The organism is Streptomyces sp. NPDC006512 (genome assembly GCF_040611935.1).
Lineage (GTDB): Bacteria > Actinomycetota > Actinomycetes > Streptomycetales > Streptomycetaceae > Streptomyces.
On the sequence record NZ_JBEXPG010000073.1, the window covers coordinates 1 to 44,502 of the forward strand.

The following is a 44,502-nucleotide window of genomic DNA, read 5'->3' on the forward strand; positions in this document are numbered from 1 at the left end:
CGCGGGCTTCCGCCCGGCGCACCGAGAGCACGCACCAGACGCCGCAGGGCCGCCCTCCGGGCGACGACGGGAGTTTGACGACAGGCCCTAGGGAGTGTCCTGGCCGTCCGGCGGATCAGAACGGCGTGGACGACGTCCCGTGCGCCCGTCCGCGGCGCGCCGTGGCGTGCAGGGCGAGTCCGGCGACGGCGGCCGTGGTCAGGGCACCCGCCGCCATGAATCCGTCGCGCGAGTGCCAGGACAGCACCGACCAGTGGGACCGCGCGGACAACAGCGACCCCGTGCTGAGCCAGGAGGCGGCGGAGAGCAAGGAGAGCGACGACCCGATGGACGCGGCGGAAAGGGCGGAGCCCACCGATCCGATCGACAGGACCGAGCCCACCGATCCGATGGACAGCACCGAGCCGACCGAGCCGATCGACAACACCGAATCCTTGGAGCACACCGAGAGGTAGGACCCGTCGCCCCGGCCCCACCTTGTCACCCACGCACGCGGTTCGGTCATGGGCCCATCCTGTCACGCGGGTGGTCGCGGATCCCTGAAGTGCGCCCGGGCCCGTTGCCGTGGGACCGCGAGGGACGGGGTCGGTCGTCCGTCTCCCTCACCCGAACGGCTCCCAGCCTCGGACATCCCCCGCCCTTGCGGCCTGAATGCCGTCTGACCTGCTGAAACGTGGGCCCTGCCGGCGGCCCCGGCGGCGGCCGGCACCGGGCGTACCGGCGTTCCCCGGCCGCCGCCGGCAGCAGGCGTCCGACGTGCCGGACCGGACGGATCCGCGCAGGCTGGACCCATGCCGGACCGGACGGAAATCGTCGTTCATCCCGTGTCGCCCAAGGGTGGCCGGAAGGTGACCGTGCACGCGCTGGGCGTCGACGCCGACCTCGGCCGTGCCCACTCCCCCGCCGACGTATCGGAGTTCCTGCGACGGGCCGGCCTGGAAGACGTCGACCTGTCCGAGGACGGCCCGGTCCGCTGGGAGGGCGGCGGCCCCGAGGTGTGGCGCGCGGGCGTCTGACCCCGGGCGTCGCCTACCCGGCCGGCCTCGCGGGTGGGCGGCTCACTGGGCGCCCAGCGTCATCCACTGTTCGGGCTTCGCCAGCGGGGCGAAACCGACCTTGGCGTAGACCGCGTGCGCGTCCGAGGTGGCCAGCAGGACGCGCCGCAGACCGTACGGGGCGAGGTGCTCGCGCACCGCCGTGACCAGCGCGGTTCCCAGTCCCTTGCCGCGGGCTTCCGGGGCGATGTACACGTCGCACAGCCAGGCGAAATCGGCCCCGTCGGTGACCACCCGGGCATAGCCGAGCTGCCGCCCGGAGGCCCGATCGTAGACGCCGAAGTTGAGGGAGGAGGCGATGGCGCGGTCCTGCTTCTCCCGGGACCGGTCGCGGGCCCAGTAGGCGTCCTCCGACAGCCATCGGTGGACCAGGGCGGCGTCGATCCGTGCGGAGTCGGTGGAGATCTCGTACCCGGCGGGGAGTTCAGCGGTCATGGCGGCATCCAAGCAGCTCCGGCCCCCGCCCCACCGCTGATTTTCGTTCCCCGTCCGGCGGGTGGACCGAGCGGCTCGTGGTGGTCCGGTCCGGCGCACGGGGAAATCCCGGTGCCCCGTCGTCTGCGCGCGGTTACGCTGCCTCGTCGCGGTCAGCCCACGGAGGTTCCTCATCATGAGCAGCACAACGTCGTCGTTCCCCGAGCGGATCGAGCTCTCGGGGGAGGGGCTCGTCCTGCGCGACTGGACGGAGGCGGACTTGGCCTCGATGCCGGAACTCTTCGACCACCCCGACATCGCGTACTGGACACCGATCGTCTCCCCCTTCGACGACGTGGCCGCCCGTACGCGCCTGGACCGGGACCGGCAGCTGCGCGCGGAAGGCACGGCCATCCTGCTCGCCATCACCGTCGACGGCCGCGCACCGCTCGGCGAGGTGATGCTGCGGCGTGCCCCCGAGGGGACCGAGATCGGATACGCGGTCGGCCCGGCGCACCGCGGGCGGGGGCTGGCGGCACGAGCGGTGCGGGTGATGTCCTCCTACGCCTTCGAGCAACTGGGCGCGGAGCAGGTGATCCTGGAGCTGGAGGCCGAGAACACCGCCAGCGTCACCGTCGCCACCAAGGCGGGCTTTCGGCTGCTCGACGTACCGCTGATCACCGGTGAGGAGAAGGGCCGGCCGTACAGCCTGCAGACGTGGGGTCTCGCCCGCCCCTGACGCACCCCGCCCCCGCTCCTCGGCCCAGGTCCCGTGGGCCGCGGCCGAGGGGTGTTCCGGGGGGCGGATATCGGATGTACGCACCCCGGTGTGGCGTCCTACGCTCGGCGGCGTGAACCCCGTCGAACTCGCCTGCGTCGTACTGCCCCTGACAGCCCTGCTGTACGGGATGCTCGGCATGCGGGTCCGTCAGGAACGGCGGTGGTGGGGGCGGTTCGTGACCAGGCGGATCGCCGCGCTGGTGGTCGACCCCTACCATGCCGCCGCCGGCCGCCGGCCGCTCGGGGACGACGTCCAGGCCGCCGCCGCCCGGCTGTTGCTCGACGGACTGGTCACGGTGACCCGCCGCGGCAACCTCGCCCTCACCGCTGCCGGGTCCGACCCGGGGGCCGGAGCCGGGCACCCCGTGCCGGACGCCCTGCTCGCCGCCCTGCGCCGCCGCACCGCACCCGCCTCCCTCGGCAACGTCCACGCGCGCGACGCCGAACTCCGCGCCGCCCGGGAAGAGTTCCACACCGCCTGCCGCAACCGTCTGCGGTCCCGGCTTCCGGCGAAACCGGGACGGGCCGGCCGCCCGGCGGCGTGGGCGGTGTGGGCCACGCTGGCGGTGATCGTGGGGACGGCCCTCGCCCTGGTCGGGACCGACCCCCACGGGCCGGCGGAAGGCGCCGCGGCCACCGCGACCTGGTTCGCCGTGCCGGTGCAGATCGGCTGCCTCGTCAGGTACGGCAGGCTGCGCGACGACGCCCGCCGGGAGGCCCTGCTGAGCGAAGGCCGTTCCCGCAACGCTCCGCACCCGGCACTCGCCGAGCTGGCGGCACGGGACCCCGAGACCGCGGACCGGCTCCGGGTCAGCCGTGGGCGGACCCGCCGTCGCCGCAACCGTGGCCGCCCCCGCCGCTCCGGCGCCTCCGCGGGGAGTTGACCTTGACGCGACGCCAAGGTTTTCACTGAGGTCGTGCGGATCGGAGAGATCGCCGCGGCTCGTCAGGGGCTCGGCCGGTGATCCGCCACCACCACGGTGTCGGGCCGCCCGGAACGCACCCGACCCCCTTGAGACGAGGACACCCGATGGACTCCGCCACCGCGAACAACCTGGCCCTGCTCCGCACCGCCTACCAGCAGCTGGAGGGCGGTGACCTCGACGCGTGCGTCGGACTGCTGACGGAGGATTTCATCGCCAACCTCCCGGGACTGCCCGGCCCGCTGCACGGGCGGGAGGTGTGGAGGCTGGGTGCCCAGGCCATGCTCGCCGGCTTCCCCGGCATCCGGCTCGACATCGAGGACATGTTCGGCGTCGGGGACAAGGTGGCGGTACGCGTGCACTTCCACGGCACCCACGGGGGCACCTTCCAGGGCATCGAGGCGACACACCGGCCGGTGAGCTTCCGCAGCATCGAGCTCTACCGCATCGAGGGCGACAGGATCGCGGAGGAGTGGGTGGCCCCGGACATGACGAGCCTCATGCAGCAGATCTCGCCGTCACGGCGTTCGTAGCCCCGTCGGCGGCCGCGGTACCTCGTGAAGTCAACACGGCCTTGACGTACGGCTCTTACCTGGGCCGGTCACGAATATGTCCGCATTGGGTAACACGGGGCGTTATCGTTGCTTTCGGGCGGAACGGGGGCCACAGTGTGGCTCCTCGGCAGGACGCCGGGAACCGTTCGGAGCCCGCCCGGCTCGCAAGAGACCGGGCAGGGCTGACCGTTGAAGGGGCCATCCTCATGTCTGCTTCCGTCGCCACCCGCCGCGCCCTCGCCGCCCTCCTGGCGGCCGGCGCCCTGATCGGCGCCGCGTCGCTCCCGGCCGTCGCCGACGACCACCGGCGTGACCACCGCGGCCAGGGCTCCTCCCTCGCCATCGGCGAGGTCCAGAACGACAGCCGCGGCCGCGGCAACCGCGCCCTGAACGACGAATGGGTCGAGGTGCGGAACTCCGGCCGCCACAGCGTCGAACTGCGCGGCTTCACCCTGACCGACCAGCAGGGCAACCGCTACCGCTTCGACGGTCTCCGCCTGGCCGGGCGTTCCAGCGTCAAGGTCCACACCGGCCAGGGCCGCGACACCGGCCGCAACGTCTACCAGGGCCGCCGCCACCAGATCTGGGACGAGCGCGACACCGCCACCCTCCGCGACAACCGCGGCAACGTCATCGACACCGAATCCTGGAACCGCCGCGGACACCGCCACGGCCACTGAGCCCGGAACCCGGCGCCCCGGACCTCGTTCCGGGGCGCCGGTCCTGCGTCACAGGGCCAGCAGGACCAGGACCAGCGCGGCGGGCGGCAGCAGCATCGCCAGTACGTGACCGACCAGGGTCCGCATCATGCCCAGGACGAGGAACAGCACCAGTCCGGCCGCCAGCCAGCAGCCGAAGACCGAGACCGCGAACTCCTGGGCCGCCGTCTCCTCCGCCCGGGTGGTGGCCTCGAAGAACGGCCCTCCGCCGATCAGCATCCAGGAAAGCGCACTGCTCAGGAGCAGGTTGCCCACCCCGACGACGACCGCCGCCGACTCGTCCACCCGGCGCCCCCGCCGCCACCACCGCATGTCACTCATGGGGCACGATCCTAACGAGGCGCCGCGGGCGGCTCGGCCGTTCGGGTGGCGGAGCGCCGTGTCGGGCCGCCGGCGCCGGCCGTGTTCGCCCATCCTGGGGCGGGGCGCAGTTCCGCGGTTTCGGTGCTCCCCTCCCCCACGGCGAGAAGGAGCACGGCATGCCGACGGACGCGGTCGGACGTTTCCTCGCGGCTTTGGGCCCGGACCAGCGGGAGGCCGTCACCGGCACGTCGCGCGAGGAGCAGGAGCGGCTCGCGGAAGCCTGGGAGCAGGAGCTCGCGTCGGACGACGAACTCGACACCCTCGACGAACTGTCCCCGCCCGCGGCGGAGGCCGAAGCCGCCCGTCGCGTCATGGACCGTGAACGGTGACACGGCGCCGGGCACCGCGTCAGGGCAGGGGCATCAGACGCGTCAGGGCCGTGTCGGACAGGGCGCGGGCGTAGTCGGCGTTGAGCAGGCCCGGGCGGAAGAGGATCCGGTACATCATCGGGGCCACGACGTGGTCGATGACCGCGTCGACGGCCGGTGCCGCCTCCCCCCGCTCGCCCGCGCGGGCGAGGAGGATCTCCACCTGCTCGACGGCGTAGGCGGAGCACTGTCCGGCGTTGTGGCCGTCCGGATCGCCGCCGAGCGCGTCACGGATGTAGTCCCGGCCGGCCGTCGAGGACATCTCCTCCAGGAACTGCACGGCCCAGGCCTCCAGGTCGGCGCGCAGGCTGCCCAGATCGGCGGGCGGCGCTTCGGGGCGGAGCCGCTCCACCGCTACGTCGGAGAGGAGTTCCGTCATGTCGCCCCACCGACGGTAGATCGTCGAGGGAGTGACGCCGGCCCTCTTGGCGACGAGGGGTACGGTCAACGCCGCCCGTCCGAGCTCGGATTCCAGCGTGCGCACGGCTTCGTGGACCGACTGCTGGACACGGGCGCTGCGCCCTCCTGGACGGGGTCTCGGCTGGGGGGTCATGTCGGTCACCTTAATGCCGGGGATCCGCTTGCGGCGTCGCGTCCGGGCTGCCCGGGGCGGGCGCTCCGGACGGACGGAACGGGTACGGGGCGAGCGGGGCGGGGCCGCGCAGCCGCTCGTGGGCTTCGCCGACGCGCAGAACGGTCTCTTCGTCCAGCGGGCGGCCGATCAGCTGGAGTCCGACGGGCAGACCGGCGGTGTCGAAGCCGGCCGGCACGGACAGTGCGGGCAGCCCGGTGATGTTGGCGGGAGCCGAGAGGCGGACGTAGGCGTCGGAGACGGTCTCGACCGTCCCGTCCGCCCACCGGAAGGTTTCCTGGTCGCGCCGGGCCGCCGTGGCCGGGACGGTGGGAGCGGCCACGACGTCGACCTCGCGCAGGAGCTCGTTCCATCCGTCGCGCATGAGGGTGCGGACGCGCTGGGCGCGCAGGTAGTCCGTGGCGGGGACGAGGGCGCCCGCTTCCAGCAGGACCCGTACGTCCGGGCCGTACAGCTCGGGCGTGGTGTGCAGGTGCTGTTCGTGGTAGGCGGTGGCCTCGGGAACCATCAGGCCCCACTGGGTGGCCCGGACGTACTCGCCCATCGGGATCTCCACGTCCACCAGACGGGCGCCGAGGTCCGCGAGGTCCGCGATGGCCTCGCGGACCGCCGCTTCCACCTGTGGGTCCACGTGGTCGAAGTAGTAGGTGGCCGGGACGCCGATGCGCACGCCGGCCAGGCCCTCCTCGGGGCGCGAGGCGTAGGCCGCGTACGGGTGGCCGGCGGCGTCGCCGGGGTGTCGTCCGACGAGGGCGTCGAGGACGAGGCCGGCGTCCCGTACGGTCCGGGTGATGGGGCCGACGTGGTCGAGGGACCAGGACAGCGAGGCGATCCCGTCGCGGGGCACGAGCCCGTAGGTGGGCTTGAGCCCGACCACGCCGGTCAGCGCGGAGGGGACCCGGATCGAGCCGCCGGTGTCCGTGCCCAGCGAGTACGTCGCCGTCCCGGAGGCCACGGCGGCGGCCGATCCTCCGCTGGACCCGCCGGGCACGTGGTCCAGGTGCCAGGGGTTCCGGGTCTGGGGGGTCGTGAGGCCGTAGGCGAACTCGTGGGTGTGGGCCTTGCCCACCAGGACGGCGCCGGCCTCCTTCAGCCGGGCGGCCACGGCGCTGTCCGCGGCGGGCGTCCGGCCGGCCCGGACCGCGGAGCCGGACGCGGTCCGCGTGCCGGCGGTGTCGATGAGGTCCTTCAACGCCATGGGGACGCCGTGCAACGGGCCCCGGCGGCGGCCGGCGGCGATGTCCCGGGCCGCTTCGGCGGCCTGGGCCCGCGCGGCCCCGGCGACCACGGTCACGTAGGCGCTGACGTCGGCGTCGACGGCTTCGATGCGCGCCAGGACGGAATCGGTCAGCTCGACCGGCGAGAGACGCCGGTCCTCGATGGCCGCTGACGCCTCGGCGAGGGACAGCTCGTAGGGCTCCATCGCCTTCACCGCCCCTGGGAGCCGGCGTGGTAGACGGAGGCGGGCGGGGTCTCCCCCAGGTCGATCTCTCGCAGCCGGCTGATGACGGTGAGGACGTGGTGCGCCGTTCCGGCGACGGCGGCGTGCCGGTCTTCTCCGAGGGAGAGTCCGGCGCGCATCGCGGACTCGGCGGCCGCTTCGGGCGACAGCGGGGGAACAGACATGACCGAAGTCCTTTCCGGGCAGCGGCACTCGGGTGCCGCCTCGGTCCCGCACGAGGGAGCGGGAGCCGCCCAAAAGCTAAATATTTGCGTGAGGGGCAGAGTAGGGGGAGTACGCCACTAACGCAAACTCTGAGCCTTAGTCGTTCGAGAATCGTCCCGCCGCTGGCCTAAAGCTCATTCATTGCGTTAGCCGGGCGGGCGGGGTAGCGTAAAAGCAACATCTCAGCGTTAAGGAGGAGGCGAGCTCATGACCTCGGACCCGACTGCCCTCGCAGCGCCGCTCCACACCCCCGCGTGGACCGTGGGGGGCGTCACCGTCCACCGCATCGACGAGGTGGAACTGCCCCCACAGACCGGACCTTGGCTCCTGCCCCGGGCGACACCCGACGTCGTGGCCGAATTCCCCTGGCTACAACCAGACTTCGCGGGATCCGACCGGATGCTCCGCCTGGCGAGCCACACGTTCGCGATCGAGGCGGACGGACTGCGGATCCTCGTCGACACGGGCATCGGGAACGGAAAGGAGCGCGCCAACCCCGCCTGGCACCGGCTCCGCACCGACTACCTGGACCGTCTGGAGCGGGCCGGCTTCTCCCCCGAGACCGTCGACGTCGTCATCCTGACGCACCTGCACACCGACCACGTCGGCTGGAACACCCGCTCCCACGCGGGTACCTGGGTCCCCACCTTCCCCAACGCCCGTTACCTCGTGAGCCGCACCGAATGGGACCACTGGGCGTCCGTGGACATGGACGGGCCCCGGCAGCAGATGTTCCGCGACTCCGTCCACCCCGTCGCCGACCACGGACTCCTCGACCTCGTCGAGGTACCCGCCGGCGGACTGGTCGCCGCCCCCGGCGTCACCCTCGTACCGGTTCCCGGCCACACACCCGGACAAGTCGCCGTACGGCTGGACAGCCGGGGCAGCTCGGCCCTGATCACCGGCGACTGCATCCACCACCCCGTCCAGCTCGCCGCGCCCGGCATCCACAGCCACGTCGACATCGATCCCGCGCGGGCCGAGGCCACCCGTCGCGACCTCCTCTCGGACCTCGCGGGCACGGACACCCTCCTGCTCGGCAGCCACTTCCCCCCGCCGACGGCAGGACTCGTCCGCGCGCACGGCGCCGCCTACCGTCTGCACCCCGTCCCCGCCCGCCCCGGCCGCCCGAGGGCCACCGCCACGCCCACGGGCGGCCAGGCACCGGCTTGAGTGAGGTCAGAACTCGTCTTCGCGCATCTCGTCCTCGCCGCGCTCGCGCCGCATCTCCTCCCGGCGGCGCTGCGCGAGCTCCTCCGGGCTCACCGACCTCTCCGCGCGGGTACCGGGGTGAACGGGATCCTGACTCATGGCACCGGAGCGGTCCTGCTGCTCCCGGCCCTGCCCCGCTTCCTGGCGCTCGTCCTGCCTACCGTCCATGTCTGCCACTCCTCCATGACGTGCTCACCGAGGCTTCCTCCCCTCCACACTGACACGAACGGCGCATCGGCACCCCCACGCCCGACAGCGGAACAGCACTGCATAAGGTCACGGTTCGTGACGAAGACCGGTCTCGCCCGGAACGACGAGGCGCTCCTGAACCGGGACTACTCCACGGCCACCGACGCAGCACCCACGACCACAGGAGTGACCCGCATGTCCCAGATCACCGTCCGCGCCGCCCGGCCCGAGGACTTCCCCCAGTGGCGAGCCCTCTACCGCGGGTACGCGGACTTCTACCGCGTGGAGCAGACGGAGGAAGCGGCCGAGACGGTGTGGGGGTGGGTCAACGACCCCGCCCACGAGGTCGACGCGCTCGTCGCCGAGGACGCCGACGGCCGGCTCCTCGGCCTGGCCCACTACCGTCCGTACGCCCGGCCGCTCTCGGCGACGGTCGGCGGCTTCCTCGACGACCTGTTCGTGGCGCCGGAGCACCGCGGTTCGGGCGCCGTCGACCTGCTGCTCGGCGCGCTGCGCGAGATCGCCGCGGAGCGCGGCTGGAGCGTGGTCCGGTGGATCACCGCCGACGACAACCACCGGGCGAGGTCGAAGTACGACCAGGTGGCCACGCGCACCATGTGGGTCACCTACGACATGGCACCCGGCCGCTGATCCCCGCGGCTCAGCCGCCTCCCGCGCCAGGGCCGGGGGGTACGGGGGCCGGCGCGGGGTTGCGGAGCGTGGGCCGGGACCAGGGCGCGTCTTCGCCGCCGGACTCCGGCCGCAGCCCGAGCTCGCGGAGCTGGTTGACCGCCGTCATGGCGACGAACAGGGCGTTCGGGTTGGCGCCGCCGGTCCCTCGGCCGGCCATGGCTTCCGCGTAGCGGGTGGTGAACGTGCTCGGCCGGACGTGAGGGGCCTCACCGGTCAGCCCGAGCGCCGCCTCGTGCAGGGCGGTGGCCTGCTCCAGCAGGCCGTCCAGGTAGGACACCGCGTCAGCGCCACGGCGCACGGCGAAGGTGTGCCCGTCGGTGAGGAGTGCGGCCCGTCCCTGCTCGAAGAGGAGGGAGGCGGCGCCGAGCACGGTCTGGATCTTGAGCTGGTCGGCGTCGGCCATCGCACCGCAGGGCCCGTTGCCCTCGTCGGACAGGTGGAGGACACCGCAGTCCCGCAGGTGCACGATCACGTGCCCGGCGCAGTGTCCCTGGCTGCGCAGTACGCGGACCGCGCCGTCGGCGAAGGTCCAGCCGGAGAACCGGAGGGGGCCGAACCTGATCTGCTCCAGCGGCCGCTCCTCGTAGGTGCGGGTCGTCGCGCCGAAGGGGCGCATCGGCTGGAAGAGCGACACCAGCCTGTCGGCGGTGGGCGCGGGCGGCGCCGGCCCGGCGACGCGTTCGAAGGACCGCACCCAGTACGTCGCCGGGTCCTGCATCTGGTCGACGTCACGGGCGGGGACGTAGTGCTCGACCGGCACGCCCAGCTCGTCGGCCAGGTCGTTGTTGCCGACGTGGTCGAGATGGCCGTGGGTGGTCAGCAGCAGGGCCCGGGACCAGGGCCCGACCCGGTCGGCCGCCGCCCGCAGCGCCGCGCGGAAGGGCGCCGTGACTCCGGTGTCGACCAGCACCAGGGTGTCGCCGGTCCGGTGCACGAGGGCGTTGGCGACGTCGGGCTGACCGTGCTCGACGTCCAGTTCCTGCCCGAGGACCAGTACGGTCCTGTCGTCGATCTCGATCAGGTCGCCGAGCGCGGTCATGGTTCCTCCCGCGGTCCCGTCCGGTGCGGCTCGCCGCGGAGCCCTGGCTGCGAGCGTACGCCGCCCCGGGCGGGGTGTCCTCGGGAACGAACCGACCCCCGGTCGTGGCCGGCCGTTCGGGTACCTGTCCGAACACCAGGACCCGCTCCGGCCGTGCTCACCGCCGTGATCGGCGGTCGGCCGCGTCGTACTGCGCCAGGGTGAGGGCCGCGGGGCGCAAGGACCCTTCCAGGGCCCGGAGGAGGGTGTCGTCGAGGCCGCCCAGGGCTTCGGCGCTCTCCTCGACCGCGTCCCGGACCACTTCGGCGGCGACCTCTCCGGGCGGCGCGTGGGGTCCCAGCTTGCTGACGGCTGCCGCCGCGCGGGCCGGCGTGAGCAGCTCGGTGGCCCGGGCGAGGAGCCAGCCGGGGACGCCTGCGGCGCCTTCGGCGGGTGCCAGGTAGGGGCGCGCGCCGTCGAAGCGTTCGTCCTCGGCGAAGGAGGGGTGCTTGACCTTGGCCACGGGGCGGGTGGTCGGCCACCACTCCTCGGCGGGCTTGATGACGAGCCCTTCCGCGAGGTTGCCGGGCAGCTCGGGCAGGCCCAGCAGGGCCGGTACCCGGGTCGGGAACACCGGCGTCCGCTCCTGGACCCGGGCGAGCGTCCCGCGGGCGATCAGCGGGGCGCAGTACAGGCCCGCGGCGGCCGCCGCCTCGCGCAGTGCCCGGTCGGCGACCCAGCGGACGGAGTCACCGGTTCCGATCGTCGCGTCGAACGGCAGCCAGAGCAGGTGCGGCGCGTACCAGACGCCCGTCTGCACCGGGTCCGTACGCGGTGCGGGCGGCACGTCCGGGTGCGGATAGCGGCCGCCGGCCAGTTCGCCGTAGAGCGTGACCGGTTCGGAGGCGTCCGTTTCGAGGCCGTGGCGCAGGGCCGCCGCGCAGCGGGCCGCCGCGACGGCGAGGGCCGGCCAGATCCGCCCCACGCCGAAGAACTCGTCGAGGCCGCTCTCGTCGAGCAGTTCGCGGCGTTTGGCCGGGTGGACGCCGGTGCGGTCGCAGACGAGGGCGAAGTTGGCGCCGTGGACCTTCTCCAGCGCGACCCATTCACGGGCCGCCCGCCCCTCGCCCAGCCGGGTTCGGGACGGGATCTTGGGGTACGGCGTCCAGCGGGTGTCAGGCATGCGGACCGTCCTGCTGGTGCGGTTCGGGCCGGTGGCCCTCGGGGTGTCCCCGGGTGAGGCGCAGGGTGTGCGCGGCCGCGTTGCGGATGGCGCGGGCGCCGGGCGATGCCGCTCGTGTGCTCAGTTCGCGCAGGATCGGGCGCGGGGTCCGCGGGTTCGCGGCCAGCAGGGCGAGGACGTCCGCGAGTCCGGTCGCGGCGAGCTCGGCGGCGGCCTCGGCGTCCAGGGACGCGCTGGCGGCCTCCCGGCGCTGTTCCCGGCGCCGGAGGGCGTCGGAAACCCGCGGGTCGGCCGACTCCCGGGCGCGGGCCGCGATCAGCTCGCCGCGTACCGGGTCCGGGACGCTCGACTCCAGGAGGAGGGCGAGTACGTGGGCATCGGGGTGCCGGTCGAGGAACCGCGCCAGCCGGCCGGCGTCGCCGCTCGGCGCGGTCGCCAGGTACCGGGCGTGGAACCCGGCCGCCTCCCGGCCGGTGTCCCCCGCTGCCGCCGCGGTGGTGAGCGCGTCCTCGTACGCGGTCAGTTTGAGTGCCGGGTCCGGATCGGTCTCGGCGAGGGCCCTCAGCAGCCAGCCACGGGAAACACCGCCGTACTGGCGGACGAAGGCGGCGAACTCGTCCGGCGGGACGGCGGGATCGCGGTAGAGCTCCAGCCCCAGCGTCAGGACCGCCTCCGGGTACCGGTGGACCTCACACATCCGCACCAGCAGCCCGCGGGGCCCGGCACGGTGCCCCAACGCGTCGGTGAGCACGCCCCGGTCGCACAGTTCGAGGAGGTACTCCCCGGAGATGTCCGGGTGGTGGACGAACCCCCGCCCGAGCTCCTCGTGGCCTTCACGGACCACCGTCTCGACGATCTGGCGGAGCTGCGCGGCGGACGCCCGCGCCACGGCCGCCGCACGGTCGAGCGCGTTCGTCAGTGCGGCGGTGTGGTCCTGGGCCTCCAGGGCCCGGTAGAGACCGTGGCGCCAGGCCGGCCGCAGCATCCCGGCGGCCAGCGTCGCCGGATCCACGTCGTCTTCGGTGATCACCGTGGCGACGATAGCTGCTGTGCTCCCGGCGGGGCGCGGGCTTTGTTCTCGTCAGTCGTCCTGCCGCCGGCGGACCATCTCGGTGATCCAGGCGGGCGCGAACGGAGACGTGCAGCCCGGGGAGGTCGGGTAGTCCTTCAGGACCTCCAGCCGCTCGCCGATGGCGAGCGCCCGGGTGCGGTACTCGGCGTGCTCGATCCCGATCTGAGCCAGGCAGTGGTTCATCGCCCACTGCAGGCGGTCCGGGGCGTCCTTCATCTCCGCCTCGATGACGTCGAGCAGCCCCGCGAGGTCGAGGCCCTCGGGCTTCTTCGCCACGCGTTCGGTGGTCAGGGCCCAGCCGGCGCTCGCGACCACGGGATCCGGATCGGCGGACCAGGCCAGGCGCAGCTCTTCGGAGTGCGGGTTCTTCTTCACCACGTAGTTCACGAGCCAGTCGTGCACCTTGGGGGCGCGCGCCCCGCGCAGCATGCCGTCCAGCTCGTCCCGTCCGAACGCCTTCGGGCGGCAGATCAGGAGGGCCAGCAGCCGGGCGGCGGTGTCGTCCGTCTCCCAGAGCCGGCGGGCGAGTTCCTGCTGCGTCTTCAGCCGCTTGGCGACCGCGCGCAGCTTGCCGAGGTTCACGCCGTGATCGTCACCGTGCCGCTCGTTCACCGCGCGTGCCTTCGGGTCCTGGAGCGCGGCGAGCTCGGCCATCACCTCGGCCACCGTCGTCCCGGTCAGCGTCGTCCCGGCCACTTCCGCCTCCTGTACGTCGTATGCGGGATTCAGCCTACGACGGAATTCGGCCACCTCCGGAGCGGAGGCCGGGGGTACAGGGGGGTGCCGTTCTCCCTCGACGCCTGCGCGCCCGGTGTTTCGGGAACGCCGAACGGGTCAGACGAGGGACGGGCGGGCGCTCGCGCCCGCTCCGAAGGGCCCGATCCGATCCGAAGGGAGCCCGAGGTGGGGGACGTTTCCCGTCCGGAAGGCCGTGCGGCCGGCCGTCGGCCGTGGCAGGAGGAGGCCGAGTGCCTCCGGCTCGGCTCGCGCCTGCTCTTCCGCCCCGCCCGGGAACGCGGCGGGGAACGCGACGGGCCACCGGGACTCCGCGCTGCCGGAGCTGCCGCCGCCGCTGCCGCTGCCGCGAAGGACGTGTGCGCGCTGTGCCCGGTACAGCCGGAATGCCTGCGGCACGCGCTGCGCGTGGGCGAGCCGTACGGAGTGTGGGGCGGGCTCGACGAGGGGGAACGGCGCCGCCTCGTCGCCGCGCGGGCGGAACGCCCCGCCCTGCCGTCCAGCGCCTGACGGACCCGGCGCCCGCACGCGGCCCACGCCGCCGGGCCGCCCCAGACGAGTACGAGGAGTACCGCCATGTCGACCAAGGTTTCCGATTTCGTACTGGAACGCCTCCGCGCGTGGGACGTGGAGCATGTCTTCGCGTATCCCGGTGACGGGATCAACGGCCTGCTGGCCGCGTGGGGCCGCGCGGAGAACCGGCCGCGGTTCGTCCAGGCCCGGCACGAGGAGATGGCGGCCTTCCAGGCGGTCGGGTACGCCAAGTTCTCCGGCCGGGTCGGCGTCTGCGCGGCCACTTCCGGGCCCGGGGCCATCCACCTGCTGAACGGCCTGTACGACGCGAAGCTCGACCACGTGCCGGTCGTGGCCATCGTGGGCCAGACCGACCGGAGCGCGATGGGCGGCTCCTACCAGCAGGAGGTCGACCTGGCGAGCCTGTACAAGGACGTGGCCTCCGCGTTCTGCGAGACGGTCACCGTCCCCGAGCAGCTGCCGAACGTGATCGACCGGGCGATGCGCACGGCCCTCGCCCAGCGGACCGTCACGGCGGTCATCCTCCCCGCCGACGTGCAGGAGCTCGACTACGTGCCGCCGGCCCACGCCTTCAAGATGGTGCCTTCGAGCCTCGGCATGTCCGCCTACGCACCCGTCCCCGCGCCGGCGGACGTCGAACGGGCCGCCGAGGTGCTCAACGCGGGCGAGAAGGTCGCGATCCTCATCGGCCAGGGCGCCCGGGGCGCCCGGCCCCAGGTGGAGGAGCTGGCACAGGTGCTGGGCGCCGGGGTGGCGAAGGCGCTGCTCGGCAAGGACGCCCTGCCGGACGACCTGCCGTACGTCACGGGGTCGATCGGGCTGCTGGGCACCCGGCCCTCGTACGAGATGATGCGGGACTGCGACACCCTGCTCGTGGTCGGCTCCGGCTTCCCCTACTCGCAGTTCCTGCCCGCCTTCGACCAGGCCCGCGCCGTACAGATCGACATCGATCCGTTCATGGTCGGACTGCGCTACCCGTTCGAGGTGAACCTGGTCGGGGACGCGGCGCGGACCCTCGACGCGCTGCTGCCCCTGCTGAAGCGGAAGAAGCACGGGTCCTGGCGCAAGAAGATCGAAAAGGACACGGCCCGCTGGTGGACGGTCATGGAACGGCGCGCCGGCGTGGCGGCCGACCCGGTCAACCCGGAGCACGTCGTGCACTCCCTCGACGCCCTGCTGCCCGACGACGTGATGCTCGCCGCCGACTCCGGATCGGCCGCCAACTGGTACGCCCGGCACCTGCGGCTGCGGGGGTCCATGCGCGGCTCGCTGTCCGGGACGCTGGCCACGATGGGGCCGGGGGTTCCGTACCTCATCGGTGCGAAGTTCGCCCGTCCCGAGCGGCCCGCGATCGCGATCGTCGGGGACGGCGCGATGCAGATGAACGGCATGGCCGAACTCGTCACCGCCGCCAAGTACTGGCAGGACTGGGAGGATCCCCGGCTGGTGGTCGCGGTCCTCAACAACGGTGACCTCAACCAGGTCACCTGGGAGATGCGCGCGCTGAACGGCGCACCGCAGTTCCTTCCCTCCCAGTCCCTTCCCGACCTGCCCTACGCGGACTTCGCCCGCCTGATCGGCCTCGACGGCGTGCGCGTGGAGAAGCCGGCCGACGTCGAACCCGCCTGGCGTCAGGCGCTGGCCGCCGACCGGCCGTTCGTCATCGACTTCCGTACGGACCCCGCCGTCCCGCCCGTTCCGCCGCACGCCGACCTCGACCAGATCGAGGCGACGGCCTCCGCGATCCTCAAGGGGGACAGCGACCGGACCGGCATGGTGCGGCAGGGAATCAAGTCGAAGATCCAGGAGTTCCTGCCCGGTCACCGCCGCGACCGGGACCCGGGCGGCAGCTGACCCCGCCGTCGGGCCTCGGCGGCCGCGCACCGGCCGCTCGGGCGTAGGCTTCGCTCAGCACGGACGCGACGGGGGCGGAGCGCATGACGACGGAGACGGCACAGCGGTGGGGGGCGACCCTCGATTCGGTCGTGGTGTACGCGCGGGGAGCGGTCTGCCGCCGCCTGGCGCGGGGCCGGGTTCCGGCCGACGGCCGGGTGCGGGTGGCGGGACTGCCCCGCTCGCTGGACCCGGGCTCGCTGCGGGCCCGCGTCCTGGACGCTCCCGGGGTGCGCGTCACCGAGGCCCGGGTGGAGGTCGAGGCCGCACCGCTCGGTACGGGCACGCCCGAAGGACTGCGGCGCGAGGTCGAGCGGCTGCGCGACGCGCACGGGGCGGCGCAGGGGCGCCGGGACCGACAGCTGAGCCTGATCGAAGAGGTCGGGGCCCTGCGCCCGGTCGCGCCTGCGCGCAGGCGCGACGACCCGTACCGCCGCACCCCGGTCGACGCGTGGCTGGAGCTCGCCGATTTCGTCGACGAACGGCTGACGGGGCTGCACGCCCGCCTCGTCGAGCTGGAGGAGGCGCTGCGCGTCGCCGAGCACGAACTCGCCGTCGCCGCCGACCGGCTCGCCCGCGCCTCCACCGACGCGCCGTCAGCGCACGTGGAGACCACGGTGTGCGCGGTCCTCACCCTCGACGCCGCCGGTGGCGGTGCCGGTGACGCCGAGGTGGGCCTGGAACTGGAGTACGCGGTGCCGGGCGCCGTCTGGGTTCCGGCCTACCGGCTCTCCTACCGTCAGGGCGACGGCGGCGGCCGCCTGGTGCTGCGCGCCTCGGTCGCCCAGCGGACCGGCGAGGACTGGAGCGGCGTACGCATCGCACTGGCCACCGCGGACCTGCGGCGGCGCACCGACCTGCCGAGGCTCCGCTCGATGCGCATCGGGCGCCGTCAGGCCGCCCCCGCGCCCTCCGGCTGGCGCGAGCCCCCGGCGGGACTCGCCGACCTGTTCGCCGGGTACCAGGGGGCCGGCCCCCGCCCCGCCGGCGCCGGCGCGCCCGTGGCCGTGGCGGCCCGCCCCGCTCCGGTGGCTCCCGCGGCCGGTCCCGTACCGCCGCCACCGCCGCCTCCCCCGCCGTCGGCGCCGCAGGGCTACGGCGCTCCGCCGGCCGCGTTCGCGGCGCCCGCGGGTACGGGCGGCTCCTCCGAGACCTTGGCCGGCGGGATGCCCCGCCTCGCGCAGCCGGACGGCGCCGTGCCACCGCCCGCCAGGGCGCGCAGGGGTGCCCCCTCCTTCGCCGGGGCCCCCGCCGCCCCGGCACCTGCCGCTCCGGCGGCTCCCGGTGGTGTACCCGCGCCGCCTCCGCCGGCACCGGTGCCCGGTCCGCCGCAGCCGAGCGGCGCCGAGCTCGACTACGCCGCCCTCGTCCTGTCCGGCCCCGCCGAGCAGTCCGGTCGCAGGGGCCGGCTGTTCCCCGGTGCCCCCCTCGACCCGGTGGCGGCCGAACACCGCCGCCGTGCCGAAGCGGTGGCGGCGCTGCCGCTGCCCGCGCAGGCCGTACGGCCCCGCGAGTCGGCGGGTTCCTTCGACCACCGCTTCGACGCCGCGGCCCGCGCCGACGTTCCGTCGGACGGTACCTGGCACACCGTCACCGTCGCCGAGATCCCGGTCGGCCTGCGCACCGAGTACCTCAGCGTGCCGGCCGTGGAGCCGACCGTGTACGCGACGTTGGTGCTGTCCAACGCCACGGACCAGGCCCTGCTGGCCGGCCCGGTGGAGGTCTCCGTCGACGGCGACTTCCTGCTGACCACCGCACTGCCCACGCTCGCGCCCGGCGGTGTCCGCCGGGTGGGACTCGGACCGGCCGAGGGCATCCGGGTGACCCGCCGGACGAACCTGCACGAGTCGACGTCGGGGCTGCGCAACAACACCACGGTCCTCGACCACCGCGTTCACGTGGAGCTGGCCAACGGGCTCGCGAGGCCCGTCACCGTCGAGGTCCGCGAGCGGGTGCCGGTCACCTCCGACCCGGACGTCCGGATCGAGGAACGGGCCGACTGGACGGCGCCCGAGCACGGCGTCGGGCCCGAGCACCACGCCCCGGGCACCCGGGTCTGGCGGCTCGACCTGCCCGCAGGCGCCACCACCGCCCTCGACGGCGGCTACGAGATCCGCATCCCGGCCGGCAAGGCCCTCGCCGGCGGCAACCGCAGGAGCTGACGCACCCCATGTCCACGGCCCCGAAGCCGATCGCCCTCCCCGTCACCGCCGTGACCTGCCTGGAGGACCGCGCCCACGTCGAGCGCGCCGTCGTGCTCGACCTGGAGGCGGGGGTCCAGCGGCTGCGCCTCGGCCCGGTCAGCGCGCTGGCCGTGGACCGGACCCTCCATGCCGAGCTGACCGCCGGATTCCCCGCGAGCGTCCTCGACGTGCGGATCGTCCGCAGCTGGACCCCCCGCGGTCCGCTGCCGTCCCCCGACGAGGACTCCGCCCTGCGGCAGCGCGTACGCGCCCTGGAGGAGGAGCGGCTGGACCTGGGGCAGCGGCGCGACCGGCTGCGTACCCGCCTCGACCTGCTCGGCGTCCTCACCGCCGATCTCCTGCGGGACATCGGCGAGGGCGCCGGCCGCGGGGAGACCGAAGGGCCCCGCTGGTCCCGCGAACTGGACCGGCTGGACGGCGAGCGGGACGCGTACGGGGAGCGACTGCGCGCCGTGGACGCCCGGCTGGCCGCCCTCGGCACCGAACTGGCGGCGGCGCAGCGGGCCATGCGCGTCTCCGAGGAAGAACCCGCCGAACTGGTCGGGCACGTCGAGCTGACCGTGGAGGCGGCGGCCGCCGGGCCGGTGGAGCTGCGCCTGAGCCACCTCACCCCCTGCGCGCTGTGGCGGCCCGCCTACCGGGCGGTCCTCGACGGGGACTCCCTGACGCTGGAGACCGACGCGGTGGTCTGGCAGCGCACCGGTGAGGACTGGTCGGACGTACGGCTGACGCTGTCCACCGCCCGCTCGGCGCTGGCGACCGATCCGCCACGGCTGGACGAGGACCGGCTGACGCTCAGGGACCGCTCGGCGGCCGAGCGCCGCACGGTCGACGTGGAGCTGCGCGAGGAGGAGATCGGGGTCCTCGGCCCCGCCCCGGTGCTCGGCCTGCCCGGGGTGGACGACGGCGGCGAGACCCGGGTGCTGCACTCCCCCGCGCCGGTCTCGGTGCGCGGGGACGGCCGCGCCCACCGCGTGCCGCTCGCCGTCTTCACCACCGCCGCGGTCAGCGAGTACGCCTGTTCGCCCGAGGTGTCGCCGCTGGTCACCCAGGTGGTGCGGTTCGACAACGCGGCCGGCCACGCACTGCTCGCCGGGCCCGTGGACCTGGTGCGCGGCAGCGGATTCAGCGGCCGCGGGACCCTGGACTTCACCGCGCCCGGCACCCCCGTCGAGCTCGCGTTCGGCAGCTGCGACGACCACGGGGTGGTCCGGCACGCCGAGGAGTCCCGCGACACCACCGGGATCATGCAGCGGACCGTGGTCACCCGTACCGTCCGGCTGCACCTGTCCCGGTTCTCCGCCCCCGGGGAGCTCGGCGACCGGGTGGTCGTCCTGCGGGAGCGGATCCCGGTCTCCGAGGTGTCGGCGGTGGAGGTGCGCCTGCGGAAGGACGCCTGCTCCCCGGCGCCGGAGGTGGTCGACGCCGACGGCATCGCCCGCTGGGACGTCGGTCTCCCGCCCGGCGGCCACCGTACGGTCACCCTGGTCTACGAGGTGTCGGCGAGCGCCAAGGTCGCCGGGATCTGAGCCTCCGGGCCCCGGGCCCGGTGGGCGGTCCGCCGTACGTCACGCCTGCGGCGGGCCGGTGAGGCAGGAGGGGCACAGCCCGCGGTAGGTCACCTCGGCCCCGGACACCGTGAAGCCGAACCGCTCCTGCGGCGGGAGGCCGGCCAGTGGATCGCCCGTCATGTGGACGTCGCGGATGATGCCGCAGCCGGAGCACACCAGGTGCTGGTGGGGATGGTGCGCGTTGGGGTCGTACCGCTTGGCCCGGCCGTCGGTGGAGACCTCCGCGACCTCGCCGAGGGACACCAGTTCGCCCAGGGTGTTGTAGACGGTCGCCCGGGCGATCTCGGGCAGCCGCAGGACCGCGCGGGCGTGCACTTCGTCGGCCGTGAGATGGACGTGCTCGCCGTCGAGGACCTCCGCGACGACACGCCGCTGGGAGGTCATCCGCCAGCCACGTCCTTTCAGCCGCTCCAGCAGGTCGCTCATGTGCGCTCACCCGTTCAGGCTCGTCGGGACAGCAGGAGTTTACCGGCAGCGGCCGGAGTTCCGGCGGGAAGCGGAACCGGCGGTTTGTCATTTCGGGCGTTCGCCGTGCGGGGGTGCCCTGCGTGTTCTCGTAGCGGTGCGGTCTGCGGTGCGCGACCATACGGACGCTGATGCACGCTCGATTGTCGGCGTCGTTCGGGTGGCGGGCCGCGGTGCTCGATCCGGACGAAGGGAATGCGTCAGGCGCAAGCAGCCAGCAGAGGGAAACACCGAGACAGGAAAGAAGGACGGACGTGTCCGGCAGCGAAAGCGAGAACCCAGTAATCCCCGCCCCGACCCCCGAGGCGACGCGCCCCAGGACGAACCGGGACTGGTGGCCGAACCAGCTGGACCTCCAGGTTCTCCATCAGCATTCGCCCCAGTCGAATCCGATGGACGAGGACTTCGACTACGCGCAGGAGTTCTCGTCCCTGGACGTCGAGGCGCTGAAGCGGGACGTCTTCGAGGTGATGACGGCGTCGCAGGACTGGTGGCCCGCCGACTACGGTCACTACGGGCCGCTCTTCATCCGGATGAGCTGGCACTCCGCCGGAACCTACCGCATCGAGGACGGCCGGGGCGGCGGCGGAGCCGGCGCCCAGCGCTTCGCCCCGCTCAACAGCTGGCCGGACAACGCGAGCCTCGACAAGGCGCGCCGTCTGCTCTGGCCGGTCAAGCAGAAGTACGGCCGGAAGATCTCGTGGGCCGACCTCCTGGTGTTCGCCGGCAACTGCGCCATGGAATCCATGGGGTTCAAGACGTTCGGTTTCGGTTTCGGACGGGAGGACATCTGGGAACCCGAGGAAATCTTCTGGGGCCCTGAGGACACCTGGCTCGGAGACGCCCGGTACAGCGGCGACAGGGAACTCACGGGTCCTTTCGGTGCCGTTCAGATGGGTCTGATCTACGTCAATCCGGAAGGCCCCAACGGAAATCCGGATCCGGTCGCCGCCGCCCGGGACATTCGCGAGACGTTCGGGCGCATGGCGATGAACGACGAGGAGACGGCCGCCCTCATCATCGGCGGCCACACCTTCGGAAAATGCCACGGCGCGGTCGATCCCGAGTGCATCGGTCCGGAACCGGAGGCGGGCCCCATCGAGCAGCAGGGTCTCGGCTGGCGGAACACGTGCGGCAGCGGCAAGGGCGTCGATTCCCTGACCAGCGGCCTCGAAGGGGCCTGGACCTCCGAGCCGACGAAGTGGGACAACGGGTACCTGGACAACCTGTTCGCGTACGACTGGGAGCTGACGAGGAGCCCGGCCGGCGCTCAGCAGTGGACTCCGACGGACCCCTCGGCCCGGGACACCGTGCCCGACGCGCACGATCCGTCGAAGCGGCACGCCCCCATGATGCTGACGACGGACCTCGCGCTGAAGCTGGACCCGGTGTACGGGCCGATCGCGAAGGGCTTCCACGAGAACCCGGACAAGCTCGCGGTGGCGTTCGCGAAGGCCTGGTACAAGCTCCTGCACCGCGACATGGGCCCCCTCTCGCGCTATCTCGGGCCGTGGGTGGCCGAGCCGCAGCTGTGGCAGGACCCGGTCCCCGCGGTCGATCACGAGCTGGTCTCGGAGGCGGACGTCGCCGACCTCAAGGGCAGGATCCTCGCCTCGGGACTGTCCGTCCCCCAACTGGTCGGCACGGCTTGGGCGTCGGCGGCGAGCTTCCGCGGCACGGACAAGCGCGGCGGGGCCAACGGGGCCCGGATCCGGCTCGCGCCGCAGAAGGACTGGGAGGTCAACGACCTGCCCGAGGTGGCGGAGGCGGTGCGGACCCTGGAAGGGATCCGGGAGGACTTCAACGCCTCGCGGTCCGACGGCCGGAAGGTTTCGCTCGCCGACCTGATCGTGCTGGGCGGCTGCGCGGCTGTCGAGCGGGCCGCGAAGGACGCCGGGCACGCCGTCACGGTCCCCTTCGCCCCGGGGCGTACGGACGCCACGCAGGAGCAGACGGACGTGGAGTCGTTCGCCGTGCTCGAACCGCGGGCGGACGGGTTCCGCAACTACCTGCGGGCGGGAGAGAAGCTGTCCCCGGAGACGCTGCTGCTGGACCGTGCCAACCTGCTGACCCTGACCGCACCCGAGATGACGGTGCTGACCGGTGGCCTGCGCGCGCTGAACACCGGTTACAAGGGATCCCGGCACGGCGTCTTCACGGACCGGCCGGAGAAGCTGACCAACGACTTCTTCGTCAACCTCCTGGACATGGGGACGGAGTGGAAGGCGTCGGCCGCGGACGAGAACGTGTACGAGGGCCGGGACCACGCCACCGGCGAGGTCAAGTGGACCGCCACCGCCGTCGACCTCGTCTTCGGTTCGCACTCCCAGCTCCGCGCCATCGCGGAGGTCTACGCGTCCAAGGACGCGGGCGAGAAGTTCGTGCGTGACTTCGTGGCGGCGTGGGACAAGGTGATGAACCTCGACCGGTTCGACCTCGCCTGAGCCCCGTCGGACCTCGCCCGGGCCCGGTGCCCGGTGGCGGAGACTCCTCCGCTGCCGGGCACGGACCGCGGGTCAGCGGAGGGTGGGGATCACGTCCCGCGTCTCGTCGGCCTCGACGCCCGTGGTCGTGCGGCGGCCGGGGGCGCCCGGGGGCGTCTCGTCCGCGCAGACGGTCCCGCGCGCGGGCAGCGCCAGGGTGGCGAGGTAGTCGTTGACGAGGGCGCTGACGCAGGCGCTCCGGTTGTAGCCGGTGTGTCCCTCGGCCGCGAAGGTCAGCAGGCGTCCGTTGTCCAGCGTCCGGGCGAGGGCGACGGCGTCCTGGTAGGGGGTGTCCGGGTCGCCGGTCGTGCCGAGGACGAGGATCGGCGCGGAGCCCGCCGCGCGGTAGGAGCCGTCGTAGCGGCTCGGACGCTCGGCCTGCCACTGGGCGCAGGTGGGCGCGTGGTTGTGGTCGTAGGTGGGCGGTCCCAGGCCGATGGGGGGTCCCAGCAGGGGCGCCGAGGCCGCGTGCGCGCTGACCAGCGCACCCAGGAGGAGGCGACCGGGCGGGTAGACGCGGTCGGCGCACTCGACGGCCGTGTTGACGTTGAGGAAGTCGAAGGAGCCGGGTGAGGGCGGGTTCAGCAGGAACGAGCCCTGGCGTGCCTGGGCCGCCCGCAGGGCCTCTCCCAGGTACGGCCAGATCTCCTTGCCCGAGTTGATGTTGAACATCAGGCGGTAGGCGAGGGTGTAGCCGGTGGCCGGCCGTCCGCTCGCGGTGATGACCGGGTCGGCGTCCAGGGCCCGCTTGAGCTGTTCGAAGGCCTGCCGGGGCTTGCCCTCCCCGAATCCGCAGGTGGTGGCGTTCTGCGCGCACCAGTCGAGGAACCGGCCGACCGCCCCGTCCAGGGCGGCGAACTGCGCCGCGTCGTAGGCGTACGGCACCTCGGAGTAGCGGTGCGGGTCGTAGGCGCCGTCCAGGACCATGGCGCGGACGCGGCGGGGGAACTGCGCGGCGTAGACGGTGCCCACGTAGCTGCCGAAGGAACGGCCGTAGAAGGTGAGCTGCTCCTCGCCGAGGGCCCGGCGCAGCAGGTCGATGTCCTTGGCGTTCGACCCGGTGCCGATGAACGGCAGGAGGCTTCCGGAGCGTTCCCGGCAGGCGTCGGCGAAGTCGCGGCCCTGCCGGACGGCTTCGCTCAGGGCTCCGGGGGCGGGCACGCCGCGTGCGGCGTCGACGGCGGCCGCGTACTCCTGGTCGTTCCAGCACTCCACCTGCCCGCTGCGTGCCACGCCGCGCATGTCGTACCCGACGACGTCGAAGGTGTCGCGGAGGGAGGCGGGGAGGGCCTCGTAGCTGTTACGGGCGAAGTCCACACCGGAGTTGCCGGGTCCGCCCGGGTGCAGCAGCAGGACGCCGGTGCGGTGGGCCGGGTCGGCCGCGAGCCGCCGGGTGACGGCGAGGGGGATCGTGGGTCCGGCGGGATCGCGGTGGTCCAGCGGTACCCGGGCGGTCGCGCACTCGAAACCGTCCCCCGGGGCGGCGCAGGGGCCCCAGGACAGGACGGGCACGGGCGGGGAGCCGGCGGTCGTCGCCGTGGCGGACCCGGGCGTGACGCCGAGGAGTGCCGTGACCGCGATCAGGACGAGGGTTATCCCCCACACCACGCGCTTGCGCGGGTCGTCGGTTGAACGGCTCTGCATACGGTGAACTCCCTCGGTGACGGGTCGGCAGGGGCAGCTCACGGGCAGGGGTGGCTCACGAGGTGGGGGGACGTGTGGGCGCCCGGGCTCGGCTGAGCGGCACGCACAGGTTGCCACCGGTGGGCCCGGCCCGGATAGACGGCGGGCCGTACGGGATCCGGAAGGGACCGCTCGGGTGGGGCGGTCAGCGGTCCCGTGCGGCCGGACGTGGTGAGGAGCCGTTGCTGACCGACTGGTAGACCTCCCTGGCCCGCTGACCGAGCCGGGGACCTGCCAGCCAGGTGTTGCCGTCCGGGCCGATGGAGGTGTTGCTGACCAGGGCGAGCGCGCCGGAAGGGTCGCGGGCGAACCACCCGCCGCCGGAGGCGCCGCCGTTCATGGTGCAGCCGATCCGGTAGAGGACGGGCTGGCCGCGCCTGACGGCCAGCCGTCCCGGGCGGTCCTGGCAGGAGAACATCCGCTCCCCGTCGAAGGGCTTCTCGGCGGGGTATCCCCAGACTCCCATCGCCGGGATCGTCGTCGCCGAGGCCGCCCCGAACCAGACGGGCGCCGCCCTGCCTATCGTCTCCTCCAGTGAGGCGCTGGTTCCCGAGCGCTTGACGTGCAGGACCGCGAAGTCGAAGGGGGAGCCTCCGCCTCCGCTGGGGGCGCCCTCGGCGATCCACTCCGGCGCGGTTTCCGCGCGGTCGGCCCACCACGTCCCGAAGGGGGCCACCGCGCCGAGGCCGGCTCGGGCGCGGGCCGCCCCCGTCAGTCCGTCGTTGTTGTACGACGGTACGAAGACGATGTTGCGGAACCACCGGCTCCCGGCCCCGCCGTGGACGCAGTGCCCGGCGGTCCACACCAGGCCGGAGCGGCCGGGGCGGGCGGGATCGCGCACGGCGGTGGCGGAGCACACGCTCGGCCCTTCGTTCGTGTCGAAGAAGAGCTTGCCCATGACGGCCGCGTTGTCGTGGTAGGCGGTCGCCTCCGGTTTCGCCGTGACCGGGGCGGGCTCGGGGTCGGTCACGTCCACGTCCGCGCCGAGATCGCCGGCCACCGGGCTGTCGGCGGAGACCGCCCCCGCCATCCGGTCGGGGGTCCACAGACCGGGGATGACCGGGTTGGTGAAGGCCGCCGGCAGCTGCGGGGCGGCGCAGCCGGAGAGGGCGACGGTCAGCGCGAGGGCGGCCAGCACGGCGGTGAGGAAGGCGGCACGGCGATGGAGCATGAGGTGACCCCCGTGGGGTGGTACGGCGCGGGCGGCCGTGGCTGCGAGGTGAGGCTCGGACTCTCTCCTAGCCACGCGGCTCCTGCGGGCCCTGTTCACCGCCGTACGGGCCGAGACACAACCGTGACATTCGGTCGGGCCCCGAGCCGGGCGCGAGACGCACGGCTCCAGCGGGCCTCCGACCGCCCTGCCGGACCGGCCCCGTAACCCGTTCGGCCGGGTACCGGCCGGCCGTATGCCGGGTTTCCCGGAGGCTCCGGGAAACGGCTGCCGGTTCGTCCCGATACCCGCCGGGCCGGCCGGGCCGGACGTAGCGTGGCCGTATGAGGACGCAGCCGGTCGAGGACAAGGGCCCGAGGGTGCCGCAGAGTTACCCGCCGAGGACGCCGCCGCCCCCGAAGCGGCCCGTGGAGCCGCCGAGGCCCCGGCCGAAGGCGCCGGGCGGCGACTCCCGGGGCTACGGCAACAGTTCGAGCGAGATGTGCGGGGACAGGGCGCGCAGGAGGGCGGGCGCGTCGAAAGCCGCGCCGGCGGAGACGACCCCGGTCGCCCTGGTCCGGCCCGTCAGGACGCGGTGGAGTGCTTCGACCGCGAGCGGCGCGCTGACGGCGTAGACGTCCCGGCCGCTCGCGGTCACGCGGTGTCGGGCGCCGGTTCCAGGGCCTTCTTGAGGTTGCGCAGGGTGGTGCGGATGTTGCCGCGCTGGAAGTCGGCGAAGGTGTGTCCCCGCGTCGCGACCCGGTCGAAGGCGCCGGCGACGAAGTCGGGCCACGAGCGCCGGTCGTCGGTCCAGGTCTCGGTCACCCTGGTGCCCCCGGGAACCGGCTCGAACCGGTACTCCCAGGTGGCGATGGGGCCGGGCACCCGCGGGCGCCGTACGCCGATGGCGTGCACCCGGAACCGGAACAAGCGGTCCGCCTCGACCGCCGTCACGGTGCAGCGCGTGGTCCAGCGGAAGGCGCCGCGCTTGTTCCGTCCGTCGAACACCGTCCCCACGCGCGTCTCACCGACGTCACCGTGGACGGTGGCGCCCAGGTTCTCCGGACTCCATTCGCCCATGCGGGCGGGATCGGCGACCTGCCGGAAGACTTCGTCGGGACGGACGTGGACGACGATGCTGTCGGACACCGTGAACGTACGAGGCATGGCACTCCCCTCCAGGCCGCCGACGCTACCGTCCCGGCACCCCCCACGGCTACCCATGGGTAACCTCGCGGTGAAAACTCGTTGCCGGCCCGGACCCGCCTCAGGCCCCGTCTCGCCGCCCGGCTCCCGCCGGACGGTCCTTCAGCGGAGCGATTCCCTCGGGGGGCGCTCGCGGAGGGCTCCGTACGCGAGGAAGTAGGCCGGGATCCGGTTCAGCCAGCGCGAGTCGGTGACGAGTTCCGTCATCCGCTTGGCCTTGCGGGGATCGCCGAACGCGGTCCGGCCGGCCAGCAGCGGTTCGATGACCTGGGTGTGGGCGAGGCGCTGGAGGCCCTGGGTCGCCACGGTGGTGGGCCAGCGCCGGTGCTGGACGCGGCGCACGTCGCGCAGGCCCACGGTGCTCGCGCGCAGCGGACGCACGAGGTGGCGGGCCGCGGCCACCGCGTCCTGCACGGCGAGGTTGATGCCGATCCCGAAGACGGGTGACATCGCGTGGGCCGCGTCACCGATGCACAGCAGCCCGGGACGGTGCCAGCGGCGCAGCCGGTCGAGCCGTACGTCGAGCAGTTTGACCTCGTCCCAGGAGGTGACGGCGCCGCTCCGGCCGGCCAGCCACGGGGCGGCGGCCGTGAAGCGGTCCATGAAGCGCTCCAGGCCCTCGGCGCGGCGCTCGGCGTCGGTCCCCTTCGGGATGAGCGCGGCGCACTGCCAGTAGTCGCCGCGGTCGATGAGCGCGGTGAAGAACCTGTCGCCCAGGGCGCCCACGAGGCCGCTGGGGTCGTCCTCGTGGCGCGGCAGGCGGAACCACCAGGCGTCCATGGGGCAGGGGAAGTGTTCCAGGCCGAGTTCGGGCAGGGCCCTGGCCAGTGAGCCGCGGCCGTCGCAGGCCACGGTCAGGTCGGCCCGGAGCTCGCCGGTGCCGCCGTCCGCGGTGCGGTAGCGGACGCCCGTGACCCGGCCGCGCTCGATGAGGAAGGAGGTCGCCTCGGTGTTCATGCGGAGGCGGAAGGACGGCTCCCGGCCCGCTTCGTCGGCGAGGAGGTCGAGCAGGTCCCACTGGGGGACCATCGCGATGTAGTTGTACTTGCCCGGCAGCGCCCCGATGTTGCCGACCATGACCAGGGAGCGGTCCGGCCCGATGGGCAGCTGCACGGAGGTCACCCGGCGCTGCGGCAGCCGGGCGAACCGTTCGGCCAGGCCGATCTCGTCGAGCAGCGACAGGGTGGAGGGGTGCACGGTGTCACCGCGGAAGTCGCGCAGGAAGTCGCCGTGCTTCTCCAGCACCGTCACCTCCACCCCGGCCCGCGCCAGCAGCAGTGCCAGCACCATTCCGGCCGGCCCGCCTCCCACCACGCAGCACGTCGTGCGCTCCACGGCAACGCTCCCTTCGCGGGGATCAGGTGAGCCCCAGAGGACGTATACCGCATTCGGGACGGCGCGGCCGGTAACGGCGACACCACGGCGCACCTCCCGCGCGCCCGGGTGACGCCGCCGTCGGCGCCCGCTTCCGCCGGTCAGGCGTCGACGGGGTGCCAGGCCGGGCCGTTCCCGTCCCGGCGGACGTGTCCGAACACGACGTCGGCGAAGTGGACGCCGAAGCCGACGGTGCCGGGCTCCGCCAGCTCGGCGACGAGGCGGTGGCGGTGAGCGGCCGTCAGGGCGGGGTCGTGGTCGAAGGCCGACGACCATGCGGGGTGGTCGGCCTGGATCGGCGAGTGCATGGCGTCGCCGAAGGCGATCAGGCGCCGTCCGCCGCCGGTGATGACGTACTCGGCGTGCCCGACGGTGTGGCCGGGGGTGATCCGTACGCGTACACCGGGGAAGACCTCCTGCCCGTCCGTGACCGTCCGTACACGCGGTGCGAGGGCCGCGACCTGTCCGCCCATGCCCTGGGCCTCCAGCAGGTCGCGGCGGTCCCACTCCTGCTCGGAGATCAGGTGGTCGGCGTGGGCGAACACGGGCCGGTCTTCGCCGGGGGCGGGGTGACAGGCCCAGCCGAGGTGGTCGGAGTGGAGGTGGGTGAAGGCCACCGCTTCGATGTCCTCGGGGCGGCGGCCCAGTTCGGCGAGGCCGCGCGGGAGGGCGCCTCCGTGGATCGCGGCGAGGGGGCCGTCCGGGGCCTGGAGGCCCTGCGGGCCGAAGCCCGCGTCGATGAGCAGGGCGCGGTCACCGCGCTCCACCAGCAGGGCGCCGACGCTGCCGACGAGGTGGCCGGCCGGGTCCAGGTACTGCGGGTGTGCGGCCCACACCTCGTCGGTGGTGTCCGGGAGCATCCGCAGCGGGCGCAGCCGCACGTCTCCGTCCGGTACGTACGACACCTTCGTGTCGCCCAGCCGTATCGAGCGGATTCCCGCCGGCCGGCTCAGTCGTTCGTCCCGCTCGACCGTCAAGTCAGCCATGGGTTCTCTCCTGTGAGTCGTCGTCAGGCCGTCGCGGTGCCTCCCGCGGCGACGAGCACCACCATAAGCATCAAGCTAGAATCATTCAAGCTAGAAATGTTTCACCTTGACGGAGTTGCTAGGGTGGTGGCATGACGACGCCCCCCGAACAGCAGGCCATCGCCGAGCGACAGCTGTGCGGTCTGGTGAACGGGCTCGCGCAGCGGATCGCCGAGCACGTACGGGAACGCGCCGCCACCCTCGGGCTGACGGCGCCGCAGGCGACCGCCCTGCGGGAGATGAGCGGACCGATGACCATGCGGGAGCTCGCCGAACGCATGAGCTGCGAACCCTCCAACACCACGTTCGTCATCGACAAGCTGGAGAAGCAGGGTCTCGTCGAACGCCATCCGCACCCCACCGACCGGCGCGCCAAGCACCTCGTCCTGACCGCCGAGGGGACCGCGCTGCGCGCACGTCTCCTCGGACTCCTCGCCGTGGACTCACCGCTCTCCGGGCTGAGCCCGCAGGAGCAGCGCGTCCTTCACGGTCTGCTGGAGCAGGCCGTCACCTCTCCGTGAGCCGGGGCCCGGGCCCGGGCCGGCAGGCGGCGCGCAGGTGATCCAGATAGGTGCCGGGACCGGCGTACACCTGGTCCTGGGCGCCGGAGCGGTGCAGTTCCATGCGCCCGTCCGGATGCAGGCGGACCGTGGTGGTGGCCGAGCGGGGCGGGGCGTCCGCGGCGTCGGGCGTGGTGCCGGGGAGCGTGGCGGGGTCGAGGACGGTGACGTGGCCGGGGAACACGGCCCGCGCCCCGGCCGCGCTGGACACCGGAGGGCGGCCCGTCCGGTTGGCACTGCTGACGTACAGGACGGGGTACGCGTCCAGTACCGGCCGGAGCGGGGCCCAGCGGGCGCCGAAGAGCAGGGTCCAGCCCTCGTGCGTGGCCGGAGCCAGCCAGTCGGGCGGGGTGTGGTCACGACGCAGCGGGGCCAGCAGCGTGACGCGTTCCCCGGTCAGCAGCCGGCGGGCCGTTTCGGCCGGCCCGGGGGCGAGGTCGAGCGCCCGCAGGACGCGGTCGGTCGTGTCGGGGTGGTGGGTCCACAGGGCGACGGGCTGACCGGCGGGGCGTCCCTTGGCCCGGTTCACCGCGTGCGGCGTGAGGGCGGTGACGACGTACGTCAGGGGTGCCGGATTGGGCAGCACCGCGGCCCGGCGCCGGGACAGGTTCGCGTGCGCGGCGTCGACGGTGTCGGTACGCGGAGCGGTCATCGCGGGGTCCGCGCGGAGGGGACGGTCAGGGCGGTGAGGTAGTCGGCGAATTCCCCTTCGTCGACCACGGCGTGTCCCTGGCCGTAGGCCCGTGATTTCACCCAGGTCGCCGCGGCGCGGGTCTGGTCGGGGTCGAGGTCGTGGCCGAGACGGGCCGCGACCGCGTTGATCACGCGGGCGCTCGCCAGATGCGTGAGGATCACCCGGGGCTCGATGCCGAGGAGTTCGAGCGGATCGTAGGGCTCGAACAGGCGGGGATGGACGAAGGGCGTACCGGTGGAAATGGTGCCGACGCCGTCCCCGACGACCGGGGTGGTCACGCCGAGCGGTGCGCCGGTCTCCGCGGCCACCATGCGGGCGAGGTCCGGCAGCAGGGTCAGGTCGGGAGCGGTCCACCAGGGGTCGCGGCCGTCACCGAGGAGGGCGCGGGTGCGTTCGGGGCGGTAGGCCAGCAGGAACAGGAGCTGTTCGGTGGCGACCATGCCGCTGCGTTCGGCGATGCCCAGCCAGGACGCGGAGTGCACGCGGATGCCCGCGCGCAGCGCCTGGAGGGTGTTGGCCAGCGCGAGGCCGAGGTCGTTGTGCAGGTGCGAGGCCAGGACGACGTCGTCGCCCGCGCGGCGGCGCACGGTGGTGAACAGGGACGCGGCGTCCTCGGGCAGCTGGTCGCCGACCGTGTCCGCCAGCACCACCACCCCGGCGCCGGCCTCCGTCAGGTGCGCCGCGTGCTCGCCCGTCAGCGCGTGGTCGGCGCGGGACGCGTCGGCCAGGCACACGTCGACCGCCACGGTGTCGTCCGTCTCCCTGGCCAGTGCGACCAGCGCGGCGCCCTTGGCCAGCGCCTGTTCGGCGGTGCCGTGGGTCATCACCCCCGCCATGGCCTCCGAGGCGGGCACGATCACCATGATCCGCGCGTGGGCGCCGCCCCGGACCGAGGCCAGGGCCTGGCGCACGTCACCGGCGGTGCCCCGGCACACCGCGGACACGCTCACCGCCCCCTCGGCCTCCACCGCCACGCGGCGGACCGCTTCGAACTCCTGCGGGCACACGGCGGGGAACCCGGCGGCGAACACCACGTGGCGGTGCCCGTTCCCGCCGAAGATCCGGCCCTGGGCGCGGGCCAGACGCACCCGGAAGTCAGCCGTCATCAGCGTCTTGGCCTGGGCCCCGTCACGTGGCGACTCCTCCCACAACACGAACCGCCCGGCCCGCGCCGACTCGCGCACCACATCAACCGCCACCGTCACACCCTCCGCTCACGGGGTGCGGACGGCCGGCCCGTCACGCCCCGGAAAAACGATCACCCGGAAGGGGTGTCGGCCACGGGCAGGGCGAGCCGATTCACCCGAACGGGTGGCCGGTCCTTCCCGGGCGGACGGGTCGGGGCGTACGGGTCCTACCGGTCGGGGCATACGGGTCGGGGCGTACGCGTCACCGGGGCGGCGTCCGGCAGAGGAGCAGGGTGACGAAGCCGAGCGTCCCGCGGTAGCCGTGGAGCCAAGCGTCGCGGTGGTCGTTCGCGGCCCGGAGGGCTTGGCCGCTGTCGGGGTGGCCGGGGTGTTCCAGGGCCCATCGGGACAGGGATCCGGTCCAGGACCACTCGTAGTCGTCCCATTCCCTAAGGGTGCTGACGTATCCGTGGAGCGGGGTCCAGCCCTGGTCCACGACGCGGTCGACGGTCGTGGCCAGGTCGTCGTGGTCCTCGGCGCGGAAGCCGAAGCCGAGGGTCTCCGGGCCGGGTTCGCGTTCCCAGAAGCACGTGCCGAGGAGGACGTGGCCGCCCGGGGCCAGGTGTCCGCGGGCGGCTTCGAGGGTGGGGGCCAGGCCGCCGAAGGCGTGGTCGGCCCCGATGCTGAGCACCAGGTCGTAGCGGTGCGGGGAGGTGAACCCGGTGGCGTCCTGTGCGTGGAACACGATCCGGTCGGCCAGCCCCGCTCCGGCGACGGCGCGCGTGGCGGTGGCTATGGTCTCGGCGTCGTGGTCGACCCCGTCGGCGCGCAGGCCGGGGTTCGCGGCGTGGGCGCGCACCAGCCAGCTTCCCGATCCGCATCCGAGGTCGAGGAGCCGGCCGGCGCCCGGCGCGAGGGCCCGCTCCAGGAGGGCCCGGACGGAGTCGTCGCTCAAGGGGGCGGCCACGGGGTGGTCGGCATGGGCGAGGGAGCTGATGCGTTGACGGTCCATGGCGGCATCCTGCCCTCCGCCCGCCGCACGGGTCTCCTGGTTATGGACGGGTCCCGGAGGGCCCGGGGTGCCGAGCGGCCGGGATCGCCTCGGCGTTCGGGGGCGTCCGCGGCGTCGGGCCGGGGGCTTGCGCGCCACCACCGGTCCGGATCGCCGCCAGGACCTCCTCGTGGAGCGCTGCCATACCGGCCTCCGGGAGGGGGACGGGGCTGCCGGTGAGGGTGTACCACTCCGCCGCCCCCGTGTACTGGACGGTCAGGGTGGCCCGGCCGGTGCCGTCGTCCTCCGTGGCGAGGGTCAGGTCGCCGGTGACGACACCGACCTCGTCGGTCATCGCACCGCCCGGCCCGGCCTTGACGAAGCCGACCAGGCGCACGCCCGTCGGCATGTACGGGGTACTGGACGGGTTCACCGGCGGCGTCCCGGGCCGACGCGCACCAGGCTGAGACGGACCAGGGGGAAGACCGCCGGAGCCGCACCTGCGGCGAGCAGGCGGCTGCGGTCGGCCCGCGCGGTTCGGGGTTGGTCGCTCATCGCTGTGTCTTCTCCCTGGTCTCGGCGGGGCCGGCCGCTCCACGACGGCCGCGGCCGACGGCGTTCCGTTCGAAGCCGCGTGTACCCAGGTTTCGGCAGGACATCCGCTGGTGCCGTGACCGGAAAGGTCCACCGGGTCGCGACACTAGTGACCCGGATCCTCGGCGGAGTCGAGACGCGCCGTGACCGGGGTGGCGGCGATGCCGTGCAGGAGGACCGAGAGCAAGACGGTGAACGTCACCACGGCCCAGAGTTCCCGTGCGGGAGCGGCGAAGTCCGCCTCGCCCAGGGCGTACGCCAGGTAGAAGAAGGATCCGATCCCCCGGATGCCGAAGACGGCGATCGCCGCCCGCTCCTTGCCGACGGCCCGGCCCCGGGCCAGGACCGCCCAGCCCACGGCCGGGCGGATCAGCAGGACGAGCAGTACGCCCAGAGCGGCCCCGCGCCAGGTCAGTGCTCCGAGGCCGCCGGTCGCGATGTAGCCGCCCAGGAGGAAGAGCACGACCGCCGTGAGCAGCCTCTCGATCTGGTCGGTGAAGGCGTGCATGACGCGGTGGTAGCGGTGGGCGCGTTCGGCGCCGCGGATCGTGCAGGCGGTGACGAACACGGCGAGGAACCCGTAGCCGTGCAGCAGTTCCGTCAGGCCGTAGGCGGTGAAGGTCGCGGCGAGGGCCACGAAGCCCTCGCGGTGTTCGGAGAGCCGCAGGGCCTTCCAGGCCGCCTGGAAGAACATCCAGCCGAGCAGCCTGCCCACGGCGACACCCACCAGCAGCCCCACCGTGCTGCGCACCAGTACGTCGCTCCAGGCCCAGTGCCACAGCCCTTGCGCGGACCAGCCGGTCGCGGAGGCCGCGGTGAGGGCGACGGCGGCCAGGACGAAGGGGAAGGCGAGGCCGTCGTTGAGTCCGGCTTCGCTGGTCAGCCCGAAGCGCACTTCGTCCTCGTCGTCGGCCTCGTCGGTCGGCTCGCCCACCCGTACTTCGGCGGCGAGGACCGGGTCCGTGGGGGCGAGGGCGGCGGCCACGAGGAGGGCGACGGCCGGCGGCCACCCGAGCAGCCATCCGGCGGCGGCCGCCGTCAGCAGGATGGTCAGCGGCATGGCCAGGCCCAGCAGCCGCCACGTCGTCGACCAGGCGCGCAGGCCGGGCGGCCTGTTGATGGCCAGGCCCGCGCCCATCAGGGCCACCACGACGCAGACCTCCGTGAGGTGCTCCACCACGCCCCGGTGCCGCACGGGGTCGAGTTCCGGGAGGGCGTCGAGCGGCAGCAGGAACACCAGGAAGCCCGCCGCCAGGAACACCATGGGCAGGGACAGCGGCCGTTTCGCCAGAGCCGTCGGCAGGACCGCCGCGCACAGGGCGCCCAGTCCCGCGCAGGCGTACACCATGTCGATCCCCGTCAGACCCAATCCGACCACCGTTCCCGTACGACGTCTCTCGCCGCGCGCCTACCCGATCTTGGCGCGGCCAGCCGGAATCGGCCCCGCCCCGCACCGCACCGGCCCGAGCCGCTCTTTCGGAGCAACCCGGCGACGGGCGGTGACATCGCCCCGCCGGGGCGGTAGCGGGGGCTCCCGGGCCGTCCGCACGCCTGCGCGCAGCCCTCCGACCGCTTGCCGCGGCGCCGGTCCGGGTGCGGTGTAGAGGTGGGCGCGGCCCTGGAGACCGCCGCGTGCCCGTACCCCACTGGAGGACGCACCGATGAGCACTGGCAACGGCTTCCCGACCGCCGAGCAGCTGATGGACCTGACCGTGTACGACAACGAGGGGGAGAAGATCGGAACCATCGGCCGGGTGTACCTCGACGACACGACGGACCGGCCCGAGTGGGTCACCGTCAAGACGGGCTGGTTCGGGATGAAGGAGTCGTTCGTCCCCCTCTCCGGTGCCCGCAGTGACGGGCAGGCCCTCCACGTCCCGCACACCAAGGACGTCGTGAAGGACGCCCCGCGGGTGGACGCCGGCCAGCACCTGGACGCCGGTGAGGAAGGGCGGCTCTACCAGCACTACGGGCTGAGCGCCGACCGGGGCAGCGGCGTCGGCAAGGTGCACCGCACCTCCGTCGACGTCCCGGGCATCGCCACCGGAACGTACGTCGACGACCGGGGCGAGGGACGCGGCAAGGAAAAGTGACTTTCCGCGGCGGCAGAGAGGCGGGCGGCGTGCTCATCGACCTTTCCGGGAAGACCGCTCTGGTCACCGGTTCCACCCAGGGCATCGGCGCCGCGATCGCTGCCGGACTGGCGGCGGCCGGCGCGCGGGTCGCCGTCAACGGCCGGAGCCGGGGTTCCGTCGACGCGGCCGTGGCACGGCTGGGCGCGGAGGGCGGCACCTTCCTCGGCGCGCCCGGCGACATCGCGACGCAGGAGGGCGCCGAGGCCGTCTTCGCCGCCGCCCCGGACGTCGACATCCTGGTCAACAGCCTCGGCGTCTTCGGCGCGCGGCCGGCCCTGGAGATCGACGACGCCGAGTGGCGCCGCTACTTCGACACGAACGTGCTCACGGCCGTCCGGATGATCCGGCACTACTTGCCGGGCATGGTCGAGCGCTCGTGGGGCCGCGTCCAGAACATCGCCAGCGACTCCGCCGTCGCGATCCCGGCCGAGATGATCCACTACGGCATGTCGAAGACCGCGCTCCTGGCCGTGTCCCGGGGCTTCGCCAAGGAGGCCGCCGGGACGGGGGTGACCGTGAACTCCGTCATCGCCGGACCCACGCACACCGGAGGCGTGGAGGACTTCGTGTACGAACTCGTGGACCGGGACCTGCCCTGGGACGAGGCGCAGCGCGCGTTCATGCGCGAGCACCGGCCCCAGTCCCTGCTCCAGCGGCTGATCGAGCCGGAGGAGATCGCGAACATGGTGGTGTACCTCAGCTCACCGCTCGCGTCCGCGACGACGGGCGGGGCGGTGCGGGTCGACGGCGGCTACGTCGACTCGATCCTCCCGTGAAGGGGCTTCGATAACCGGCGGGTTATCGGTCGGTGCGGGACTCGCCGTTGATCGCTCGAAGGGCTCCGTGGAGGCTGGTTCCCGGCCCGCGACGCCCCACGAAGGGCGTCTGAACCGCACGTTCGAGAACGGCCGGGGCGAATGTCGCCCCGGCCGTCACATTCGTGCGTCGCGGCGGGTCAGAGCAGTGGAACAGCACTGAAGCGCCCGTACGAGGGGGAAACCATGACCGGGTCGATTCCCGTCACCGGAGGCACCAGAGGCACCAGAGGCCCCCTGCCCGGCACCGCGGCCCGCCCGCCCGCCCGCCCGCCCGGCCGCTGCCGTGCCGTGCCCTGGGCTGACGTGCCCTGTGCTGACGTGCCCTGCCGTGCCCTGTGCTGCCGTGCCGTACCTCGTCCTGCCGATCTTCACCGTCCGAAAGAGCTCACGATGCGCGCCTTCGTCCGACTCCCGCTGACCGCCGCCGCCTTGGCGGCACTCCTGATCACCGCCGCCGCCCCCGCGCACACGGCCTCCGCATCCGCCTCCGCCTCCGCCTCCGCGGGAGCGCACCGGTGGACCGCCGGCTGGGCCACGGCCGTCCAGCGCCCCTCCCAGAGCTGGTACCCGACCTGGGCGGAGGCTGGCTTCGACCACCAGACCGTACGGCAGACCGTCCGGGTCGGCGCCGACGGCTCCGAGCTGCGGGTACGCCTGTCCAACGCCTTCGGCACGACCCCGCTGCGGCTGACCGGCGCCACCGTCGGCATATCGGCCGGGGGCGCCGCCGTCCGGCCCGGGACCGTCCGTACGCTGACCTTCGGCGGATCCGCCTCCCCTTCGGTCCGGCCCGGGGACCGGCCGGCCAGTGACCCGGTCCGGCTGCCGGTGAAGGCGGGCGACCGCCTCGCCGTCACCCTGTACTTCGACGGCCCCTCGGGACCGGCCACCTTCCACAACGTGGCCATGGAGGACACGTACCGGGCCGACGGCGACCACCGCGCGGACCTGGGCGCGGACGCGTTCGCGCAGAAGAGCGCGTCCTGGTACTTCCTCGAAGGCGTCGACGTGGCCGGCGCGCCGGCGGGCGCGCGGCGGGACACGGTCGTCACCTTCGGCGACTCGCTCACCGACGGCGCCGCTTCGACCACCGGGGCCGACAACCGCTACCCGGACCAGCTCTCCCGCCGGCTGGCCTCCGAGGGCCGGCAGCGCCCGGTCCTCAACGCGGGCATCGGCGGCAACCGGGTGCTGAGCGACTCCGCGTGCTTCGGTGAGAAGGCCACGACCCGGTTCCGGCACGACGTCCTCGGACAGATCCGGGTGGGCACCGTGATCGTGCTGGAGGGCACCAACGACATCCTCATGGGCGAGACCGCCGCGAACGCCTGCACCACCACGAACCGGCGGGTGACGGCCGCCGAGTTGATCGAGGGCCACCGTGCGCTGATCCGTGCGGCCCGCGCCCGGGGGATCACGGTCGTCGGGGCGACGCTCCCGCCCGGCAAGGGCCTGGAGAGCGGGATCCCCGCCCGGACGCGCGCCGCGCTGAACGAGTGGATCCGCACCGGTGGCGCGTACGACACCGTCGTGGACTTCGACCGCGTCCTCGCCGACCCGCTGAACCCCGGACGGCTGCTCCCGGCGTACGACAGCGGGGACGGCCTCCACCCCAACGACGCCGGGTACCGGGCGATGGCGGACGCCGTGGACCTGGACTCCCTGTAGCCGTCCCCTCCCGTACGCCACGCGCCCACCGACCGCCGGGCCGCCGGGCCGCCGACCGACCCCGCCCGGCCCTCCGACCCACCACCCCTCCGATCCACCGGCCGAAAGGACACCGCACCCGTGACCACACCCCCCGAGCACTACGACCGGCTGCTCGCCGAGCACTACACCTGGATGCTCGGCAGCGACATCCACGCGACCGCCCGGGACCAGGCCGAACTCCTCCGCGGACTGGGCGTACTGCCCGACGCCCACGGCGACAGCGCCCTCGACCTCGGCTCCGGTCCCGGCCCGCAGACCCTGGCCCTGGCGCACCTCGGCTTCTCCTCCGTGACCGCCGTGGACACCAGCCGGGCCCTGCTCGACGAACTGGCCGGACACGCCGCGACCGCCGGCGTCGCGGACGCCGTGCACACCGTGCACGCGGACCTCGTCGAAGCGCTCCCCCGCGTGACCGGACCCGCCACGGCCGCCGCGATCGTGTGCATGGGCGACACCCTCACCCACCTGCCGGGCACGGCGGACGTCCGCGCCCTGCTGAACGGGGCGGCGCGCGCCCTGCGCCCCGGCGGACACCTCGTCGTGACCTACCGCGACCTCACCGGGGAGCTGCGCGGCGCCGACCGGTTCCTCCCCGTACGCTCCGCCGAGGACCGACTGCTGACCTGCTTCCTGGAGTACGTCGACGAGGACACGGTCCTGGTCCACGACCTGCTCCACACCCGCTCGGAGGGGGAATGGCACTTCCGGGCCGGCAGCTACCCCAAGCTTCGGCTGGCCGCGGACTGGCTGGCCGAGGAGACCCGGCGCGCCGGTCTGGAGGTCCGGCACGCCGCCGTGGGCCCCCGGGGCATGCGGGTGCTCCACGCGGTCAGGCCCGCCGGGGCCGCGGACCCTATGCTGCGGGGATGATCAAGCCGATTGAACTCGTCATATTCGACTGCGACGGCGTGCTGGTCGACAGCGAACGCATCGCCGTCCGCGTCCAGGTCGCCCTCGGCGCGGAGTTGGGCTGGCCGCTCACCGTGGACGAGGTCATCGACCGGTTCATCGGGCGGTCGAACGCCTCCGTGCACGAGCAGGTCGCCGTCCGGCTCGGCGAGGAAACGGCCGCGACCTGGCAGGAACGGTTCGACCGGCTCCACCGCGAGGCCGTGGACGCCGGGCTCGCCCCCGTCGAGGGACTGCCCGAGGCACTCGACGCGATCACCCTGCCGACGTGCGTGGCCTCCAGCGGCTCACACGACAAGATGCGGCACACCCTGGGCCGCACCGGCCTCTACGAACGCTTCGCGGGCCGCATCCACAGCGCCACCGAGGTCGCCCGCGGCAAGCCCGCCCCCGACCTGTTCCTCCACGCCGCCCGGAAGATGGGAGTCGACCCCGCGGCGTGCGCGGTGGTCGAGGACAGCCGGCCCGGCGTGGAGGCTGCCCGCGCCGCGGGCATGCGCGCCTTCGGCTACGCCGGCGGGCTGACCCCCGCGGAACGGCTCGAAGGACCGGGCACCGTCGTCTTCCACGACATGCGCAAGCTGCCCGTGCTGCTCGGCGAACGGTGAGCGGCCCGCACCGGCCGCCCGCGCGCACCTCGCCGTCCTCTTCCTGAGGCCCCTCCCGCGTACCCTCGTCAGGTGCCAGCCTCCCGCCTCCACCGCGTCGCCGTCCTCGTCCTCGAAGGCGCGAAGCCGCTCGACGTGGGCATCCCCGCGCAGGTGTTCACGACCCGGGCGAGCATGCCGTACGAGGTGCGGGTCTGCGGTGCGGCGCCCGGGCTCGTGGCCGGCGGCGACGGCCTGTCGTACCACGTGACCCACGGGCTGGAGGCGCTCGCGTGGGCCGACATCGTCTTCGTCCCCGGCTACCGCTTCCCCGACCGCGACGACCCGCCCCGGGCCGTCCTCGACGCGCTGATCGCCGCCCACGACCGGGGCGCGCGACTCGCCGCCATCTCGACGGGCGCGTTCGCGCTCGCCGCGACGGGCCTGCTCGACGGCAAACGCGCCACGACCCACTGGCACTACGCCCGGGCCCTCGCGGCGAGGCATCCGCTGGTCCGGCTCGACGAGAACGTCCTGTTCGTCGACGAGGGCAGCGTCCTCACGTCGGCCGGCGCCGCCTCCGGCATCGACCTGTGCCTGCACATCCTGCGCGGCGACCTCGGCGTGTCCGCCTCCAACCACGCCGCCCGGCGGCTGGTCGCGGCGCCCTACCGCAGCGGCGGCCAGGCGCAGTACGTGCCGCGCAGCGTGCCCGAGCCGCTCGGCGAACGGTTCGCCGCCACCCGCGAGTGGGCGCTGCACCGGCTCGGCGAACCCCTCACCCTCGAAGCGCTCGCCCGGCACGCCGGGGTCTCGGCCCGCACGTTCTCGCGGCGCTTCGCCGAGGACACCGGGTACACCCCGATGCAGTGGGTCATGCGGGCCCGGATCGACATGGCCCGCGAACTGCTCGAACGCTCGCAGCGCGGCGTGGAGCAGATCGCCGCCGACGTCGGCCTCGGCACCGGCGCGAACCTGCGGACGCACTTCCAGCACATCCTCGGCACCACCCCGACCGAGTACCGGCGCACCTTCACGCAGGGCGAGTAGCCCGTTTGGCGAGATCCTTTTGAACCGTGGCGATCACGCCGCTGTCGCGGGCGGGCGCCGGGCGCGAACCTGGTGGCGAACGAAAGGGACATCGCTCATGACTCGCATCGCCATCAACGGTTTCGGCCGCATCGGACGCAACGTGCTCCGCGCCCTCCTCGAGCGTGACAGCGACCTCGAGGTCGTCGCCGTCAACGACCTCACGGAGCCCGCCACCCTCGCTCGGCTGCTCGCCTACGACACCACCTCCGGCCGGCTCGGCCGTCCGGTGACCGTCGACGGGGACGTCCTCGTCGTCGACGGGCACCGCATCAAGGTGCTCGCCGAGCGGGAGCCGGCGCAGCTGCCCTGGGCCGAGCTCGGCGTCGACATCGTCCTGGAGGCGACCGGCCGGTTCACCTCGGCCGAGGCCGCCCGCGCCCACGTCAAGGCCGGTGCGCGGAAGGTACTCGTCAGTGCGCCGTCCGACGGCGCCGACGTCACGCTCGCGTTCGGGGTCAACTCCGACTCCTACGACCCGGCCCTGCACACGATCGTCTCGAACGCCTCGTGCACGACCAACGCGCTCGCGCCGCTGGCCGCCGTACTCGACGACCTCGCCGGCATCGAGCACGGCTTCATGACGACGGTGCACGCCTACACGCAGGAGCAGAACCTGCAGGACGGCCCGCACCGCGACGCCCGTCGCGCCCGCGCGGCCGCCGTCAACATCGTGCCGACCTCGACGGGTGCGGCCAAGGCGATCGGCCTCGTGCTGCCCAACCTCGCGGGCAAGCTGTCGGGCGACTCGATCCGCGTCCCGGTCCCGGTGGGTTCGATCGTCGAACTGAACACGACCGTCGCCCGCGACGTGACCCGCGAGCAGGTCCTGGAGGCCTACCGCACCGCGGCGGAGGGTCCGCTGGCCGGAGTCCTCGAGTACTCGGACGACCCGCTGGTGTCCTCGGACATCACCGGCAACCCCGCCTCGTCGATCTTCGACTCGGAGCTCACCCGCGTCGAAGGCCGTCACGTCAAGGTGGTCGCCTGGTACGACAACGAGTGGGGCTTCTCGAACCGGGTGATCGACACCCTCACGCTGCTCGCCACCCGCTGAACCGACCGCACCCCCTCCGCGTGAAACCCTGGCCGGCCCGGACGACGGGCCGGCCAGAGCGCTTGGGGCGCGACCGGCTCAGAGGTTGTCCCACAGCCTGCGCCAGAAGTTGGCGCGTACGTCGCTGATCCAGTGGCCGGTGTCGCAGTGGAGCTTGCGCACCACCGGGAAGCGCTGCGGTACGGGGCGCCCGCACCACTGGCACGGCTTCGTGCGCCGGGCGGGCGAGCCCGGCGCCCCCGCGGGGTTCGTCTCGGTCATGGCCCCAGTGAACAGCCCGCCCGCGCGCGGTACCACGGTGTCCGTACTCAGCCCCCGTGCGCTTGCTACTCAGACCTGCCCGCCGGGGCCCCGGCCGGCTGTCCGGCGGCTACGCGAGCGCGGTGCGGCTACGCGAGCGCGGTGTACGTGGCCTCGGTGAACTCCGTGACCTCGGTGAAACCGAGCCTGCGGTAGAGACCGATGGCGGTCGCGTTGTCGGCGCGCACGTTCAGTCCGATGTGGTCCGTGGTCCGGCTCAGCTGCCGGCACAGGGCGGCGACGCACGCCCCGCCCGCGCCCTGCCCGCGCACCTCGGGGTCCGTGGCGACGTTCCCGATCGCGGCGACCCGGTAGGCGGGCGAGTAGACGTGCACGCCCGCGACGGCGACGAGCCGCCCGTCGCGCCGGGCGCCCACGTACTGGCCGGTGTCGAGCATCCGGTGGTCGAACCAGTTCCCCGGGTACGCCCGCTCGAACAGCTCCAGCAGCTCCGGCAGGTCGGTCCGGTCCAGGGGGGCGGGCCGCCACGGGCCGTCCGGGTGGGCCGCGGCGAGGCCGGGGTCGGTGAGGGCCATGCGCAGCAGGGTGCCGTGCCGCTGGACCGCGTACGCGGACTCCAGCACCTTGTCGACCGCCCCGGTCAGGTGGCCGAAGAACCGCCGGGGCAGGACGGGCAGCAGCGCCTCGGCCAGTTCCTCCAGGGCGGCGGCGTCGCCGGGGCGGGAGAAGGCGAGCACGGTCGGGATGTCTCCGACCGCGTACAGCAGCGCGACCGGGCCGTCGTCGGTCGCCGTGTACCAACTGGTGTGCGGCCACAACAGGTCGTCGAGGTCGCCGAGCTCCATCAGGTGCATCGCCGGGTCCCGCCCGAAGCGGTCGGCGAGGGCGGTTCGGTCGTGAAGGCTGCGCAGGGTCACCCGCCCACCCTACGGCGCCGCCCCGATCCGCCCTGGCCGGGGTCCCGCCGCAGCTCGCGCGTGCTGCGGCGGCGCCTCGAGCAGCTCTTTCAATTCCCCCCGCGAGCCCTCCCGCCCGATACCTCCCGAAAGGCACGTCCGGCCGCCTGGAGGGCGAACTCGCGCCTCGCGCAGGGGGGATAGACCGACAGCGCCGCAATCCACCAGTCGGCCGCACAGCCGCCTTGGAGGGGCGGTGACCCATGGAGGAAACCCCGGCCGCAAATAGAATGGAGCGGACGGACACCCCGGCGCCGGGGTGTCCGTCCATGACCGCGTCCGGCCCCGTTCCGCACGTCGCGCCGGCACCCCCTGTCCACAAGACGCTCCCTGCGGGAGCGCGGCTTGTGCTGCCCTGAAGGAGTCCTCCGTGGCCGATCCCGGCAACCCGACCGAGCCCACCGCCGTCTCCGTTCCCCTCCCCCTCCCCCGCGCCGGCGGCGGCCCGGCGCCGCAACCGTCCTACGACGGCCGTTCCATCAGCGTGCTCGACGGGCTCGACGCCGTCCGCACCAGGCCGGGCATGTACATCGGATCGACGGGCGAACGCGGCCTGCACCACCTGGTGCAGGAGGTGGTGGACAACTCCGTGGACGAGGCGCTGGCCGGCGTCGCCGACACGATCGCCGTGACGCTGCTCGCCGACGGCGGGGTCAGGGTCGCCGACAACGGCCGGGGCATCCCCGTCGACATCGTCGCCTCCGAGGGAAAGCCGGCGCTGGAGGTCGTGCTGACCGTGCTGCACGCGGGCGGCAAGTTCGGCGGCGGCGGGTACGCCGTCTCCGGCGGACTGCACGGCGTCGGCCTCTCGGTCGTCAACGCCCTGTCCACGAAGGTGTCCGCCGAGGTGCGCAAGGACGGTTACCGGTGGAGCCAGGACTTCAAGGCCGGCGTACCCACCGCCGCGCTCGCCCGGCACGAGGCGACCACCGCGACGGGCACCACCATCACCTTCTGGGCCGACAATAGCGTCTTCGAGACCACCCGCTACTCCTTCGAGACCCTCTCCCGGCGCTTCCGGGAAGTCGCCTTCCTCAACAAGGGCCTGACCGTCTCGCTGACCGACGAGCGGGCCGCCGCGGGACCCGCCACCGCCGGATCCGCGGACGACGACACGGACCACCCGGCCCGGACGGTGACCTACCGCTACGAGGGGGGCATCGCCGACTTCGTCACCTACCTCAGCGCCCGCAAGGGCGAGTCCGTCCACCCCACCGTGATCTCCATCGGCGCGTCCGACCCGGAGCGGACGCTGTCCGCGGACATCGCGATGCAGTGGAACACCGGTTACAGCGAAGGCGTCTACTCCTTCGCCAACGCCATCCGCACCCATGACGGCGGCACGCACGAGGAGGGGTTCCGCACCGCCCTGACCGCTCTGGTCAACAAGTACGCGCGCGACAAGAAGCTGCTGCGCGAGAAGGACGACAACCTCGCGGGCGAGGACATCCGCGAGGGTCTGACGGCGATCATCTCGGTCAAGCTGGGCGAGCCCCAGTTCGAGGGCCAGACGAAGACCAAGCTGGGCAACACGGAGGCCAAGTCCTTCGTCCAGCGCGTGACCTACGAGCACCTGTCCGACTGGTTCGACCGGAGCCCCCACGAGGCCGCGGAGATCGTCCGCAAGGCGACGGCCGCGGCGACGGCGCGCGTCGCGGCCCGCAAGGCCCGTGACCTCACCCGCCGCAAGGGTCTGCTGGAGAGCGCCTCGCTGCCGGGCAAGCTGTCCGACTGCCAGTCGAACGACCCGACGAAGTGCGAGATCTTCATCGTCGAGGGCGACTCGGCCGGCGGCTCCGCGAAGTCCGGCCGCAACCCGATGTACCAGGCCATCCTGCCGATCCGCGGCAAGATCCTGAACGTCGAGAAGGCCCGGATCGACAAGATCCT

The 44,502-nt window shown here is 73.5% G+C and carries 45 protein-coding genes and 3 pseudogenes; 22 read left to right on the top strand and 26 right to left on the bottom strand.

Annotated features, from left to right (window positions below; all coding sequences use genetic code 11):
• Nucleotides 1-115 precede the first annotated feature (115 nt).
• Nucleotides 116-505, bottom strand: a complete 390-nt coding sequence (locus tag ABZZ17_RS34570) for a hypothetical protein (protein WP_356882301.1) — start codon at nt 503-505, stop codon at nt 116-118.
• Nucleotides 506-848: 343 nt separating this feature from the next.
• On the opposite strand from ABZZ17_RS34570, the gene ABZZ17_RS34575 reads away from it, so the two are divergent.
• On the top strand, nt 849-1,016 hold the full coding sequence (locus tag ABZZ17_RS34575) for a hypothetical protein (protein WP_356882303.1): 168 nt from the start codon (nt 849-851) through the stop codon (nt 1,014-1,016).
• A gap of 42 nt (nt 1,017-1,058) precedes the next feature.
• On the opposite strand, the gene ABZZ17_RS34580 is transcribed toward ABZZ17_RS34575, so the two are convergent.
• On the bottom strand, nt 1,059-1,490 hold the full coding sequence (locus ABZZ17_RS34580) for a GNAT family N-acetyltransferase (RefSeq protein WP_356882305.1): 432 nt from the start codon (nt 1,488-1,490) through the stop codon (nt 1,059-1,061).
• Nucleotides 1,491-1,665: 175 nt separating this feature from the next.
• Here ABZZ17_RS34580 and ABZZ17_RS34585 point away from each other — a divergent pair, with 175 nt between their 5' ends.
• From ABZZ17_RS34585 to ABZZ17_RS34600, 4 genes are all read left to right on the top strand, one after another.
• A complete protein-coding gene (locus ABZZ17_RS34585; protein ID WP_356882308.1) occupies nt 1,666-2,208 on the top strand; it encodes a GNAT family N-acetyltransferase in 543 nt (180 codons plus the stop codon).
• A 112-nt stretch (nt 2,209-2,320) separates the two neighbouring features.
• Nucleotides 2,321-3,133 carry a hypothetical protein gene (locus ABZZ17_RS34590; protein ID WP_356882310.1) on the top strand — a complete coding sequence of 271 codons (813 nt, stop codon included), beginning with the start codon at nt 2,321-2,323 and terminating at the stop codon, nt 3,131-3,133.
• 146 nt (nt 3,134-3,279) lie between these two features.
• Entirely contained in the window at nt 3,280-3,705 is a 426-nt protein-coding gene (locus tag ABZZ17_RS34595) for an ester cyclase (protein ID WP_356882312.1), read from the top strand.
• Between the two features lie 227 nt (nt 3,706-3,932).
• Nucleotides 3,933-4,406, top strand: coding sequence for a lamin tail domain-containing protein (locus ABZZ17_RS34600; protein WP_356882314.1), 474 nt, complete (start codon nt 3,933-3,935; stop codon nt 4,404-4,406).
• 48 nt (nt 4,407-4,454) lie between these two features.
• Here the strand turns inward: ABZZ17_RS34600 and ABZZ17_RS34605 are convergent, their stop codons facing one another.
• Nucleotides 4,455-4,766 (bottom strand): hypothetical protein, encoded by a 312-nt coding sequence (locus ABZZ17_RS34605; protein ID WP_356882316.1) that lies wholly within the window; start codon nt 4,764-4,766, stop codon nt 4,455-4,457.
• 158 nt (nt 4,767-4,924) lie between these two features.
• Between ABZZ17_RS34605 and ABZZ17_RS34610 the strand changes: the two genes are divergently transcribed.
• The gene (locus tag ABZZ17_RS34610; RefSeq protein WP_356882318.1) at nt 4,925-5,137 is read left to right on the top strand and encodes a hypothetical protein; all 213 of its coding nucleotides are present in this window, start codon (nt 4,925-4,927) and stop codon (nt 5,135-5,137) included.
• Between the two features lie 19 nt (nt 5,138-5,156).
• Here the strand turns inward: ABZZ17_RS34610 and ABZZ17_RS34615 are convergent, their stop codons facing one another.
• Genes ABZZ17_RS34615 through ABZZ17_RS34625 form a run of 3 tightly spaced genes read right to left on the bottom strand, consistent with a single transcriptional unit; the run spans nt 5,157 to nt 7,394 of the window.
• Nucleotides 5,157-5,729, bottom strand: a complete 573-nt coding sequence (locus ABZZ17_RS34615) for a TetR/AcrR family transcriptional regulator (RefSeq protein ID WP_356882320.1) — start codon at nt 5,727-5,729, stop codon at nt 5,157-5,159.
• A gap of 10 nt (nt 5,730-5,739) precedes the next feature.
• Entirely contained in the window at nt 5,740-7,191 is a 1,452-nt protein-coding gene (locus ABZZ17_RS34620; protein WP_356882322.1) for an amidase, read from the bottom strand.
• Nucleotides 7,192-7,196: 5 nt separating this feature from the next.
• Nucleotides 7,197-7,394: a hypothetical protein gene (locus tag ABZZ17_RS34625; protein ID WP_356882324.1), complete on the bottom strand. Its 198-nt coding sequence runs from the start codon at nt 7,392-7,394 to the stop codon at nt 7,197-7,199.
• A 247-nt stretch (nt 7,395-7,641) separates the two neighbouring features.
• On the opposite strand from ABZZ17_RS34625, the gene ABZZ17_RS34630 reads away from it, so the two are divergent.
• Nucleotides 7,642-8,607 (top strand): MBL fold metallo-hydrolase, encoded by a 966-nt coding sequence (locus ABZZ17_RS34630; RefSeq protein ID WP_356882326.1) that lies wholly within the window; start codon nt 7,642-7,644, stop codon nt 8,605-8,607.
• Between the two features lie 6 nt (nt 8,608-8,613).
• On the opposite strand, the gene ABZZ17_RS34635 is transcribed toward ABZZ17_RS34630, so the two are convergent.
• Nucleotides 8,614-8,814, bottom strand: coding sequence for a hypothetical protein (locus ABZZ17_RS34635; RefSeq protein ID WP_356882328.1), 201 nt, complete (start codon nt 8,812-8,814; stop codon nt 8,614-8,616).
• Nucleotides 8,815-8,931: 117 nt separating this feature from the next.
• Between ABZZ17_RS34635 and ABZZ17_RS34640 the strand changes: the two genes are divergently transcribed.
• Entirely contained in the window at nt 8,932-9,486 is a 555-nt protein-coding gene (locus ABZZ17_RS34640) for a GNAT family N-acetyltransferase (RefSeq protein WP_356882330.1), read from the top strand.
• A 10-nt stretch (nt 9,487-9,496) separates the two neighbouring features.
• Here ABZZ17_RS34640 and ABZZ17_RS34645 read toward each other — a convergent pair whose 3' ends face one another.
• From ABZZ17_RS34645 to ABZZ17_RS34660, 4 genes are all read right to left on the bottom strand, one after another.
• Nucleotides 9,497-10,567 carry an MBL fold metallo-hydrolase gene (locus tag ABZZ17_RS34645; RefSeq protein ID WP_356882333.1) on the bottom strand — a complete coding sequence of 357 codons (1,071 nt, stop codon included), beginning with the start codon at nt 10,565-10,567 and terminating at the stop codon, nt 9,497-9,499.
• Nucleotides 10,568-10,724: 157 nt separating this feature from the next.
• Nucleotides 10,725-11,729 (bottom strand): RNA ligase family protein, encoded by a 1,005-nt coding sequence (locus tag ABZZ17_RS34650; protein ID WP_356882335.1) that lies wholly within the window; start codon nt 11,727-11,729, stop codon nt 10,725-10,727.
• Nucleotides 11,722-12,759, bottom strand: coding sequence for a hypothetical protein (locus ABZZ17_RS34655; protein WP_356882337.1), 1,038 nt, complete (start codon nt 12,757-12,759; stop codon nt 11,722-11,724). The genes ABZZ17_RS34650 and ABZZ17_RS34655 overlap by 8 nt, the downstream gene beginning before the upstream one ends.
• 51 nt (nt 12,760-12,810) lie before the next feature.
• Nucleotides 12,811-13,455, bottom strand: coding sequence for a DNA alkylation repair protein (locus ABZZ17_RS34660; RefSeq protein WP_356882390.1), 645 nt, complete (start codon nt 13,453-13,455; stop codon nt 12,811-12,813).
• Between the two features lie 249 nt (nt 13,456-13,704).
• On the opposite strand from ABZZ17_RS34660, the gene ABZZ17_RS34665 reads away from it, so the two are divergent.
• The 4 genes from ABZZ17_RS34665 to ABZZ17_RS34680 all read left to right on the top strand — a co-directional run bounded on the left by ABZZ17_RS34665 (nt 13,705) and on the right by ABZZ17_RS34680 (nt 19,696).
• On the top strand, nt 13,705-14,046 hold the full coding sequence (locus tag ABZZ17_RS34665) for a WhiB family transcriptional regulator (protein ID WP_356882339.1): 342 nt from the start codon (nt 13,705-13,707) through the stop codon (nt 14,044-14,046).
• 66 nt (nt 14,047-14,112) lie between these two features.
• Nucleotides 14,113-15,924 carry a thiamine pyrophosphate-requiring protein gene (locus ABZZ17_RS34670; RefSeq protein ID WP_356882342.1) on the top strand — a complete coding sequence of 604 codons (1,812 nt, stop codon included), beginning with the start codon at nt 14,113-14,115 and terminating at the stop codon, nt 15,922-15,924.
• Between the two features lie 83 nt (nt 15,925-16,007).
• Nucleotides 16,008-18,125 carry a DUF4139 domain-containing protein gene (locus tag ABZZ17_RS34675; protein WP_356882344.1) on the top strand — a complete coding sequence of 706 codons (2,118 nt, stop codon included), beginning with the start codon at nt 16,008-16,010 and terminating at the stop codon, nt 18,123-18,125.
• Between the two features lie 8 nt (nt 18,126-18,133).
• Nucleotides 18,134-19,696: a mucoidy inhibitor MuiA family protein gene (locus ABZZ17_RS34680; protein ID WP_356882346.1), complete on the top strand. Its 1,563-nt coding sequence runs from the start codon at nt 18,134-18,136 to the stop codon at nt 19,694-19,696.
• 39 nt (nt 19,697-19,735) lie between these two features.
• Here ABZZ17_RS34680 and ABZZ17_RS34685 read toward each other — a convergent pair whose 3' ends face one another.
• Complete coding sequence (locus ABZZ17_RS34685; protein ID WP_356882348.1) at nt 19,736-20,164, bottom strand: transcriptional repressor; 429 nt, start codon at nt 20,162-20,164, stop codon at nt 19,736-19,738.
• Nucleotides 20,165-20,457: 293 nt separating this feature from the next.
• On the opposite strand from ABZZ17_RS34685, the gene katG reads away from it, so the two are divergent.
• On the top strand, nt 20,458-22,647 hold the full coding sequence (gene katG, locus ABZZ17_RS34690) for a catalase/peroxidase HPI (protein ID WP_356882350.1): 2,190 nt from the start codon (nt 20,458-20,460) through the stop codon (nt 22,645-22,647).
• 72 nt (nt 22,648-22,719) lie between these two features.
• Here the strand turns inward: katG and ABZZ17_RS34695 are convergent, their stop codons facing one another.
• From ABZZ17_RS34695 to ABZZ17_RS34720, 6 genes and pseudogenes are all read right to left on the bottom strand, one after another.
• On the bottom strand, nt 22,720-24,330 hold the full coding sequence (locus ABZZ17_RS34695; RefSeq protein WP_356882352.1) for an alpha/beta hydrolase: 1,611 nt from the start codon (nt 24,328-24,330) through the stop codon (nt 22,720-22,722).
• 184 nt (nt 24,331-24,514) lie between these two features.
• A complete protein-coding gene (locus ABZZ17_RS34700; protein ID WP_356882354.1) occupies nt 24,515-25,540 on the bottom strand; it encodes a hypothetical protein in 1,026 nt (341 codons plus the stop codon).
• Between the two features lie 457 nt (nt 25,541-25,997).
• A pseudogene (locus ABZZ17_RS34705) lies at nt 25,998-26,171 on the bottom strand (saccharopine dehydrogenase); the annotation flags it as partial.
• A 2-nt stretch (nt 26,172-26,173) separates the two neighbouring features.
• On the bottom strand, nt 26,174-26,686 hold the full coding sequence (locus tag ABZZ17_RS34710) for an SRPBCC family protein (RefSeq protein ID WP_356882356.1): 513 nt from the start codon (nt 26,684-26,686) through the stop codon (nt 26,174-26,176).
• A gap of 141 nt (nt 26,687-26,827) precedes the next feature.
• On the bottom strand, nt 26,828-28,060 hold the full coding sequence (locus tag ABZZ17_RS34715) for an FAD-dependent oxidoreductase (RefSeq protein WP_356882358.1): 1,233 nt from the start codon (nt 28,058-28,060) through the stop codon (nt 26,828-26,830).
• Nucleotides 28,061-28,200: 140 nt separating this feature from the next.
• The gene (locus ABZZ17_RS34720; protein WP_356882360.1) at nt 28,201-29,085 is read right to left on the bottom strand and encodes an MBL fold metallo-hydrolase; all 885 of its coding nucleotides are present in this window, start codon (nt 29,083-29,085) and stop codon (nt 28,201-28,203) included.
• Between the two features lie 131 nt (nt 29,086-29,216).
• Here ABZZ17_RS34720 and ABZZ17_RS34725 point away from each other — a divergent pair, with 131 nt between their 5' ends.
• On the top strand, nt 29,217-29,645 hold the full coding sequence (locus ABZZ17_RS34725) for a MarR family transcriptional regulator (RefSeq protein WP_356882362.1): 429 nt from the start codon (nt 29,217-29,219) through the stop codon (nt 29,643-29,645).
• Here the strand turns inward: ABZZ17_RS34725 and ABZZ17_RS34730 are convergent.
• The 6 genes and pseudogenes from ABZZ17_RS34730 to ABZZ17_RS34755 all read right to left on the bottom strand — a co-directional run bounded on the left by ABZZ17_RS34730 (nt 29,632) and on the right by ABZZ17_RS34755 (nt 34,438).
• Nucleotides 29,632-30,336, bottom strand: coding sequence for a hypothetical protein (locus tag ABZZ17_RS34730; protein WP_356882364.1), 705 nt, complete (start codon nt 30,334-30,336; stop codon nt 29,632-29,634). The genes ABZZ17_RS34725 and ABZZ17_RS34730 overlap by 14 nt on opposite strands.
• Nucleotides 30,333-31,577 (bottom strand): 2-isopropylmalate synthase, encoded by a 1,245-nt coding sequence (locus ABZZ17_RS34735; RefSeq protein ID WP_356882366.1) that lies wholly within the window; start codon nt 31,575-31,577, stop codon nt 30,333-30,335. The genes ABZZ17_RS34730 and ABZZ17_RS34735 overlap by 4 nt, the downstream gene beginning before the upstream one ends.
• 190 nt (nt 31,578-31,767) lie before the next feature.
• On the bottom strand, nt 31,768-32,517 hold the full coding sequence (locus ABZZ17_RS34740; RefSeq protein WP_356882368.1) for a class I SAM-dependent methyltransferase: 750 nt from the start codon (nt 32,515-32,517) through the stop codon (nt 31,768-31,770).
• Between the two features lie 121 nt (nt 32,518-32,638).
• Nucleotides 32,639-32,905: pseudogene (locus ABZZ17_RS34745) on the bottom strand (hypothetical protein); the annotation flags it as partial.
• A gap of 20 nt (nt 32,906-32,925) precedes the next feature.
• Nucleotides 32,926-33,051, bottom strand: a complete 126-nt coding sequence (locus tag ABZZ17_RS34750; protein WP_356882370.1) for a hypothetical protein — start codon at nt 33,049-33,051, stop codon at nt 32,926-32,928.
• A gap of 145 nt (nt 33,052-33,196) precedes the next feature.
• Nucleotides 33,197-34,438 carry a cation:proton antiporter gene (locus tag ABZZ17_RS34755; protein WP_356882392.1) on the bottom strand — a complete coding sequence of 414 codons (1,242 nt, stop codon included), beginning with the start codon at nt 34,436-34,438 and terminating at the stop codon, nt 33,197-33,199.
• A 313-nt stretch (nt 34,439-34,751) separates the two neighbouring features.
• Between ABZZ17_RS34755 and ABZZ17_RS34760 the strand changes: the two are divergent.
• The 7 genes and pseudogenes from ABZZ17_RS34760 to gap all read left to right on the top strand — a co-directional run.
• Nucleotides 34,752-35,084 (top strand): annotated as a pseudogene (locus ABZZ17_RS34760) (PRC-barrel domain-containing protein); the annotation flags it as partial.
• A gap of 128 nt (nt 35,085-35,212) precedes the next feature.
• Complete coding sequence (locus ABZZ17_RS34765) at nt 35,213-36,001, top strand: SDR family oxidoreductase (RefSeq protein ID WP_356882372.1); 789 nt, start codon at nt 35,213-35,215, stop codon at nt 35,999-36,001.
• Between the two features lie 432 nt (nt 36,002-36,433).
• Nucleotides 36,434-37,711, top strand: a complete 1,278-nt coding sequence (locus tag ABZZ17_RS34770; protein ID WP_356882374.1) for an SGNH/GDSL hydrolase family protein — start codon at nt 36,434-36,436, stop codon at nt 37,709-37,711.
• Nucleotides 37,712-37,831: 120 nt separating this feature from the next.
• On the top strand, nt 37,832-38,623 hold the full coding sequence (locus ABZZ17_RS34775) for a class I SAM-dependent methyltransferase (RefSeq protein WP_356882376.1): 792 nt from the start codon (nt 37,832-37,834) through the stop codon (nt 38,621-38,623).
• Nucleotides 38,620-39,270: an HAD family hydrolase gene (locus ABZZ17_RS34780; protein WP_356882378.1), complete on the top strand. Its 651-nt coding sequence runs from the start codon at nt 38,620-38,622 to the stop codon at nt 39,268-39,270. The genes ABZZ17_RS34775 and ABZZ17_RS34780 overlap by 4 nt, the downstream gene beginning before the upstream one ends.
• A 72-nt stretch (nt 39,271-39,342) precedes the next feature.
• Nucleotides 39,343-40,299, top strand: a complete 957-nt coding sequence (locus tag ABZZ17_RS34785; protein WP_356882380.1) for a helix-turn-helix domain-containing protein — start codon at nt 39,343-39,345, stop codon at nt 40,297-40,299.
• Nucleotides 40,300-40,396: 97 nt separating this feature from the next.
• Nucleotides 40,397-41,395 carry a type I glyceraldehyde-3-phosphate dehydrogenase gene (gap, locus tag ABZZ17_RS34790; RefSeq protein WP_356882382.1) on the top strand — a complete coding sequence of 333 codons (999 nt, stop codon included), beginning with the start codon at nt 40,397-40,399 and terminating at the stop codon, nt 41,393-41,395.
• A 78-nt stretch (nt 41,396-41,473) separates the two neighbouring features.
• Here gap and ABZZ17_RS34795 read toward each other — a convergent pair whose 3' ends face one another.
• Together ABZZ17_RS34795 and ABZZ17_RS34800 are read right to left on the bottom strand one after the other, a co-directional pair.
• A complete protein-coding gene (locus ABZZ17_RS34795; protein ID WP_356882384.1) occupies nt 41,474-41,656 on the bottom strand; it encodes a hypothetical protein in 183 nt (60 codons plus the stop codon).
• Between the two features lie 128 nt (nt 41,657-41,784).
• Entirely contained in the window at nt 41,785-42,573 is a 789-nt protein-coding gene (locus ABZZ17_RS34800; RefSeq protein ID WP_356882386.1) for a GNAT family N-acetyltransferase, read from the bottom strand.
• Between the two features lie 409 nt (nt 42,574-42,982).
• Between ABZZ17_RS34800 and ABZZ17_RS34805 the strand changes: the two genes are divergently transcribed.
• The coding region (locus tag ABZZ17_RS34805) for an ATP-binding protein (RefSeq protein ID WP_356882388.1) at nt 42,983-44,502 on the top strand (1,520 nt) is incomplete at its 3' end.

What these genes read in the sequence shown, in the direction of transcription:
- ABZZ17_RS34570 (WP_356882301.1), bottom strand. Translation starts at nt 505, where the DNA reads ATGACCGAACCGCGTGCGTGGGTGACAAGGTGGGGCCGGGGCGACGGG.
- ABZZ17_RS34580 (WP_356882305.1), bottom strand. Translation starts at nt 1,490, where the DNA reads ATGACCGCTGAACTCCCCGCCGGGTACGAGATCTCCACCGACTCCGCA.
- ABZZ17_RS34585 (WP_356882308.1), top strand. Translation starts at nt 1,666, where the DNA reads ATGAGCAGCACAACGTCGTCGTTCCCCGAGCGGATCGAGCTCTCGGGG.
- ABZZ17_RS34595 (WP_356882312.1), top strand. Translation starts at nt 3,280, where the DNA reads ATGGACTCCGCCACCGCGAACAACCTGGCCCTGCTCCGCACCGCCTAC.
- ABZZ17_RS34600 (WP_356882314.1), top strand. Translation starts at nt 3,933, where the DNA reads ATGTCTGCTTCCGTCGCCACCCGCCGCGCCCTCGCCGCCCTCCTGGCG.
- ABZZ17_RS34605 (WP_356882316.1), bottom strand. Translation starts at nt 4,766, where the DNA reads ATGAGTGACATGCGGTGGTGGCGGCGGGGGCGCCGGGTGGACGAGTCG.
- ABZZ17_RS34610 (WP_356882318.1), top strand. Translation starts at nt 4,925, where the DNA reads ATGCCGACGGACGCGGTCGGACGTTTCCTCGCGGCTTTGGGCCCGGAC.
- ABZZ17_RS34615 (WP_356882320.1), bottom strand. Translation starts at nt 5,729, where the DNA reads ATGACCCCCCAGCCGAGACCCCGTCCAGGAGGGCGCAGCGCCCGTGTC.
- ABZZ17_RS34620 (WP_356882322.1), bottom strand. Translation starts at nt 7,191, where the DNA reads ATGGAGCCCTACGAGCTGTCCCTCGCCGAGGCGTCAGCGGCCATCGAG.
- ABZZ17_RS34625 (WP_356882324.1), bottom strand. Translation starts at nt 7,394, where the DNA reads ATGTCTGTTCCCCCGCTGTCGCCCGAAGCGGCCGCCGAGTCCGCGATG.
- ABZZ17_RS34630 (WP_356882326.1), top strand. Translation starts at nt 7,642, where the DNA reads ATGACCTCGGACCCGACTGCCCTCGCAGCGCCGCTCCACACCCCCGCG.
- ABZZ17_RS34635 (WP_356882328.1), bottom strand. Translation starts at nt 8,814, where the DNA reads ATGGACGGTAGGCAGGACGAGCGCCAGGAAGCGGGGCAGGGCCGGGAG.
- ABZZ17_RS34645 (WP_356882333.1), bottom strand. Translation starts at nt 10,567, where the DNA reads ATGACCGCGCTCGGCGACCTGATCGAGATCGACGACAGGACCGTACTG.
- ABZZ17_RS34650 (WP_356882335.1), bottom strand. Translation starts at nt 11,729, where the DNA reads ATGCCTGACACCCGCTGGACGCCGTACCCCAAGATCCCGTCCCGAACC.
- ABZZ17_RS34660 (WP_356882390.1), bottom strand. Translation starts at nt 13,455, where the DNA reads ATGGCCGAGCTCGCCGCGCTCCAGGACCCGAAGGCACGCGCGGTGAAC.
- ABZZ17_RS34670 (WP_356882342.1), top strand. Translation starts at nt 14,113, where the DNA reads ATGTCGACCAAGGTTTCCGATTTCGTACTGGAACGCCTCCGCGCGTGG.
- ABZZ17_RS34675 (WP_356882344.1), top strand. Translation starts at nt 16,008, where the DNA reads ATGACGACGGAGACGGCACAGCGGTGGGGGGCGACCCTCGATTCGGTC.
- ABZZ17_RS34680 (WP_356882346.1), top strand. Translation starts at nt 18,134, where the DNA reads ATGTCCACGGCCCCGAAGCCGATCGCCCTCCCCGTCACCGCCGTGACC.
- ABZZ17_RS34685 (WP_356882348.1), bottom strand. Translation starts at nt 20,164, where the DNA reads ATGAGCGACCTGCTGGAGCGGCTGAAAGGACGTGGCTGGCGGATGACC.
- ABZZ17_RS34695 (WP_356882352.1), bottom strand. Translation starts at nt 24,330, where the DNA reads ATGCAGAGCCGTTCAACCGACGACCCGCGCAAGCGCGTGGTGTGGGGG.
- ABZZ17_RS34700 (WP_356882354.1), bottom strand. Translation starts at nt 25,540, where the DNA reads ATGCTCCATCGCCGTGCCGCCTTCCTCACCGCCGTGCTGGCCGCCCTC.
- ABZZ17_RS34710 (WP_356882356.1), bottom strand. Translation starts at nt 26,686, where the DNA reads ATGCCTCGTACGTTCACGGTGTCCGACAGCATCGTCGTCCACGTCCGT.
- ABZZ17_RS34720 (WP_356882360.1), bottom strand. Translation starts at nt 29,085, where the DNA reads ATGGCTGACTTGACGGTCGAGCGGGACGAACGACTGAGCCGGCCGGCG.
- ABZZ17_RS34725 (WP_356882362.1), top strand. Translation starts at nt 29,217, where the DNA reads ATGACGACGCCCCCCGAACAGCAGGCCATCGCCGAGCGACAGCTGTGC.
- ABZZ17_RS34730 (WP_356882364.1), bottom strand. Translation starts at nt 30,336, where the DNA reads ATGACCGCTCCGCGTACCGACACCGTCGACGCCGCGCACGCGAACCTG.
- ABZZ17_RS34740 (WP_356882368.1), bottom strand. Translation starts at nt 32,517, where the DNA reads ATGGACCGTCAACGCATCAGCTCCCTCGCCCATGCCGACCACCCCGTG.
- ABZZ17_RS34750 (WP_356882370.1), bottom strand. Translation starts at nt 33,051, where the DNA reads ATGAGCGACCAACCCCGAACCGCGCGGGCCGACCGCAGCCGCCTGCTC.
- ABZZ17_RS34755 (WP_356882392.1), bottom strand. Translation starts at nt 34,438, where the DNA reads ATGGTGTACGCCTGCGCGGGACTGGGCGCCCTGTGCGCGGCGGTCCTG.
- ABZZ17_RS34770 (WP_356882374.1), top strand. Translation starts at nt 36,434, where the DNA reads ATGCGCGCCTTCGTCCGACTCCCGCTGACCGCCGCCGCCTTGGCGGCA.
- ABZZ17_RS34780 (WP_356882378.1), top strand. Translation starts at nt 38,620, where the DNA reads ATGATCAAGCCGATTGAACTCGTCATATTCGACTGCGACGGCGTGCTG.
- gap (WP_356882382.1), top strand. Translation starts at nt 40,397, where the DNA reads ATGACTCGCATCGCCATCAACGGTTTCGGCCGCATCGGACGCAACGTG.
- ABZZ17_RS34795 (WP_356882384.1), bottom strand. Translation starts at nt 41,656, where the DNA reads ATGACCGAGACGAACCCCGCGGGGGCGCCGGGCTCGCCCGCCCGGCGC.